49 protein-coding genes and 2 tRNA genes (1 of these 51 only partly in view) are annotated in these 57135 nt (G+C 70.9%); 19 read left to right on the plus strand and 32 right to left on the minus strand.

What is annotated here, in order from left to right; all coding sequences use genetic code 11:
- Positions 1 to 35: 35 nt before the first annotated feature.
- Both L942_RS20970 and L942_RS20975 read left to right on the plus strand, forming a co-directional pair.
- A complete protein-coding gene (locus tag L942_RS20970; RefSeq protein WP_051166136.1) occupies positions 36 to 812 on the plus strand; it encodes a GntR family transcriptional regulator in 777 nt (258 codons plus the stop codon).
- Between the two features lie 533 nt (positions 813 to 1345).
- On the plus strand, positions 1346 to 2044 hold the full coding sequence (locus tag L942_RS20975; protein ID WP_235079280.1) for a hypothetical protein: 699 nt from the start codon (positions 1346 to 1348) through the stop codon (positions 2042 to 2044).
- Positions 2045 to 2136: 92 nt separating this feature from the next.
- Here the strand turns inward: L942_RS20975 and L942_RS20980 are convergent, their stop codons facing one another.
- On the minus strand, positions 2137 to 3222 hold the full coding sequence (locus L942_RS20980; protein ID WP_037363009.1) for a hypothetical protein: 1086 nt from the start codon (positions 3220 to 3222) through the stop codon (positions 2137 to 2139).
- Positions 3223 to 3416: 194 nt separating this feature from the next.
- Here L942_RS20980 and L942_RS20985 point away from each other — a divergent pair, with 194 nt between their 5' ends.
- From L942_RS20985 to L942_RS21005, 5 genes are all read left to right on the plus strand, one after another.
- On the plus strand, positions 3417 to 4787 hold the full coding sequence (locus L942_RS20985; protein WP_037363012.1) for a pyridoxal phosphate-dependent decarboxylase family protein: 1371 nt from the start codon (positions 3417 to 3419) through the stop codon (positions 4785 to 4787).
- Between the two features lie 687 nt (positions 4788 to 5474).
- Positions 5475 to 5753, plus strand: a complete 279-nt coding sequence (locus tag L942_RS20990; RefSeq protein ID WP_051166126.1) for a YciI family protein — start codon at positions 5475 to 5477, stop codon at positions 5751 to 5753.
- Between the two features lie 118 nt (positions 5754 to 5871).
- Positions 5872 to 7668 carry a CocE/NonD family hydrolase gene (locus tag L942_RS20995; protein WP_037363015.1) on the plus strand — a complete coding sequence of 599 codons (1797 nt, stop codon included), beginning with the start codon at positions 5872 to 5874 and terminating at the stop codon, positions 7666 to 7668.
- Positions 7669 to 7731: 63 nt separating this feature from the next.
- The gene (locus L942_RS21000) at positions 7732 to 8406 is read left to right on the plus strand and encodes a TetR/AcrR family transcriptional regulator (RefSeq protein WP_051166127.1); all 675 of its coding nucleotides are present in this window, start codon (positions 7732 to 7734) and stop codon (positions 8404 to 8406) included.
- A gap of 187 nt (positions 8407 to 8593) precedes the next feature.
- Positions 8594 to 9967, plus strand: coding sequence for an MFS transporter (locus tag L942_RS21005; RefSeq protein WP_037363019.1), 1374 nt, complete (start codon positions 8594 to 8596; stop codon positions 9965 to 9967).
- 372 nt (positions 9968 to 10339) lie between these two features.
- Here L942_RS21005 and L942_RS21010 read toward each other — a convergent pair whose 3' ends face one another.
- The 4 genes from L942_RS21010 to L942_RS21025 form a co-directional block, all read right to left on the minus strand.
- Entirely contained in the window at positions 10340 to 10750 is a 411-nt protein-coding gene (locus L942_RS21010) for a VOC family protein (protein ID WP_037363021.1), read from the minus strand.
- A 48-nt stretch (positions 10751 to 10798) separates the two neighbouring features.
- A complete protein-coding gene (locus L942_RS21015; protein ID WP_326929352.1) occupies positions 10799 to 11557 on the minus strand; it encodes a helix-turn-helix domain-containing protein in 759 nt (252 codons plus the stop codon).
- Between the two features lie 140 nt (positions 11558 to 11697).
- Entirely contained in the window at positions 11698 to 12135 is a 438-nt protein-coding gene (locus L942_RS21020) for a hypothetical protein (protein ID WP_037363022.1), read from the minus strand.
- Between the two features lie 80 nt (positions 12136 to 12215).
- A complete protein-coding gene (locus tag L942_RS21025; RefSeq protein WP_158684501.1) occupies positions 12216 to 12572 on the minus strand; it encodes a hypothetical protein in 357 nt (118 codons plus the stop codon).
- A gap of 585 nt (positions 12573 to 13157) precedes the next feature.
- On the opposite strand from L942_RS21025, the gene L942_RS21030 reads away from it, so the two are divergent.
- Entirely contained in the window at positions 13158 to 13979 is an 822-nt protein-coding gene (locus tag L942_RS21030; protein WP_037363026.1) for a hydrolase, read from the plus strand.
- A gap of 370 nt (positions 13980 to 14349) precedes the next feature.
- On the opposite strand, the gene L942_RS21035 is transcribed toward L942_RS21030, so the two are convergent.
- The 3 genes from L942_RS21035 to L942_RS21045 form a co-directional block, all read right to left on the minus strand.
- On the minus strand, positions 14350 to 15618 hold the full coding sequence (locus tag L942_RS21035) for an MFS transporter (RefSeq protein WP_081655155.1): 1269 nt from the start codon (positions 15616 to 15618) through the stop codon (positions 14350 to 14352).
- Between the two features lie 208 nt (positions 15619 to 15826).
- On the minus strand, positions 15827 to 17641 hold the full coding sequence (locus tag L942_RS21040; RefSeq protein ID WP_037363030.1) for a sugar phosphate isomerase/epimerase and 4-hydroxyphenylpyruvate domain-containing protein: 1815 nt from the start codon (positions 17639 to 17641) through the stop codon (positions 15827 to 15829).
- Complete coding sequence (locus L942_RS21045; protein WP_037363032.1) at positions 17631 to 18530, minus strand: shikimate dehydrogenase; 900 nt, start codon at positions 18528 to 18530, stop codon at positions 17631 to 17633. Before L942_RS21045 ends, L942_RS21040 begins: the two co-directional genes overlap by 11 nt.
- Before the next feature lie 121 nt (positions 18531 to 18651).
- On the opposite strand from L942_RS21045, the gene L942_RS21050 reads away from it, so the two are divergent.
- Together L942_RS21050 and L942_RS21055 are read left to right on the plus strand one after the other, a co-directional pair.
- Positions 18652 to 19311: a TetR/AcrR family transcriptional regulator gene (locus L942_RS21050; protein WP_037363034.1), complete on the plus strand. Its 660-nt coding sequence runs from the start codon at positions 18652 to 18654 to the stop codon at positions 19309 to 19311.
- A gap of 130 nt (positions 19312 to 19441) precedes the next feature.
- Positions 19442 to 20812, plus strand: coding sequence for an MFS transporter (locus tag L942_RS21055; protein ID WP_037363036.1), 1371 nt, complete (start codon positions 19442 to 19444; stop codon positions 20810 to 20812).
- Positions 20813 to 21044: 232 nt separating this feature from the next.
- Here L942_RS21055 and L942_RS21060 read toward each other — a convergent pair whose 3' ends face one another.
- From L942_RS21060 to L942_RS21075, 5 genes are all read right to left on the minus strand, one after another.
- Positions 21045 to 21815 carry an ornithine cyclodeaminase family protein gene (locus tag L942_RS21060; RefSeq protein WP_326929353.1) on the minus strand — a complete coding sequence of 257 codons (771 nt, stop codon included), beginning with the start codon at positions 21813 to 21815 and terminating at the stop codon, positions 21045 to 21047.
- Positions 21713 to 22027: a hypothetical protein gene (locus L942_RS45480; protein ID WP_235079282.1), complete on the minus strand. Its 315-nt coding sequence runs from the start codon at positions 22025 to 22027 to the stop codon at positions 21713 to 21715. The genes L942_RS21060 and L942_RS45480 overlap by 103 nt, the downstream gene beginning before the upstream one ends.
- A gap of 7 nt (positions 22028 to 22034) precedes the next feature.
- Positions 22035 to 23510, minus strand: coding sequence for a sodium:solute symporter family protein (locus tag L942_RS21065; RefSeq protein WP_037363038.1), 1476 nt, complete (start codon positions 23508 to 23510; stop codon positions 22035 to 22037).
- Positions 23507 to 23731, minus strand: coding sequence for a DUF3311 domain-containing protein (locus tag L942_RS21070; protein ID WP_037363041.1), 225 nt, complete (start codon positions 23729 to 23731; stop codon positions 23507 to 23509). The genes L942_RS21065 and L942_RS21070 overlap by 4 nt, the downstream gene beginning before the upstream one ends.
- Positions 23732 to 24047: 316 nt before the next feature.
- Positions 24048 to 24638: a TetR/AcrR family transcriptional regulator gene (locus L942_RS21075; protein WP_037363044.1), complete on the minus strand. Its 591-nt coding sequence runs from the start codon at positions 24636 to 24638 to the stop codon at positions 24048 to 24050.
- Positions 24639 to 24718: 80 nt separating this feature from the next.
- Between L942_RS21075 and L942_RS21080 the strand changes: the two genes are divergently transcribed.
- Positions 24719 to 25660 (plus strand): NADP-dependent oxidoreductase, encoded by a 942-nt coding sequence (locus L942_RS21080; RefSeq protein WP_037363047.1) that lies wholly within the window; start codon positions 24719 to 24721, stop codon positions 25658 to 25660.
- On the opposite strand, the gene L942_RS21085 is transcribed toward L942_RS21080, so the two are convergent.
- Genes L942_RS21085 through L942_RS21100 form a run of 4 tightly spaced genes read right to left on the minus strand, consistent with a single transcriptional unit; the run spans position 25657 to position 29694 of the window.
- The gene (locus L942_RS21085) at positions 25657 to 26082 is read right to left on the minus strand and encodes a nuclear transport factor 2 family protein (protein ID WP_037363048.1); all 426 of its coding nucleotides are present in this window, start codon (positions 26080 to 26082) and stop codon (positions 25657 to 25659) included. The two genes, L942_RS21080 and L942_RS21085, sit on opposite strands and share 4 nt — an antisense overlap.
- 17 nt (positions 26083 to 26099) lie before the next feature.
- Positions 26100 to 27842: an FAD-dependent monooxygenase gene (locus L942_RS21090; protein ID WP_037363050.1), complete on the minus strand. Its 1743-nt coding sequence runs from the start codon at positions 27840 to 27842 to the stop codon at positions 26100 to 26102.
- Between the two features lie 57 nt (positions 27843 to 27899).
- Positions 27900 to 28823 carry a VOC family protein gene (locus tag L942_RS21095; RefSeq protein WP_037363055.1) on the minus strand — a complete coding sequence of 308 codons (924 nt, stop codon included), beginning with the start codon at positions 28821 to 28823 and terminating at the stop codon, positions 27900 to 27902.
- Between the two features lie 16 nt (positions 28824 to 28839).
- Positions 28840 to 29694, minus strand: coding sequence for a fumarylacetoacetate hydrolase family protein (locus tag L942_RS21100; protein ID WP_037363056.1), 855 nt, complete (start codon positions 29692 to 29694; stop codon positions 28840 to 28842).
- A gap of 115 nt (positions 29695 to 29809) precedes the next feature.
- Between L942_RS21100 and L942_RS21105 the strand changes: the two genes are divergently transcribed.
- Positions 29810 to 30490 carry a GntR family transcriptional regulator gene (locus tag L942_RS21105; protein ID WP_037363059.1) on the plus strand — a complete coding sequence of 227 codons (681 nt, stop codon included), beginning with the start codon at positions 29810 to 29812 and terminating at the stop codon, positions 30488 to 30490.
- 30 nt (positions 30491 to 30520) lie between these two features.
- Here the strand turns inward: L942_RS21105 and L942_RS21110 are convergent, their stop codons facing one another.
- Entirely contained in the window at positions 30521 to 31531 is a 1011-nt protein-coding gene (locus L942_RS21110; protein ID WP_037363060.1) for a 2Fe-2S iron-sulfur cluster-binding protein, read from the minus strand.
- A 1-nt stretch (position 31532) separates the two neighbouring features.
- On the minus strand, positions 31533 to 32762 hold the full coding sequence (locus L942_RS21115; protein ID WP_037363061.1) for a cytochrome P450: 1230 nt from the start codon (positions 32760 to 32762) through the stop codon (positions 31533 to 31535).
- 135 nt (positions 32763 to 32897) lie between these two features.
- On the opposite strand from L942_RS21115, the gene L942_RS21120 reads away from it, so the two are divergent.
- From L942_RS21120 to L942_RS21135, 4 genes are all read left to right on the plus strand, one after another.
- Positions 32898 to 33833, plus strand: a complete 936-nt coding sequence (locus L942_RS21120) for an AraC family transcriptional regulator (RefSeq protein WP_037363063.1) — start codon at positions 32898 to 32900, stop codon at positions 33831 to 33833.
- A gap of 231 nt (positions 33834 to 34064) precedes the next feature.
- Positions 34065 to 34844 carry an alpha/beta fold hydrolase gene (locus L942_RS21125; protein WP_440201331.1) on the plus strand — a complete coding sequence of 260 codons (780 nt, stop codon included), beginning with the start codon at positions 34065 to 34067 and terminating at the stop codon, positions 34842 to 34844.
- Between the two features lie 83 nt (positions 34845 to 34927).
- Positions 34928 to 35224: a hypothetical protein gene (locus L942_RS21130; RefSeq protein ID WP_037363068.1), complete on the plus strand. Its 297-nt coding sequence runs from the start codon at positions 34928 to 34930 to the stop codon at positions 35222 to 35224.
- A 59-nt stretch (positions 35225 to 35283) separates the two neighbouring features.
- Positions 35284 to 39840: a cation-translocating P-type ATPase gene (locus tag L942_RS21135; protein WP_235079284.1), complete on the plus strand. Its 4557-nt coding sequence runs from the start codon at positions 35284 to 35286 to the stop codon at positions 39838 to 39840.
- 174 nt (positions 39841 to 40014) lie between these two features.
- Here the strand turns inward: L942_RS21135 and L942_RS45485 are convergent, their stop codons facing one another.
- The 13 genes from L942_RS45485 to L942_RS21195 form a co-directional block, all read right to left on the minus strand.
- Entirely contained in the window at positions 40015 to 40344 is a 330-nt protein-coding gene (locus tag L942_RS45485; RefSeq protein WP_235079286.1) for a hypothetical protein, read from the minus strand.
- Positions 40319 to 42295: a hypothetical protein gene (locus L942_RS21140; RefSeq protein WP_235079289.1), complete on the minus strand. Its 1977-nt coding sequence runs from the start codon at positions 42293 to 42295 to the stop codon at positions 40319 to 40321. Before L942_RS21140 ends, L942_RS45485 begins: the two co-directional genes overlap by 26 nt.
- 22 nt (positions 42296 to 42317) lie before the next feature.
- Positions 42318 to 42389: transfer RNA gene (locus tag L942_RS21145), tRNA-OTHER, on the minus strand.
- Between the two features lie 6 nt (positions 42390 to 42395).
- A tRNA-Pro gene (locus tag L942_RS21150) sits at positions 42396 to 42470 on the minus strand.
- Between the two features lie 229 nt (positions 42471 to 42699).
- Positions 42700 to 43503, minus strand: a complete 804-nt coding sequence (locus L942_RS21155) for an ACT domain-containing protein (protein WP_037363070.1) — start codon at positions 43501 to 43503, stop codon at positions 42700 to 42702.
- A gap of 240 nt (positions 43504 to 43743) precedes the next feature.
- Positions 43744 to 44985 (minus strand): multiple monosaccharide ABC transporter permease, encoded by a 1242-nt coding sequence (mmsB, locus tag L942_RS21160; RefSeq protein WP_037363071.1) that lies wholly within the window; start codon positions 44983 to 44985, stop codon positions 43744 to 43746.
- Positions 44982 to 46502: a multiple monosaccharide ABC transporter ATP-binding protein gene (gene mmsA, locus L942_RS21165; RefSeq protein ID WP_037363074.1), complete on the minus strand. Its 1521-nt coding sequence runs from the start codon at positions 46500 to 46502 to the stop codon at positions 44982 to 44984. Before mmsA ends, mmsB begins: the two co-directional genes overlap by 4 nt.
- Positions 46499 to 47605: a multiple monosaccharide ABC transporter substrate-binding protein gene (gene chvE, locus L942_RS21170; RefSeq protein WP_037363081.1), complete on the minus strand. Its 1107-nt coding sequence runs from the start codon at positions 47603 to 47605 to the stop codon at positions 46499 to 46501. Before chvE ends, mmsA begins: the two co-directional genes overlap by 4 nt.
- Positions 47606 to 47622: 17 nt before the next feature.
- A complete protein-coding gene (araA, locus tag L942_RS21175; RefSeq protein WP_037363084.1) occupies positions 47623 to 49128 on the minus strand; it encodes an L-arabinose isomerase in 1506 nt (501 codons plus the stop codon).
- 26 nt (positions 49129 to 49154) lie between these two features.
- The gene (locus tag L942_RS21180) at positions 49155 to 49832 is read right to left on the minus strand and encodes an L-ribulose-5-phosphate 4-epimerase (protein ID WP_037363090.1); all 678 of its coding nucleotides are present in this window, start codon (positions 49830 to 49832) and stop codon (positions 49155 to 49157) included.
- Complete coding sequence (araB, locus tag L942_RS21185; RefSeq protein WP_037363091.1) at positions 49832 to 51502, minus strand: ribulokinase; 1671 nt, start codon at positions 51500 to 51502, stop codon at positions 49832 to 49834. The genes L942_RS21180 and araB overlap by 1 nt, the downstream gene beginning before the upstream one ends.
- Positions 51503 to 51615: 113 nt before the next feature.
- Entirely contained in the window at positions 51616 to 52632 is a 1017-nt protein-coding gene (locus L942_RS21190; protein WP_037363093.1) for a LacI family DNA-binding transcriptional regulator, read from the minus strand.
- 127 nt (positions 52633 to 52759) lie between these two features.
- The gene (locus L942_RS21195) at positions 52760 to 53554 is read right to left on the minus strand and encodes an IclR family transcriptional regulator (RefSeq protein WP_037363095.1); all 795 of its coding nucleotides are present in this window, start codon (positions 53552 to 53554) and stop codon (positions 52760 to 52762) included.
- Positions 53555 to 53656: 102 nt separating this feature from the next.
- Between L942_RS21195 and L942_RS21200 the strand changes: the two genes are divergently transcribed.
- The 3 genes in view from L942_RS21200 to L942_RS21210 are tightly spaced (each overlapping or abutting the next) and all read left to right on the plus strand, a layout consistent with a single transcriptional unit that may run on beyond the window.
- Positions 53657 to 54607: a DUF1177 domain-containing protein gene (locus L942_RS21200; RefSeq protein WP_037363098.1), complete on the plus strand. Its 951-nt coding sequence runs from the start codon at positions 53657 to 53659 to the stop codon at positions 54605 to 54607.
- On the plus strand, positions 54604 to 55944 hold the full coding sequence (locus L942_RS21205) for a cytosine permease (RefSeq protein ID WP_037363101.1): 1341 nt from the start codon (positions 54604 to 54606) through the stop codon (positions 55942 to 55944). The genes L942_RS21200 and L942_RS21205 overlap by 4 nt, the downstream gene beginning before the upstream one ends.
- Positions 55941 to 57135, plus strand: partial view of a M20/M25/M40 family metallo-hydrolase gene (locus L942_RS21210; RefSeq protein WP_037363104.1) — the 5' portion only. The gene runs 95 nt beyond the window's last position; 1195 of the gene's 1290 nt are visible here — the first part of the coding sequence; its start codon is at positions 55941 to 55943; its stop codon lies beyond the right edge, outside the window. Before L942_RS21205 ends, L942_RS21210 begins: the two co-directional genes overlap by 4 nt.

Below are 57135 nucleotides of genomic sequence, written 5' to 3' on the forward strand. Positions count from 1 at the left end.
ACAAGCACCAGAAGCGTTCCCCGGAGGTCCCAGCCATGAAAGAAGGTACCGCTATCAGCACCAGCCCGGCCTGGGATCCCGCGCGCGAGATCGCGGTGGATCCGGCCAGTCCCGAGCCGCTGTACTTCCAGGTCGCGCGCCAGCTGCACGCCGCGATCGACGACGGCAGGCTGCCCGCCGGGTCCCGGCTGGCGAACGAGCTGGACCTGGCGGCGAGCCTGCGGCTGTCCCGGCCGACCGTCCGGCAGGCCATCCAGTCGCTGGTCAACCAGGGGTTGCTGGTCCGCAAACGCGGCGTCGGCACCCAGGTGGTGCGCACGAAGGTCGCCCGGCCGCTGCGGCTGAGCAGCCTGTACGACGACCTGTCGGGCCTCGGCGGCACCCCGGAAACGGCGGTGCTGTGCAACCGAGTGGAGGAAGCGGACGCCGAAACGGCCGCGCTGCTGGAAGCCCCGTCGCTCGCCCGTGTGCGGCGCTTGAAGCGCATCCGCTCCACCGACGGCGAACCGCTGGCGGTGATGAACAACTACCTCCCGGACGGCCTGCTCGATCCGTCCGATGCGGACCTGAAGGAGAACGGCCTCTACCAGCTGCTGCGCGCGGCGGGAGTCCGGCTGCACTCGGCGCAGCAGAGCATCGGCGCGCGGCTGGCGTCCGCGGAAGACGCGAAACTGCTCTGCGAGGAGCCCGGCGCCCCGCTGCTGACCATGCAGCGAACGACGTACGACGAAACCGGCCGAGTCGTCGAGTACGGCTGGCATGTGTACCGGGCGTCGAGGTACACGTTCAACCTCTCCCTGACGAACAGCTGAGGGAAGCGCCGGACCGGTCCGCCGTAGTGTGCGAACGTCCGTGACATCCAGTAATGGCACTTCCGGTGATGCTCTGATCGAACCGGACCTGGTGCGAACCCGGACGCTCCGCCGTCGCGAGCAGTGCACAAACGCCGCGTGCTTGGCACTGCGCTCCAAACTCCTTGCATGGGGCGGATCCCGGGTTGCGAGAACTTCGCGCTCGTAGTGCAGCGCGCGGGAAGCTGCTCCGCGAACCGCGAGTTCACCACACGTCATGGGTCTTCTCGTTCAGGTCCGTCGCGCGGCTTGTCCGGTGCCCAGGGAGAAGCGGCTGTTGTTGGTGTCCGCGCGGCCGCGTTGCCGAAGCCTGTCGTGAATCGAGTGCGGCATTTCGGCCGCAATCGCCCGTACTCCCCGGCGGGTGCCCGGCGGCGAGGGTGGGATTCCGGCGGTGCCGCGTGTCGCGCCCACGCCGTTCGAGACTCGTCGGAGAGTCTGTGCGCGGCTGGCGTCCCGGACGGCGGGGACGCCTCCGGCAGGAAGGGAAGAGTGTGCGGAATAAGGGTTTTCGTCCGGGCGGGGCGATTCGTCTGGCTGGGGTCGTCGCGGCGGGAGTGCTCGCGTGTGCCGCGTGCACGGCGAGCCGTTCCGCGAGCCACCAGTCCGAGGGCGGGGAATCGCCGAGCCCGGCCGCCGACCATGCGGGCCTGGCCGCCGGGAACTCCTCGACCCCGGTGCCGGGCGCGGGCTCGTGCCGGCTGGGCAGTCGCGACGGGCAGCCGGTTCCCGATCCGGCCTGCACGCCCGGGGCGGTGAACCCGCAGGTGAACCAGGCGGACATCGGTTCCACGGTGTGCAAGAGCGGCTGGACCAAGACCGTGCGGCCTCCCACGTCCAAGACCAGCAGCATGAAGGCCGCCACCGCGAAGGCCTACCACCTCCAGCCGGGTGCGCCCGGCGAGTACGACCACCTCGTGTCGCTCGAACTCGGGGGCGCGCCGGACGATCCGCGCAATCTGTGGGTCGAGCCAGGGAAAATCCCCAACCCGAAGGACGCGGTCGAGAACAAGCTCAAGGACGCCGTCTGCAGCGGCCTGATTCCGTTGACCACCGCGCAGACCGCGATCGCCCGTTCCTGGACCACCGCGTTCGACGACGCCGGGTTGCGCGTCAACGGCGGAACTGTGTGCCTGCGCGCGGACCCGCACCGATGCGTTCACGGACAGCGTGGCGACGACACCGGCGAATAGCTGCTGGCGGAACCCCCGGTGCCGCGATCGCGCCGGGGGCTCCCGGCCCGCTCTGGCTCGGTCGTGCTGGGCACGGCTCCGTGCGGCGCGGGTCAACGGTGCTCGATGCGCCCGAGCTTCGCGATGCCGAGGATCGGGTAGCCGGGCAGTCCGATGAGGACAGTGCCCTTTTTCGGCTGGCCCGCTGCCCACACGACCCCGGTTGTGCGGGCAGCGGCGACGAAGGGGAGCCCGGCGATGGACGCGGTGCGGGTTCCTTCCGGTGAAGTGACGCGGCAGGTGAGTTTCCCGTGATTGCCGCCGCTTCGCATGGAGTCGGAGACGATTCGCAATGGGGTCCAGGTGGTCGCCAGGGCTGCGCGGGGTGCACGGATCCGCCAATGGTGCAGCGACACCGCCGATGTCCAGACGAGGGCGGCGGCCAGGTAGAGCGCGAGGAAGGTGGCGAGCCCGAGGAGTTCGTCGGATTGCCGGTAGGTGCGCAGCAGCAGCGGCGCGTAGGTAGCTGCCAGCCAGGCCGCCAGCGCGAGTCTGATGACGGCGGCCGCGGTTCGCCGTGGCCGGTAGAGCTGGACGATCTGGCGGAGCTGCCCATTGTGGGTGGGATCCGGTACTCGAGGAGGCACCGGGAGCGCAGAGCTGGGCAGCGTGCGGACGCGCAGAACGGCCGTTGTGACGGAACCTGGCACCACGAGCCCTGCGCGGCCGGCGGGTTCGGGGCCGGTCAGCCAGACGTACCCTCTGCTCGCAATCAATCCGCTGGCCCGCGGCCGGCCGACGCGGAACCACTGGTCGTTCGCCAGCCTCAGGTACAGCGCGCACTTCGTGGCCCGGAGCATGTCGTCGTCCACGAGCACCTTGCGGAACGGCAGGTCGAGCAACCGCTCCCGCACCCTTTTCGGGGCACGGAAGGCGATCCGGGCGAGCAGCCAGAGCCGGGCTGCGGCGAAGACAGCGACGACGGCGGGAAGCGCGAGGTAGATCCGCGACCGGGCGAACACGATTATTGCGACGCAGACCGCCAAACAGACGAACGCGACCAGGAGGCGCGTGCCCCGGCGACCGCTCAGACTGAGCGCGAACCATCGGTCCCCTCGCGGCGGCCGGCCCTCTTCCGGCTCAACGGCGACGATGCGGTCCGGCGCCGGCGTCGTGTCGGCATCGGGGACTGTGCTCATGGGGAATCCGTCCTGACCAGGCGGCTCCGGACCGGACCCGAGTGAGCACGAGATTAGCCCACGAGCGTCGCCGGTTGCTTCGGGCTGTGCCGGCTTCCCGCCGGACGATCGCATCATGTTCAGGGTTTTTCGGGCTATTGCGGCGGATGAGAACCTGACAACCAGGCAATCGCGGCGTCGTGGGAAGGAAATCCATGCACGAGGAGCACTCTCTCTTCATCCGGGCCGCGGAGCTGGCGGCTGACTATGTGGCCGGTCTGGGCGAGCGACCGGTCGCGCAGCCCGTCGATCTCGCGGCCTTGCGGAAGGCTTTCGGAGAAGAACTTCCCCGTGGCTCCAGCCCTCCGGATGCCGTGCTCGAGGAACTCGCTCGCAACGCGGAGAAAGGACTCGTGGCGACGGCGGGACCGCGGTTTTTCGGGTTGGTGATTGGAGGCGCCTTGCGGTCCGCGGTCGCGGCGGACTTCCTGGCGGCTGGGTGGGACCAGAACAGTTTCAATCCCGCGCTGTCGCCCGCGGCGGCCGCTGCGGAGGATGTCGCGGGCAGGTGGCTGAGGGATCTTCTGGGCATTCCGGCCACCGCGTCGACCGGGTTCGTCACCGGCGGCCAGGCGGCCAACACGGTCGGGCTCGCGGTGGCACGGCATCGGGTCCTCGCCGAAGCCGGGTGGGACGTCGAGCGGGACGGCCTCGGCGGGGCGCCCGCTCTGCGGGTGGTCGCGAGTGCCGAGCGGCACGCGACCATCGACCGCTCGCTGAGGTTGCTCGGCGTCGGCACCCGGGCGATCGAGGAGGTGGCCGCGGGTCCGCAGGGTGCGATCGACGTGGCGGACCTGGCCCGGGTTCTGGACCGGGGCGAGGGTCCCGCGATCGTCTGTCTGCAGGCGGGGAACGTGAATACCGGAGCGTGCGACGACCTGCGTGCCGCCTGCACTCTCGCGAAGGGCCACGGCGCCTGGGTTCACATCGACGGCGCTTTCGGGCTCTGGGCCGGGGCCAGCCCCTCGACCGCGACACTGGTCGGCGGCCTGGAACTGGCCGACTCCTGGGCGTGCGACGGGCATAAGTGGCTGAACGTCCCGTACGACTCGGGCTTCGCGTTCTGTGCGCACCCGAGGTTGCACGCCGAGACGATCGCCTATCGCGCTCCGTATCTCGCGGGCTCCGCCGAGTTGTCCGGAATGGGGGATCTCACGCTCGAGGCGTCGCGTCGGGCACGGGTGTTCGCGGTGTGGGCGGCCTTGCGAGAGCTGGGGCGCGACGGGATGGCCGACCTCGTCGACCGCTGCTGCCGGCACGCGCGGCTGTTCGCCGCGCTCCTCGCCGAAGGCGGTGCCGAGATCGCGAACGACGTCGTGCTGAACCAGGTGCTGGTCGGGTTCGGCGACGACGACCGGACGGACGCGATCATCGCCGCGGTCCAACGCGACGGCACCTGCTGGCTGGGCGGCACCACCTGGCGCGGCCGGCGCTACCTGCGAATCTCGGTCTCCAATTGGTTGACCACCGAGCTAGACGTCGAACGCTCGGCGGCGGCGATCCTTCGCGCGGCGGCGGCGTACTGAAAGGTCATTCTCCGTGGATTGCCTTGGCGTGGCGCACGACCATTGGGGCGCTCGTCGGCGTGAACTGATTGACCTAAGTGGACGGATGTCACTTATACCTCAGCTGCGGTACCCGGCTCGGCTGCGACCCGCGAGGCTGGCGAGACGGCAACTCGGTCAAGCATGCACGCAACGCTGCTTGTCGACGTCCCAGGTGCCTCCGCTGTCCAGGCAGTCGGTGAATTCCCGCTGTCCGTCGACCCACGCTTTGTGGCCCGCGCACACGTCGTATTTCACCTCGTCGCCGTCCCGGCATTGATACCCGTACCGGGGTGGCGTTCGAGTCGGAGGTTTTCGCGTCGGAGACCGTTTCGGGGTGGACGGGGCTCTCGTACGCGGCACCGTCACGGGAGTGCTGCTCGACGTCGGCGGCATCGTCGTTGTCAGCACTGGTTGTTCAGGTGTGGGTGCGAAGGTGGTCACGGAGGGCGAGAGCCGCGTCGACGCGCGCTTCGCGTTGCGAAGAATGCTGGGCGCGATCAACGTCGAACGGCAGCTGAAGTTCAGGTTGCCGTCATCCTCCACATTGGACGCCGCCGACAGCCGAATCTCACATTCCGTCCGACGGTCGCCGTTGTCGACAACCGTCGGCTTCCGGCCGGATTGCGGAATAGCCGGTCGGCTCCGGGGCGGCATAGGATGCCCGGCATGGAATTCGTCGTCATGTACCGCGTGCGCGAAGGAATCGACCGTTCCCGAATCCTCGAGGTGTTCCCGCGGCATCGAGCGTTCTACGAGAAGTTCCGCGCCGACGGCGGCGGCCTGCTCGCGCTCGGTCCGTTCTCCGCCCCGGACCCGGCGGCCGGGTCGATGGGGATCTTCCGCTCGCGCGAGGACGCGGAACGGTTCATCGCGGCTGATCCGTTCGTGGTCGAGGGCCTCGCCGAAGCGCGGATCCTGGAATGGGACGTCGTGCGGTTCGAGTGAAACGCCGGTTCCGGTCCACGGCGCATCGTCAGGACGCGCCATGCGGGCAGACGCGTAACCGATTCGCCGGTCGGCCGTTGGGGGTGGTGCTGGGAGCGGCGGGCGGAAGGCGGGCGTGATGCGACGAACGTGGGCACTGGCAGCCGCGGCGATGCTGCTTGGTGCGGTGCCGGGCACGGCCGCGGCGAGTGGTTCCGGGTTTTCCGTGACGACGCTGCATTTCAGCGTGCTGGCCGGACCGGGCGGAGCGGAGCGTTGCGACATCGTCGGCGACCTCTACCTTCCCGCGGACGCGGGACCGCGGCACCGGGTGCCGGCCGTGCTGACCACCAACGGGTTCGGCGGCTCCAAAGACGACCAGGCCGGGATCGCGCGCTACCTCGCCGGCCAGGACTACGCGGTGCTGTCCTATTCCGGGCTCGGGTTCGGCGGTTCGGGCTGCAAGATCACCCTCGACGACCCCGACTGGGACGGGCAGGCCGCGAGCCAGCTGGTCAGCTTCCTCGGCGGCGAAAACGGAATCGCCTACGCCGACGCGGCGCACACCCAGCCGGTGGCCGGGCTCGACTCCGTCGTGCACGACCAGGTCGACCACGCGGGCAAACACGACCAGTACGACCCGCGGGTCGGCATGATCGGCGGCTCCTACGGCGGCGAGGTCCAGTTCGCGGCGGCCTCGGTCGACCCCCGGATCGACACGCTCGTCCCGCTGATCACGTGGAACGACCTGTCGTACTCGCTCACCCCGAACAACACCGACCTGCGCGGCGGGGTGACCTCCAACGGCTCCGGCGTCACCAAGCTGACCTGGCCCCTGCTGTTCTTCTCCGAGGGCGCGCTGCTCGACAGCGCGACCGGGTTCCAGTACGACCCCTCCCGGGTGATCGGCTGCCCGAACTTCCCCGCCGAGGTCTGCACCGGGCTCGCCGAAGCGGGGACGCTCGGCTATCCCACGAGCGACCTGCTGGCCTTGCTCCGGCACGCGTCGGTCAGCACCTACGCCAGCCGGATCCGCGTGCCGGTGCTGCTGATGCAGGGGGAGAACGACACGCTGTTCAACCTCAACGAGGCAGCCGCGACCTACCAGACGCTGAAAGCCCAGGGCACGCCGGTGAAAATGGTCTGGCAGTCCTGGGGCCACTCGGGCTCGACGCCCGCGCCGGGCGAGCTCGATCTGTCCGATCCGGACCCGAGCACGCAATACGAGACCGCCCGGGTGGCGAGCTGGTTCCGCCAGTACCTCGCCGGCGGCCCCGCCGACACCTCCCCGGAGTTCGCCTACTTCCGCGACTGGGTGCCCTACACCGGGATCGCGACCCCGGCCTACGGCACCGCACCCGCCTACCCGGCCGGAAGCCCGACGCGGTACTACCTCTCCGGCAACGGCCTGGTCACCGATCCGTCGCGGATCGCGGCGGGCTCGCAGAGCTTCGTCACCCCGCCGGCCGGATTCCCGACCAGTTCCTCGGGCATCGACGCGTTCTCCCCGAACCTGCCGCCGGACTCCGACCTTCCCGGCACGTACGCGTCGTGGACCGGGGCCGCCCTGCCCGCGGCCGTCAACGTAGCCGGAGCGCCGACGCTCGACGTGCGGCTGCAGGCCCCTACCGCGGCGGCGACCAGCGCGACCGGGCCGGCCGGCCAGCTCGTGGTGTTCGCGAAGGTCTACGACGTCGCGCCGGACGGCACGGAAAGCCTGGTGCACAACCTGATCGCGCCCGCTCGCGTGGCCGACCCGACCGCGCCGGTGCACATCACGCTGCCCGCCATCGTGCATCAGTTCGCCGCCGGCCACGCGATCCGCGTCGTGCTGGCGAGCGGCGACCTGAACTACCGGGGCGGGCTGGCCCTCGCGCCGGTGACCGTCAGCACCGGCGACTCCGGCCAGGTCCTCACGCTGCCCACGACCGGCTGAACGGCCTCCCGCCGCGAAGACCGCGAGTTGAAGGCGCCGCCGCGTTGCCCGTATAAGTTGCTGATGGACCTCGACGGCTGGGACGGTTCGCCACCTCCGTCGCTGGCGAATCCGGCTTTGCTGCGCGAGCCCCCGGCGACCGAACGCGGGGCGCGCACGCGCGCGACCTTGATCGCGGCGGCGCGGGCGGTGTTCGAACGCCTCGGCTATCTCGACGCGCGGCTCGCGGACATCACCGCCGAGGCGAAGTGCTCGACCGGCACGTTCTACCTGTACTTCAAGAACAAGGAAGAGATCTTCGCGGCGGTGCTGGCGGTCGCGGAGGAGGAGATGCGGCATCCGGGCATGGGCCGGGTGGCCGACACCGGCGATCCGTACGCCGTGCTGGAGGCCAGCAACCGGGCCTACCTGGAAACCTACCGCCGCAACGCCAGGCTGATGGCGCTGCTCGACCAGGTCGCCAACATCGACCCGGCCTTCCAGCGGCTGCGCCGCCGCCGGGCGCAGGCGTTCATCGACCGCAACGCGCGGGGAATCGCCGAACTGCAGAAGCGCGGCCTCGCGGATCCGGAGCTCGACCCGGAGCTGACCTCGCGCGCACTGTCCATGATGGTCAGCCGCGTCGCCTTCAGCACGCTCGCGCTGGACGAGGGCGGGCCGCCCGACTTCGACCATCTCGTCGGCACTCTCACCCGCATCTGGGCCAACGCGCTGCGCTTTCCGGACCACCGCGGGTAACGCTTCGAGGGCCGGTGCGCGGCCGGTCCATTGACACTCGTGTCAGCGTGCCGCACACTTGCACCCGCTCGCCGACCTGAACCTGACGTCAGGTTCTGAATGCCGCAGCCGGCGGCGGTGCTCACCGAGGAGGACTCGGCAGCGTTCGTCCACCGCGAAAACCCTTCAGTGCACAAAGGAGTGGCTGATGACCGCATCACCGGTGGGGCCGGACGGGGCGCGCAACGCGCCCGTTCCGCACGGCCGAATGCCGCGCAAACTGCTTGCTGCCGGCCTCGTCGGCAGTTCGATCGAGTGGTACGACTTCTTCCTGTACGGCACGGCCGCGGCGCTGGTGTTCGGGAAGGTGTTCTTCCCGTACAGCTCGCCGCTGATCGGCACGCTGCTGTCGTTCAGCACGTTCTGGGCCGGCTTCATCGCCCGCCCGATCGGCGGCGCGCTCGCCGGTCACTTCGGCGACCGCTACGGCCGCAAACCGGTCGTCGTCACGTCGCTGTTCGGCATGGGGCTCGGGACCTTCCTGATCGGCTGCCTGCCCGGCGCGTCGTCGATCGGGGTGCTCGCGCCGATCCTTCTCGTCGTGCTGCGCTTCGTCCAAGGCGTGGCGTGCGGCGGCCAATGGGGCGGCATCGTCTTGCTGCTGACCGAATCGGCCGGCCCGAAGCGGCGCGGATTCGCCGGCACGTTCGGGCAGATGGGCGTGCCGTTCGGCGTCATCCTCGGCAACGTCGCGTTCCTGCTGGCGACCGCGCTGACCTCGCCCGCGGCATTCCTGAGCTGGGGCTGGCGCGTCCCGTTCTTCTTCAGCGCGGTGCTGTTCCCGGTGGTGCTCTACATCCAGGCCAAGGTCGAGGAGAGCCCGGAGTTCCGCCAGCTGCAGCACGCCGCCGAGCGGAAGGCAGGCAAGACCGTGCGGGCTCCGCTGGGCGAGGCGATCCGCCGCCATTGGGGCAAGATCCTGCTCGGCTGCGGGCTGCTCGCCGCGACGAACGTGCTGTTCTACATCAGCATCGCCGGCGTGCTCAGCTACGCGACGGTGAAACTCCACATGCAGCAAAGCTCGCTGCTGACGGCCTCGCTGTTCAGTTCCTTGATCACGGCCGGCGCGACCCTGGCCGGCGGCGCGCTGTCCGACCGCTTCGGCCGCCGCCCGATGATCATGGCCGGCGCGGCGGGCGTGATGCTGTGGGCGTTCCCGTACTTCCTGCTCGTCAACACCGGGACGATCGCGGGTTTCCTCGTCGCGGTGACCGTCGGCGGCATCTTCCAGTCGGCGATCTACGGCCCGCTGGCCGCGTTCCTCGGCGAAATGTTCGCGCCGAACATCCGCTTCTCCGGCGCCTCGCTGGCCTACCAGCTTGCGGCGATCATCTGGAGCGGCGGCACGCCGTTCCTCATGACGGCTTTCATCGCGTCGACCGGCACGACCACGTTGGTCGCGGTGTTCGTCGCGGCGACCGGGCTGGTGACGTTCTTGTGCGCCTGGGCATTGCGGGAGACCAACCCGGCGTCCGTCCGGAACGATCCGGCGATGGTGCCGGGGGTCCAGTTGCCCGCTTGACCGGCGGCGCTGCGACATGCGCCGGTGACGCCGAGTTCCGCGGCGTCACCGGCGTCGCCGAAGCGGGGCGCCGCGGCTTACCGCTGTTCGTCTCCGCCAAGATCGCCGCGGAAATCAAGGACTGCGACCGGGCCGCGGCCGCGATCGGCGAGTCGCTGTCCACAATGGACATCGGCGGGCTCGATCTGATGCGCATCCATTCCCCGCAGCCGTGGGACGACTTCCGCGGCGGCGACTTCTCAGCGAGACGTCCTGCGGAACCTGGACGAACGCGACTACGGCGGCTCGAGCGTCTTCCCGTGCTGCCGCGGCGAATGACGGCGGCCCGGAGGTCGTCGCGGGCGGTGGAAAATCGGCCGCCCGCACGGTCGGTCATTCCGGTGTGCTGGGCATGGCCGAGGCGTCGTACGAGAGCAGCTCCCAGCTGTGGCCGTCCGGGTCGTCCACCGCGCGGTTGTAGAGCCAGCCCATGTCCTGCGGAGGACGCGGTTCGGACCCGCCCGCTTTCACGGCGGCGTCGGCGAGCCGGTCGACCTCCTCCTTCGACTCGGCGGGCACCGCGAGGATCGACTCGATCGCGCCGGAAGCGACGGGTCGCGAGGTGAACTGGCGGAACTGCTCGTGCGTCATGAGCTGCACCGTCACCGCGTCGCCGAGGGCGAGTTGCGCGGAGGTCTCGTCGGTGAACTGCGGGTTGACCACGCCGCCCAGCGCCGCGTAGAAGGCCGTGCTCGCGTCCAGGTCGGCGACTGGCAGGTTGACGTAGATCTGCGTGAAAGCCACGGGGTGCTCCTCGGTTCTCGTGGCCGGGCGTTCCGGCCGGATTCGAACCTAGGGCCGCACCTCGACGTCGGTCTTGTACAGGAGCGACACCGTCTCGCCGGCGGCGGGCTGCCGCAGCTGGGTCGCCGTCCGGCCGACGAACCTGGTCAGCGACCGCGCCAGATGCGGCTGATCGTGGTACCCGGCCAGGTGCACGACGTCCGCCGCGGCCACGCCCTGGCGCAGCAGCATCGTGGCCTGCCGCGCGCGCTCGATCTGCCGGATCGTGCCCTGCGTCAGCCCGGTGGCCGCGGCGACGCGGCGCTGCACCGAGCGCGGGGTGACCAGCACCGGCCGCTCCCCGGCGAGCACGTCGGCCACCAACGGGTCCCGTACCAGCAATCCGGCCCGGACCAGGCGTTCCACGAACGTCTCCGCGTTGTCGTAGCGGGGAATCTCCCACTCGCCGCCCTGCAGCACGAACGAGCGCGGTGTCGTGTGCGGGCTCGCCACGCTGCCGTCCACCAGGCCGCGTACGGGCAGATTCCGCAGGTAGGCACCGTGCCGGAAGATCACGCCGAAGGCGCTGCCCAGCCCGCCCAGCGGCACCACGGTGGGCCGGGTCTCCGGACCGCGGACCGAAACAGCGGTCGCCCCGGCCGACGCCCACACCAGCAGTTCCCAGTTCGAGTTCACGACCGACACCATGCGCTCCGGCGCGAAGCCGCTGCGGCCGTCCGGCGCCACCCGGTACACGCCCTCGACGTAGGGCGAATCCGACGAGCGGTACTCCAGCCCTGGAATCCCCTCGACCCGGTTGAGCGACACGCCCGGCATCGTAGCGCGCGGCGGCCGTGCCCGGGTTCGAGAAGACCAGCCCAGCCGCGCTGGGATGCTTGTTCGTCCCCTTCTTCGGGCAGCTGCTCCTCGGGCGCTGACCGCAGTGGAACGCCCGCGCCCGGGGCGGGTCACGGGGCGAGGCTCTCCAGCGCGGACGGCGAGTTGTAGCAGCGGGGCGAGCCGACTGGACCGCTGGGCACCGGGACCCGGGTGCTGCCGATCGCGGCGGTCGCGCCGCAGACCTGCACCGGCAGCACGCTCGTGCCGGGACGGCCGGGCTGTCCGCCGTTGTCGCATTCGCGTGCGGACGCGGGCCCGCCGACCGCGGGCAGGCTGTATCCGCACACCTGGACCGGCGCCGCCGAGACGTTGGGGTCCCCGCCGTCCGCGTTGGCGCACCGGCCCGACGACGCGGAGCCGCCGGTCGTGCCGACCGGCACGCTGCTGCCGCAGACCTGTACGGGCACCCCGTTCGCGTTGGCGGCCGAAGCCGGCGACTGCGCGAGGAAAACTCCCGCGGCGGCACCTCCGAGGGCCAGCGCGAGAGCAGTGGCTGCACGTTTCATGGCGTTCCTTTCCAGCGGGTGCGGGCGGCCGGAATCCGTGTCGATATCCGGGCCGCCCGCGCCCGCCAGTGGTTGTGGGATCAGTTGACCGAAGCGTTCGTGCAGTCGCCGCTCTTCGCGGGAGATCCGGCGAGTGCGCCGCCGCCGACAATTGGCGTGTTCGAGCCGCAGATCTGCCACGGCAGCAAATTCGCATTGGTCCCGGACGGCGTGTACGCGTTCCGGCAATTTCCGGAGGTGGCTCCGGAACCGGCTCCCAGAAGCCCGCCCACGATCGGCGTGTTCGACCCGCAGATCTGCCACGGGGCTCCGTTGAAGTTGGTGTTTCCGGGCGGAGCGGGGAGCGCGGCCGCTGCCGCGGTGCCCCCGCCGAACGCGAACATTCCCGCGGCCGCCGCCGCGATCGCCCCTGCGGCCGCCATTTTCCTGAGCTGCATGACATTCCTTTCCCTGCTGGTGAATGGAAGGCAATTCTCCCGGTGCGGGGAACTACGCAGTCGAGTGTTGGTTATGCGGCGGAAGCGGGCAACCAGCCGGCCGCGAATGGGGTCACCCCGGCAGTGCGCGCAATACTCGCTATAACGCCGTCAGTGGCATTCCGGATCGCTGAATCGCTCGCCTGGGTATTTCCTGCCGGGCGCGGGACACCCGGGGTGGACCCGCGACGGACCGTTGCTCGGACCCCGGACTTGTTCGCCGCGGCCGGGTGCGCACCCGGCGAACTCGGCGGCGAAATGTCCGGAAAGCAGTTTCCGGTCGCCCGCGGGTCGCGGTCGTGAGGTGAGGGCTAGGTGCGCCGTTGACCGCGAGGGGCAGTCATGCTGGGGGCAGTGGTCGTCGTGGGCGGGATCGTCGTTGTTCTGCTCGCGGTGGGGCTGGTCGTGGACTCGAAGGACGTCGGCCGCAGGGTCTGGCCAAGCGGCGGGCGTCGCGTTCGGGGCCGGTCCGGGCGAGGAGCCGCCGGTGGCCATGCACGACGGACTGTTGACCTCTACCATGGTCGAGGTTTGAGAATCGCGATCATGACACTGTGGATCTGCGACCGATGCGGCATCGAGCAACCCGGTTCCCCCGAGCCCCCGCGGTGCGTGCTGGACCGCGGCGAGGTCGGCATCGAGGAGCGCGGGGACCTGGGCCCGCACTCCGGAAGCTGGCGAACCCACGAGCAGCTCGCCGCCGAACCGCACACTGTGAAGCAGCGGGACCACGGCCGCGGGGTGCACAGCCTGCGGCGGGAACCGGTGGTGGGCATCGGGCAGTGGTCGTTCGTCGTGCGGACCGAGCAAGGAAACGTGCTGTGGGATCCGCCGACCACCATCGAATCGGACACGCTCGCCGCGGTGCGGGCATTCGGCGACCTCGCCGCGGTGGCGACCAGCCACCCGCACATGTTCGCCGCCCAGGTCAGCTGGAGCCACGCGTTCGGGCGGATCCCGGTGCTGGTGAACGCCGCGGGCCGGGAGTGGCTGGGCCGCACCGACCCGGTGCTCGAGTTCTGGACGGAGCACGCCGAACCGGTGCCCGGGGTCGAGCTGATCGAGGTCGGCGGCCACATGCTGGGCAGTTCGGTGCTGCGCACCGCGGACGGCACGCTCCTGTCCGGCGACACGATCAGCGGCGGCCTGGCGCCGAACTGGGTGTCGTTCCAGCGCAATTTCCCGAAGCACATCCCGCTGTCGGCCGCGGTGGTCCGGCGCATCGCGGACCGGCTGGACGGCTGGTCCTACGACCGCTTGTACACCCTCGGCGGTGACACCATCGACGCGGACGCGAAGGCCGTCGTGCGCCGTTCCGCCGAGACGCACATCCGGTGGGTCAGCGGAGAATTCGACCATCTGACCTGACCGGCTCCCGGACCGTCGAACCGCGGGCACCCGGTCCGGCGGTTCGGGTCCGCCTGTCGGGAACCGCCGCGCACCGGCCTGCCCAGGGAGACGCAGTGACTGCCGTCCTCGACGACCCTGCCGGCCACTCGCTGCGCGGACGGCGCCGGCATCTCGCCCGCCGGGTGGGCCGGGCCGTCGGATACCTGCCGGACGTCGCCACCTCTTCAGCCTCCCGGTCGCCCCGCCCGCACACTGGGCACCCGTCTTCTTCCCCGACGGAAATCAGCGCTGTCTGCACCGCACCCGAGGCACGCGGGCGAGGCCACGAATTCCCCCGCGATCGCGCTTTACCGGCGGCTAGGGTTCACCGTGCGCAAAACCGCGACGTTCACCGGATTTCGCACCCCCGGCCTCGGTGAGCCGGGTGGCTGAGCGTTCCGCGGTGGGTGAGGGGGGCCAGCGCCAGGCCGGTCGCCAGGAATACCGCGGCCAGGACGAACCAGCCCGTCTGGGCGCCGGTGGCCGCGAACCAGCCGAACAGGGACGGGGCGACGATCAGGCTCAGATCGAACCCCGTGTTGTAGAAGCCTTGGTACCGGCCCAGCGCCGACTCGGGCGCCAGGCCGTACAGGAAGCACCAGGACGCGGTCCCGCACAGCACTTCGCCGCCCACCGCGGCGAGTGCGATGCCGATGATCGCGGCGACGGCCGGTGCACCGTGGCCCGTGAGTGCTCCGACTGGGAACAGCAGTGCGGCCGCGCCGAGGAGGAGCGCGCCGAGCCGGGCAGCGCGGACCGCCGTGGGCACCGTGGTCACCCGGCGGCCGACCGGAATCTGGAAGACCACGATGCCGCCCGTCTGCACCACCAAAGCCACGGACACGAGCCACAGCGGAACGTGCATCCGGCTGAGGACCCACAGCGGCAGCGCGATGGTGATCATCGGCTCCGCCAGCGTCAGCACGCCGTTCGCGATCGTCAGCAAGACGAACCGGTGGTCCCGCAACACACTCGACCGGCCGGGATCCGGCGCGGCCCGCGGCAGCGGATCGGTCCGGTGCGCCGCGAGGTGCTTTCCGGCGGCTCGGACCAGCAGTCCCGCGACCACGAACGTGACCGCCTCGGCGGCGAAGCCGATGCGGAACGCGGTGATCGACCCGAAACCCAATACCAGCGCGCCGAGACCGAGGCCGACGACCATCGCGATGTTGCTCAGCGATTTCAGCACCGCGCGGTAGGGCACCCGGTGTTCGGTGCCGACGCCCCGCCCGATCAACGCGCCGAGCACCGCCGCGCTGCCTCGCCCGCACGCCACCAGCACGCTGAGCAAGACGAGCGCCAGCCATCCCGGGGCGACAGTCAAGGCCAGGGTGGCGATGCTCATCAGCCACACCAGCACCGCGTAAACGACATGCCCGTCGCGGCGATCGGCCAGCCATCCGGCGAGCGGTCCGGCGGCGATCCCGGCGACCGCGGCGACGCTCATGCCCGCCCCGTAGCCGGACGGCGGCAGGCCCGCGCAGCGGATCAGGTAAATCGCCAGCGACGAGGAGGACAGGCCGGTGCCGAGGTAGAGGACCGACATCGAGATCGCGAAGAACCGTTCCTGCTTTCCCGTGAGTTCGTTCAGCGAGAAGGTGTCCCGCAAAGATCTCATGGAAGGAACGTAGCAGCGGAAGGAACCTCGGACGGTCGGTTCGCCAAGCCTTCCGGGAAAAGGAAAACCGGCGCGGCGAGCATGGTTCGCGTGCGTCGGGGGATCGCAGGAAGACGGAGTTCGCCGGCACGCGCCTGGGGCAGCTCCCGCCCCCGAGCCGCTCAAACCATCGGACAGCCAGCAGGTCCGAGCGAAAGCACTGGCCCACTCAGGCCGGTACCTGTGTGCGAGCAAGCCGTCGGCGGCGGTGGGCGGCCATGCGGACCGGGGCGTCTGCCCAGCCGTAGCCGTCGTGGTCGCCCAGGCGTTGGACCAGTGCGAGGAACACCCGGCCGCCGAGTACTTCGGTGCAGACTTGCAGGTAATCGCCTTCCGGGGTGTGTTCGTGCAGTACGCCGAGGTCGCGGTAGGCGGCGAGCCGGTCGGCGGGCAGGTCGAGGCGGGCGTCCAGGTCGGCGTAGTAGTTGTCCGGGACGGCCAGCAGGGGGGCGCCGGCGGCGCGGGCCGCCCGGGCGGCGGCGAGGAGGTCGTCGACCGCGAGGGCGATGTACTGCGGTTCGGACACGCCGGGCGCCCATTCTCCGCGGCGCAGCAAGGAAACCGTGAGCGCCAGCCGGAGCCGGCGGTCCGGGTCGGCGACTGCTCGGCTGCGGACCAGGCCGAAGGGCGCGGCGAACTCGCCCGTCGCGGCTGGTTCGAGGCCGAGCACGGTGCGGTAGAAGAGGGCGGCTTCGTCGAAGTGGTCGAACGGCTGGGCCAGCCCGAGGTGGTCGATGCCGGTGACCCCGATCCCCTCGGCGGTTTCGCCGGTGGGCACGAAGTCGCCGGTCCAGTCGTCCTCGTTTCCGGTGCGGCAGAAGAACAACGCGGTTCCGTCCGGCGCGGTGACCGCCGAGAGGTCCGCTTCGGCGGGGCCTCGTTCCCGCGGCAGGGGGGTCGCGTCGAGCCGGACCGCGCGGCGGGCGGCGGCTGCCGGGTCGGCGGATTCGACGGCGAGCGCGGCTACCGCCACCGGGCCGCCGGAGCGGTTGACGAGGATCCGCGCGGCGCCTTGTTCCCAGCGTTCCACGGGTTTGGTGCGGTGGATTCCGGTGCGCGCGAAGCCGAGCGCGGACAGGACCGGGGCCAGCGAATCGTCGGCGGAGAGTTCGACGAAGGCCGGTCCGCGGACTTCCGGCGCGGGCTGGGCGATCGGGTCGGGGGCTCCGGCGGCTTCGGCGAGGGCGAGCAGGGAGCGGTGCGCGTCGATCGCGGCGCGGTCCGGATCGGCTTGGCGGAAGACGTCGTTGAACACTTCGAGCGACAGCGGCCCGGAGTATCCGGCAGCGAGCACCGGGGCGAGGAAGCCGGGGAGATCGAACGCGCCTTGCCCGGGGAAGAGCCGGTGGTGGCGGCTCCACTGCAGCACGTCCATCGACAGGTGCGGCGCGTCGGCGAGCTGGAGGAAGAACAGCTTGTCCCCGGGGATCTCGGCGATGCCGGCGGGATCCGAGCCGCGCGAGAGGATGTGGAAGCTGTCCAGGCACAGGCCGAGCGCGGGGTGGCCGGCCCGGCGCACGGCTTCCCACGACCGGTCGTAAGTGGACACTTCCTTGCCCCAAGCCAGTGCCTCGTAAGCGATCCGCAGCCCGCGCGCGCCGGCTCGCTCGGCGAGGGCACGCAACTGCTCGGCGAGCTGGTCGAGGTCGGCGACCGCGTCGTCGGCCACTGACGAGCAGACGAGCACGGTGTCGGCGCCGAGTTCTTCCATGAGGTCGAACTTGCGCTCGGCCCGGCGCAGGTTGCCCGCGAAGCGGTCCGGGTCGGTGGAGTCCAGGTCCCGGAAGGGCTGGTAGAGGTCGATCGACAAGCCCAGGTCCGCGCACCGCAGCCGCACCTCGCCGGGCGGCATGGGAGAGGCGACGAGATCGGGCTCGAAGATCTCGACGCCGTCGAATCCGGCGGCCGCGGCGGCGGAGAGCTTGTCGTCGAGCGTTCCGGAAAGGCAGACGGTGGCGATTCCGGTGCGGAGCTCACGCGACACGGCTAGTGCCTCCAGTGGTCTCGGCGCCGACGAGTTCGGTGAGGTGGCGCAGCATCCGCGCCGGGTCGGGCTCGCGGCCGCAGAACAGTTTCAGCGCCGCCGCGGCCTGATGCACCGCCATCCGGCCGCCGTCGAGGGTGCGGCAGCCGAGCGCGCGGGCGGCGCGCAGCAGCGGGGTCTCCAGCGGGCGGTAGACGATCTCGGCGACCCAGAGTTCCTTGCGCAGCAACGCTATCGGCAGCGGCAGGCCGGGGTGTTCGGCCATGCCGACCGGGGTCGCGTGCACCAAGCCGTCGGCGTCGGGGAGTTCTCGCTCAAGACCGCTCCCGGCCCGCGCCCGGCTGGTCCCGAACCGCGCGGCGAGGTCTTCGGCGAGCCGGACCGCGCGGGGGACGTCGGTGTCGAGTACGGCGAGCGATTCCGCGCCGAGGGTCAGCAGGGCGTGCGCGGCGGCGGCGCCTGCTCCGCCGGCGCCCAGCAGCACGACGCGGCGGAGCGGTGCGCCGGGCAAACCCGCGGCGAACCCGTCGCGGAACCCGGACCAGTCGGTGTTGTGCCCGATCGCGCGACGGCCGGCGAAGACCACGGTGTTGACCGCGCCGATCGCCGCGGCGTCCGGGGAAAGCTCGTCCAGGTGCGGGATCACCAGCTGCTTCACCGGATGCGTGACGTTGACGCCGGACAGGCCCTCGGCGCGGGCCCGGGCGAGCAGCTCGCCGACGGCGTCGGCCGGAACGCCGAGCACGTCGAGGTCGAACCGGGTGTAGGTGCAGTCCAGGCCGAGTTCGCGCGCCTCGCGCTCGTGCAGCGCGGGCGAGAGCGACGGGCCGATGCCGGTCCCGACGAGGCCGGTCAGCAGCCGGCCGGAGGTGGCGCGGTCGGGGGACATGGCACGGACTCCTCGCGGTCAATGAATGTACTAGTTAGTTACTTGTACCGTGTCCGGCCGCGAAAGGGAAGCCGCGGACGGATATCCTCGGCGGCGTGAGCCGAGCAGCGAGGACGACCCCGTGAGCGCCGAACCGTCCGACGCGCCGGAGCGGCAGCGGGACGCCGAACGCACTCGCGCCGAGATCCTCGACGTCGCGACCGGGGAGTTCGCCGACCGCGGCTACGACGGCGCCCGCGTCGACGAGATCGCCGCCCGCACCCGCACCACCAAGCGGATGATCTACTACTACTTCGGCAGCAAGGAAGGGCTGTACGTCGCCGTCCTCGAACGCGCCTACCAGGGCATCCGCGCGCTGGAGCAGCAGCTCGACGTCGACCACCTCGACCCGGCCCGGGCCATGCGCGCGCTCGCCGAGCTCACCTTCGACCACCACGAATCGCATCCCGCGTTCATCCGGCTGGTCAGCATCGAGAACATCCACCACGCGCGGCACCTGCGGACCTCGCCGATCCTGTCCGGCCTCGCCGCGCCCGCGGTCGACGTGCTCGCCGGCATCCTGGAGCGCGGCCGCGCCGCCGGGCTGTTCCGCGACGACGTCGACGCGCTCGACGTGCACATGATGATCAGCGCGTTCTGCGTCTTCCGGACCGCCAACCAGCACACCTTCCAGGTCATTTTCGACCGCGACCTGCTGGATCCGGCGCGCCGCGGCCACTACCGGCGCATGCTGGGAGACCTCGTTCTCGAGTACCTGACCGCGCACGTCGGACGGGCCTGATCCGACCGGATCGCGCCGGAAGGCTTGACACACCCGCGGCGGCTAACTCACTATCCGGTACATAACCAGCCGGTACCTTCCGGCCGGACGGACCCGCCGACCGCCGCCGCGGTCACTCAAGGAGGCTGACGTGGACGACGCCGTCCCGCGCCAGGAGCACGATCCCGCATCGCCGGGCGCCGCCCGCCGCACCCCACGCCAGGCCGCTGTGTCCTCGTGGATCGGCAGCGCACTGGAGTACTACGACTTCTTCATCTACGGCACCGCCGCGGCCCTGATCTTCCCGAAGGTGTTCTTCCCAGCCGGCAACGCCGCGACCGCGACGATCGCCTCGCTCGCCACGTTCGGGGTCGCCTACGTCGCCCGTCCCGTCGGCTCGTTCATCCTCGGACACCTCGGCGACACGCTCGGCCGCAAACGCGTGCTGCTGCTGACTTTGGTCGGCATGGGCACCGCGACGTTCCTGATCGGCGTGCTGCCCGGATACGGCACGATCGGCGTCGCCGCCCCGATCCTGCTGGTCGCGCTGCGGCTCGTGCAGGGCCTCGCGGTCGCCGGCGAGCAGTCCAGCGCCGGGTCCGCCACGCTGGAACACGCGCCGCCCGGCCGGCGTGCCTACTTCACCAGTTTCACCTTGGCCGGCACGCAATTCGGCCTCATCCTGGCGACCGCGGTGTTCCTCCCGCTGTCCTCGATGCCGACGCCCATGCTGCTGTCCTGGGGCTGGCGGATCCCGTTCCTGCTGAGCGCGCTCGTCACGGTCGTCGGCTGGTGGATCCGGCGGTCGCTTCGGGAAAGCCCGGAATTCGCCGCCGCGCGCAAGCAGAACGACGTGCCCAAGGCTCCGCTGCTGGTGCTTTTGCGGCACCACACGCCCGACGTGCTCAAGATCGTCGTGAGCGCGCTGATTTCCGTCACCAGCACGATCGTCAGCATCTATTCGCTCACCTACGGGGTGTCCACGATCGGCCTGTCCCGCAGTGCGATGCTGTGGATGATCATGCTGAGCAACGTGGTCGCGCTGGCCGCCATCCCGTTGTGGGGCAAGGCAGGCGACCGGTTCGGCCGCAAGCCGGTCTTCGCCGTCGCCGCGGTGGGTGTCGCGGTGCTGATCTGGCCGTTCATCTGGGCGGTCAGCCAGGCGAACATCGTGCTGGTGTTCGCGCTCGGGATCCTGTTGTCGGGAGTCGTCTACAGCGCCTACGGCGGGGTCGGCTATGCCCTGTGGACCGAGCAGTTCGGCACCAAGGTGCGGATGTCCGGAGTTGCTGTGGGCACACAACTGGGCTTCGCGCTCGGCGGGTTCGCGCCGTCCATCGCCGCGGCCCTCGCCGGAGCGGACCTGAAGAACTGGCTGCCAGTCGCCGGGCTGACCGCCGCGGCAGCCGTGGCGGCGGGGATCGCGGTGCTGACCATGCGCGAAACCTGCCGGGTTCCGTTGTCCGAGCTGGGAAAGCGAGCGCCGCGTGCGGTCGGGGAAGGCAATACGGTGGCCGCCTGACTCGTTTGTGGTGCCGGAAGGGCGAGGAGACTCCTCGCCCTTCCGGCACCCGGGTGCGCACGGTGTTTCACGCGGAATATGGCGACAAGGAAGGCCGGGGGATTTCCGGGAAGCCGGTCAGGGGATGAGGCTCGCCGGGTGCGCACCTGTCCGGCCGGGACGCTCGCGCACATCTGTGGTGCGGGGTGGTCGTCGTGGCGGTGACTGCCGTCGCGAATCGCTGGTCCCGGAGTCATCGGTCCAGCGCGATTTCGACGCCGAGTCCCCGGCCCACGACGTGCCGCAGCACCAGCGCCGCCGTCGCGATGTCCTGCACTGCCACCCCGACCGAGTTGAACAGGGTGATCTCGTCTTTTCCGGTGCGGCCCGGGCAGACCCCGGCGAGCACCTCGCCCAGTTCGGTCTCGAGTTGCTGCTCGCTGATCGCCCCCTCGCGCAGCGCGGCGAGCGCGGCGCCGGACTCGGTCAGCGCGGTGTGCCTGCTGTCCACGACGACGCGGGCGCGGCGCAGGCATTCCGCGTCGATTTCGCGGTGGTGCGGGCGGGGCGGCGCGCCGACCACGTTCAAGTGCTGGCCCGGGCGCAGCCACCTTCCTCGCACGATCGGGTCCACCGCGGGGGTGAGCGTGCACACCACGTCCGCGGCCTGAACTGCTTCGGCGGGCGTGCGGGCCAACCGGATTTCGCAGCCCGAATCGATCGCCTCGTCCCGGAATGCCTGTGCGGTCGCGGGATTGCGGCTCCACACCACCGCCGTCCGGATAGGACGGACCGCGGCGATGGCTTCCAGGTGCGCCCGGGCCAGTGCCCCGGCTCCGATCAGGCCGAGCACCGCACTGTCTGGATTGGACAGTGCGCGGGTCGCCACCGCGGAGGCCGCCGCCGTGCGGAAGCGGGTGATCAGCGCGCCGTCCAGCAGAGCTTCCGGGCGTCCGCTCGCGGTGTCGACCAGGATGATCGCCGACTGCTGGCGAGGCCTGCCGGACTCCGGATTGCCCGGCAGGACGGCGCCAGCAGCTTGACGCCGCCGGCGCCGTCCACCGCGGCCGTCATCGGCACGAGGAGGCCGTCGCTGCCGGGGACGAGCGCGCAGGCGCGGGCGGGCTGGGCGGCTCCGCCGAGCACCAATTGCCGATGCGCTTCCTCGACGGCCTCGATGACCTCGCGCAGGTCGAGGACCGCCGCGACGTGGGAACGCGACACGATCCGAACCATGTCCGCCTCACCTTTCGCCAGTCGCCGCGACACGCGCCGCCTGGGTGGTTTTCCGGGCCGGTGAAAGGATTTCGCGCGCTCGGCGGACGATCGGGATCTCGTGGTCGACCGGCTTGCCCGCGTACAGCGCGGACAAGCCCGCCGCGACAGCAGCGTTCACCGCGGCCGCGATAAGCCCGCTGTTGACCACTCCGCCGACCGGAGCGTGGCTGAAGTACAGGAACGCCACGGTGGCGCAGCCCGCGATCAGTCCGGCGGCGAGCGGGACCGCCCGCAGCTTCCGGAAGAAGAGCACGCCGAACCAGGCCGGCACCAGCTGCGCGGTCAGCGACAGGGCGAGGTTGAGGAAGGTGAGCATGATCGAGGACGCGAACGTGGTCAGTGCCGCGGTGCCGACCAGGAACGCCGCCATGATCGGCTTGAGCCTGCGCTGCGCGGCCGGCTGCGCGCGTTTCGGGAGGATGTTGCGGGTCAGCACGCCGCTGAACATCAGCGCGTTGCCCGCCAGCACCAGCACCCCGGCCAGTCCGGCTCCGGCCGCGACGAGGCCCACGATCCAGTCCGGCGCGAGTTCGCGGGTCACCTCGAGGAAGACCGAATCGGCGTTGTGCAGGCTGGGTTTCGTGCGCATCCCGTAGTAGGCGGCGAACACCAGCAGCGGGTACATCAGCATGTACAGCGGCATCCAGATCACCGACTTGTTGACCCCGGCCTCGGACCGCGCGGAGAACAGGAACTGCGCGGGCAGCGTGAGGTAGAACTGCAAGGACTGCAGGAAGATCGTGGTCATCGCGAAGACCAGGCCCGCGCCGCCGACGGTGGCCAGTCGCGGCGTCGTTTCGACGACGGCGAAGACGCCCGGAACGCCCTTCGCCGCGATCACCGCCGCGATGCCGGCGAGCATGATGCCCAGCAGCATGAAAACGTCCTTGACGATCGCGACGAAGGCGGTCGAACGCATGCCCGACGCGGCGACGTAGACGAAGGCGATCGCTCCGGCCCCGACGATCGCCTCCAGCCGGGTGACCGGGATGCCCAGTCCGGAAAGGACGGTCTGCAGGCCGATGAACTGGAAGATCGCCCACGGCACGAGCGCCAGGACGAACGAGACCGCGGTGAGCCGTTCCAGCAGCCGGTTGCGGTAGTGGCCGTACATCACGTCGGCGACGGTGACCGCGTCGTACGCCTTGCCCGCGCGCCACACCAGCGGCGCCAGGAAATAGCCGAGGACGTATCCGGCCAGGATGTAGCCGAGGAACCAGATCCCGTAGGAGGCGCCCTTGGCGTAGATGCCGCCGGGGAAGCCGAGCATGGTGCCGATGCTGTAGATCTCGCCCACGGCGAGGAAGAAGATCAGCCGGCTCGGCAAGGACCGGCCGGCGACCAGCGTGGCGACCGCGCCCTTGCCCGTCCCGCCCCGGCGGGCGGCCAGTGCCACCCCGATCGACAACGCGATGACGACGCCGAATACGGCCGCGATCATTCGTCCCCGCCTTCCACTCGCCGGTACTGCGCCCGGTCGAAGAAGCGCCACGACGCCCACAGGCACAGCGTGGTCAGCGGGAGCCAGGCGAACAGCCAGGCGAACACCAGTGGTATGCCGAATACGGTGGCCGTGCTCTGACTGCAGAGCGGCACCCCGACGAAAATCGCCGAGCCGGGAAGGCCGAGTGCGAGCAAGAGAGACCAGCGACTTCCGAGCATGCGACCTCCTGAAGCCGGGAGCGGCACCGCAGGGGCGACGGAGGCCGGACCGGTCTTCCCGGCTCGGGCGGCAGTGCCCTCGCGATGATTTGGTATACCAGAAAGACGGTAGAAGGTGCGGGCGGCGTCCGGACAGGGCCAGTTGTGAGCCAGCTCTCAGTGCCAGATGGTGCCGTGAGGAGCTTCCGCGGGCGGAAGGCCAGGTCAAGGGCTTTGGGTTCGGGATGTGCGGTGGTCGCGGTCTAGTCGGCCTCCCGGGGCGACCGCGCGCCCCGATCTTCCTGTGCCCGTCAGCGAAAGGGGTTCTGGCGGCTGCTCACTCCGCCGCTTCGGCGTGCCCGCGAGCGGTGTGCCGGAGCCCGTCCATCAGCAGGTCCAGCAGGCGGGCCGCCATGGCTTGGCGTTCGGCGGTGCCGGCCACGGTGAAGATGCCGATGAGGGCGGCGGCGATGTCTTCGGCGGGGACGTCGGCGCGGAGTTCCCCGCTCGTGCGGCCGGCTTCGAGGAGGCCGTCGATCGCCGCGAGCAGTTCGGTCCGGGTGCGGGCGTGGGCGATCTCGCCGGATTCGACCATCGCGAGGAGCGTGTCCAGCATCCCGTTCTTGGTCGCGATCCAGTCGCCGAACAGGTCCATCCACCGGCGCAGCGCCGCGGCTGGGCCGAGCTCGGCGAGCAGGTCGCGGGCGCCGCTCGTGAGCCGCGAGACCTGGTCCTGGTAGACCGCGTCGACCAGGGATTCGCGGGTGGGGAAGTGCCGGTACAGGGTGGCGATGCCGACTCCGGCCTCGGCGGCGATGGCACGCATCGACGGCTCGGTTCCGGCCGAGGCGAACAGCCGGGTCGCCACGTCCAGCAGCTGCTGGCGGTTGCGGGTCGCGTCCGCTCGGGGAGTCTTCGCGGCGGCCAAAACGGATCACGCTCCACTTGTGCTAGATTCGAGAGAGGTTAAACGGAGCATAGTCCGTTTACTCGACCCCAAGGAGACAGGTGAGCGGGAAAGAAGCGAGCCGGGCGGTCCAGTTCGAGTCGTTCGGCGGGCCGGAGGCCTTGCGTGTCCGCGAAGTGCCCGTGCCGCAGGCCGGTCCGGGGCAGATTCGGGTACGGGTGACCGCGGCCGGGCTGAACCCGATGGACTGGTTCATGACCTCGGACGCGGAGACGGCCGCGCGGTTCGGGCTGAGCCTGCCGTGCGGGTTCGGCACCGACTACGCGGGAGTCGTGGACCAGCTCGGCGACGGCGTCCGCGAGTTCGCGGTCGGCGACCGGGTGTTCGGCGGCGCGCTGTCGCGTGCGGTCGCCGATCACGTCGTGGTGGACGTGGCCGGGACGATCGCGGTGGGCGGCGAGGCGCACCGGACCCCGGACGGCCTCGACGACCGCACCGCGAGCGCGCTCTCCATCGCGGGCTGCACCGCGGCCGCGGCTTTGGCCGTGGTCGATCCGGGCCCGGACGACACAGTGCTGATCGGTGCCGCGGGCGGCGGGGTCGGCGTGTTCGCGGTCCAGCTCGCGCGGCTCGCGGGCGCACGCGTGATCGGGACCGGGTCGGAGTCCTCAGCCGAAGCTCTGCGCGCGCTGGGAGCCGAACCGGTCGCTTACGGCGACGGCCTGGCCGACCGGGTCCGCGCGCTGGCCCCCGGCGGGGTCGCCGCGGCCATGGACCTGCACGGGACCGACACCGTGCAGGCGGCCCGCGAACTCGGCGTGCCGGACGAACGCATCACCGCGATCGCCGCTCAGGTCGACGGGATCACGCCGGCGAACGGGGCCAACGCCGCCCCGGGCACGCTCGAGAAGATCGCCGGTCTGGTGGCGGAGGGACGGCTCCGGGTGCCGATCGCGCGGAGTTTTCCGGTCGAGGACATCCAGGCCGCGGTGGAGCTCCAGAAAGGACGGCACGTGCACGGGAAGGTGGTCATCGACCTCTAGCGCAGCCAGGGGTACCGCCCGGCGTCCGCGTCGCCGTAATCCGGGTCGAGATAGATGTGCAGCCGCTGGATCCGGCCGTCGCGGACCTCGAACACATTGCAGAAACGGCCGCCTAGTCCCTCGGTCGCCCGCCACCGGGTGCCGTCGGCGAGCACGCCGTGGGTGATGCCTTCGACGACGACGTAATCGCCCTGCTGGACATAGTTGAAATAAGGCACCTCGTGCACTATCGAGGAGAACAGCACGAACACGTCCGCGAACAACTGCTTGATTTCCGCGATGCCGCGTGCGGGCTCGTGCTTCGGGAAGCAGACGTAGGCGTTGTCGGCGAAAAGGCCGAGGAAATCCTCGCCGGCGTCCATTCGCTTGAAATACGTTTCGGCGATCGCCTTGCGGTCGACGGTGACGTCGTTGTGCACCATGGCAATTCCCTTCGAGGTTATCGGGCCAGCACCTGGCGGAGGACGGCGCGCAGCGTCCCGGCGGGGTCGGCGGCCAGGCCGGCGCTGCGCCAGGCGACGTGGTGGTCCGGGCGGACGAGCAGGCAGCCGCGTTCGCTGATCTCGCGCACGCGTTCCCAGTCGCCGAGCGGGTCCGCGTACTCGCAGCCGAGGCCGATCTGCCGGGCGGCGAGTTCGATGCCGAATTCGGTGGCGAGCTTGCCCGCCGCGTCCAGCCAGTCCTGTCCGCCGATGCCGGTCAGCACCGTGAACCGGCCGTGGCCGGTGATGTCCACAGTGGACACCGGGGTTCCGGCGTGTTCGAGCCACGCGTGCGGCAAGCGGGCTCCGGGATGGCTGGTGGCCTGGTAGTACAGCTCCGGATCGCGGACCGGGACCGGCCAGGGCGTGCCGTCGGAGGCCACCGCCGCCGAGGCATAGCGCTGCCCGAGTTCCACGCCGTGCGCGTTGAACTGGTAGTGCTGCAGTTCGATCGCTTCGCGCAGCTCGGCCCGGCGGGCCCTGCCTTCCGGGGTGTCCGCGGCGAGACCGGAGAGACTGCGCCAGCCCTCCTCTGCGCTCTGGCCGGGACGGAAGCCGAACGCCCGCGAAATCGGCCGCATGTCCTCGACGCTGCGCATCGCGCGGTCGACTACCTGCTTGCCGACCGGCTGCCGTTCCGCGTCGTAGGTGTCCAGCAACGCTTCCCCGGCCTCGCCGCGGACCACGCACGCGAGCTTCCACGCCAGGTTGAACGCGTCCTGCACCGAAGTGTTTGTGCCGAGCCCGTTCGCGGGCGGGTGCCGGTGCGCGGCGTCCCCGGCGAGAAAAACCCGGCCGCGGCGGTAGGAACGGGCGATCAGATGGTTGATCTGCCATTCGCTGACGGCCTTGATCCGGACCTCGACGTCCGGGTCGCCGATGATGGTCGAGGCTCGCTCCCGGACGGCGCCGGGGGAGAGGTCGGGCTCGCCTTCGGCCGGGTCGTACATGAAGAGCATGACCCACTCGGTCCACGGTTTGACGCAGATGAACGTGCCTGAGCCGACCCAGTAGTCGTTGCCTGGCTGGCACATCCAGTACAAGGTTCCCGGGCGGTGCGCCGTGTAGCGGGTGAGGTCGGCCTCCAGCCACACATTCGCGGCGCGGCCGAGCCCGGACTCGCCGTCGAGCTCGAAGCCGAGCTGGTCGGCCACGGTGCTGCGGCCGCCGTCGGCGCCGATCGCGTACCGCGCGACGATTTCTTGCTCGGCGCCGGTTTCCCGGTCGACGACCACCGCGTGGACGGCGTCCGGCGTTTGCGAGATCCGCACCAGCTCGGTCGAGAACCGGAGTTCGGCGCCGCGCCGCTCGGCCCCGTCGCGCAGGACCGGTTCGAGAATGTGCTGCGGGATATTGCACATCGCGCTCGGGCTGGCAGCGGCGTAGTCGGCGTGCCGCGCGAGGCCGGTGCCCCACGTTTTGAGCCGGGCCAGTTCCTGTCCGGCGAAGCTGGTCGCCCAGACGTTGTCGCCCATCAGCTCGTTGGGCACCGCGACTCGCCGCACCGCGTCCTCGAGGCCGAGGTCGCGGAAGACTTCCATGGTGCGCTGATTGGTGATGTGCGCCCGCGGCGAGTGCGCGGTGCCCGGGTATTTGGCGATCGTGACGGCACGCACGCCCTGCGCGGCGAGCAGGGCGGACGCGGTAAGGCCGGCGGGACCGGCTCCGACCACCAGGACATCGGTTTCGAAAGAAGGCATGACGGATCGACCTCCTGGGCCGCGCCCAGTCAGCGGGAAAGAAAGGGGACGGCCGGGTCAGCCGGCCTGGTGTGCGCCGGTCATCAGCGCGGCGAGATCGTCGGGGCGCAGGAACGACGGCGGGGGCGGCGGGCCCCAGCTGAACAGCCCTTTGGCGCCCTCCAGCGTCTCCGGGGTCCACATCTGGTCGTCGAGGATGCTGTCCATGTCGGAGTAGTACTCGGAGAAGTTGCCCGCGGGGTCCTTGAGGTACCAGAAGAAATTCGACCCGGCGTGGTGCCGTCCGAGGCCCCACACGTGCCGTTCCGGATGGTCCTCGAGCATCGCGGTCGCCCCGCGGCCGACCTCGTCGACGTCCTCGACCTGCCACGACGTGTGGTGCAGGAAGGCGACCGGCGCGGCGAGCGCGAGCACGTTGTGATGGTCGGTCGAGCAGCGCAGGAACGCGCCGTGTCCCTTGATCGCGTCGCTGGTCTTGAAGCCCAGCCCGGCGGTGAAGAACTGGATCGTGCGCTCGTGGTCGGGGGAGCCGACGACGACGTGGCCGAGTTTGCGCGGACGCACCGGTCCGGTGCGCAGCACGCCGGGCGCCCGCACGCTCGTGCGCTCCAGCCGCCCGGGCCCGTTGTACGGCGTGGGCGGTTCGGGATCCTGGCGGAGCCGTGCGGCGATCCGCACGACGACCTGGAATCCGGCGACCGGTTCGCGAGTGAACAGCGTGTCGCCGACGACGTCCGCGGCGATGTCCAAAGAGGACAGCCGGCGGCGGATGCGGGCGAGGTCGTCCGGGTCGTCCGCGCCGATGCTCAATTCCCTCAGCTGCCGGCGCGGGGAGCGGACGATCTTCAGCTGACGACCGCCGTCGCGGGTGCGGAACCAGCCGTCGGCGTCCTCGGCGAGCCCGAAGTCCCGGTAGTAGCGGGCGGTCGCGGCGACGTCGGGCACGCCGACGACGAGCGAGTTCAATCGGTGCAATGCCATTGTCCAGCCCTTTCTGCTAAGCGGCGGCGACCATCCGCTGCCGCAGCTCGCCGATGCCGTGGACGTAGCTGACGAGTTCGTCGCCCGCCTGGAGATACCGCTGCGGCGTGCGGCCCATGCCGACGCCGGACGGGGTGCCGGTGAAGATGACGTCCCCGGGCAGCAACGGGGTCACCGCGGACAGCCGGGCGATCAGCGCCGGCACCGAGAACACCATCTGCGCGGTGCGGCCTTTCTGCACCTGCTCGCCGTTGACGAGCGCGCCGAGTTCGAGGTCGTCGCGATCCGGCAGTTCGTCCGGCGACACGACCACCGGGCCGAGCGGGCCGAAGCCGGGGTAGGACTTCGCGAGGCTGAACTGCGGGGCCGGACCGGCCAGCTGCAGCCGCCGTTCGGAGAGGTCCTGCCCGACGGTCAGCCCGGCGACGTGGTCCCAGGCGTGGTCCTCGGCGACGCGTTCGGCGCGCTTGCCGACAACGGCGACGAGTTCGACCTCCCAGTCGACGTTCCCGCCGTCCGGGAGGACGACCTCGTCGTACGGGCCGGTGAGACAGGTCGGGAATTTGGTGAACACAGGCGGCGTTTCGGGCACGGCGAAGGACGATTCGGCCGCGTGGTCGGCATAGTTCAGGCCGATCGCGAACACCTGGCGCGGCGCCGGGACCGGATTGCCCAGCTGGTCGTCGCGCACCAGCCGTTCGAGCGCGTGCCCCTCGCCGATCGTCGCGGCGAATTCGGTCAGCTCCGCCCAGCGCTCGTAGGCAGGCTGGACGCCCGGGCCGAACCGCCCGCCGCTGGCCTCGGCCGCGTCCACGGCCTTGCCCGGTGCGGTGACCAGGGCCAGTCGTCCGTCCACAGTGGCGACTTTCATGCGGGGGCTCCTTCGCGTCCGGCTTCGATGCCCTCCAGTTGTACTCGCCCATATTCGATGACGCAATAAACTTTCGAAAGTTGCTTCTTGATTCGTATCCGCTACAGTGGATGGCATGGCAGGGGAAACGACGCGCGCCGAGGGTGTCTACCAGCGGCTCCGGGCGGACATCCTCGGCGGCCGGATGGTTCCGGGGCAGCGCCTCAAATTCCCCGAACTGTGCGAGCGGTACGAGACGAGCGTCGGTGCGGCCCGCGAGGCGCTCACCCGGTTGACTGCGGAGGGGCTGGTGAAGACCCGGCCGCATCTCGGCTATACGGTCACGCCGCTGTCGCACGAGGATCTCGCGGACCTGACGAAGGCGCGCCTCGAGATCGAATCGCTGGTGCTGCGGCTGTCGGTCGTCGAAGGCGACGTGCAGTGGGAGGCGCGCGCGGTGGCGGCGCACCACCTGCTCGAACGCACCCCGTTCACCGACCCCGCCGACCCGGACCGTCCGTCCGACGCTTGGGTCGCCGCGCACGCGGATTTCCACCTGGCCCTCTTCGACGGCTGCAGCAACCGCAGGCTGGTCGCCACGGCGCGCGGCCTGCGCGAGGAGGCCGAGCTCTACCGGCAGTGGTCGGTCTCTTTCGGACAGGAAACCGACCGGGACCTCCCCGCCGAGCACAAGGCGATCCTCGAAGCGGCGTTGGCGCGGGACGCGGATTTGGCGGCGGAACGGCTTCGGGACCACATCGCGCACACGGCGCAGCTGCTGATCAGCTGCGCCGAGGACGAGCCGAACCGGCCGTGACCCGTTGCCGCGATCCGGGAATCTCTCCGGTCACGTCGTGGCCGGGGTGAAGTTCTCCCGGTGGATCATCCGCGGCGCCATGCGGCGGCGTTTGAACGCTTTCACCCCGGCGTCGACCATCGGCGGCGGACCGCAGAGCCAGCCCGACCAGCCGCGGGCGCTGGGGACGTCTTCGAGGAACAGGTCGGTCGGGAATCCGGTGCGGTGCGTGCGGTTCTCCGGCTCGTGGGACAGCACCGGGACGAACGAGAATCCCGGGTGGCTGTCGGAGAGTTCGGCCATCAGGTCGAGGTCGTAGAGGTCGGCCGCACCGCGAACTCCGTGGTACAGCAGCACTTTCCGGGCCGGGTCCCGGGCGAGTGCGGTGCGGGCGAGGCCGATCAGCGGCGCGAGGCCGGTGCCGCCGCCGATGAGCGCCATCGGGCCGCCGTCGTCCTCCTCCGCGGGCGGCAGGAAGAAGTCGCCGAGCGGGCCGGTGACCTGGACCTGCTCGCCGACGGCGAGGTCCGCGAAGATCCACTGCTCAGTCGCCGCTCCGCCGGGGACCAGGCGGACGTGCAGTTCCAGGACTTTGTCTTCCTCGGCGGTGTTGACCAGCGAGTACTGGCGGCGCACCGCCGTGCCAGGCACGGTGAGTTCGACGTACTGGCCGGCGTTGAACGCCAGCGGTTCGGGCAGGCCGAGCCGCAGCCGCCGGGTGTCGCGCGCGATGTCCTGGATCTCGCGGACGGTCGCGGTGAGGTCGCGCAACGGATGCGTAGCCCGGCCCGCGCCGCCCGCGGTTTCGACGACGACGTTCGACCGGAGCCGGGCCTGGCAGGCGAGTGCCAGGCCCGCGGCCCGCTCGTCCTCGGTCAGGGTGTCGGCCGGGGAGTCGCGGTGGTCGACGGCACCCTCGACCACCCGCAGTTTGCAGGTGCCGCAGGTGCCCTGGTTGCAGGAGTTCGGCATCCAGACGCCGGCGCGCAGGAAGGCGTCGAGCATCGGCTGGTCGGGCGCGCACGGCACCTCCCGGTCGCCGACGGTCGCGGTGAAGGCCATGTCAAGCCTCCCAGGTGACGTGCAGCGACGTCGGGCCGCGGAAGCCCCAGCCCCAGAACTCGACGTCCGAGGAGGTGTCGCGTTCCAGGTTCGGGATCGACTCGAACAGTTCCTCCAGCGCGATCCGCATGACGTGGTTGGCGAAGTAGATCCCGGCGCACGCGTGGTTCCCGGCGCCGAAAGCCAGGTGCGGCAGCGGCGGCCGGTGCAGGTCGTAGCGGGTCGGGGCCTCGTAGACGCCGGTGTCGTGGTTGGCCGAGCCGTAGGACAGGATCACCGGGGTGCCCGCGGGCAGGTCGACCCCGGCGACGGTCACCGGCTTGGTGGAGATCCGCGCGGTGGCCGACCAGATCGGCGACGTCCAGCGCATCCCCTCGGAGATCGCGCGCGGGATCAGCGCCGGGTCGTCCACGACCTGCTCGAGCTGGTCGGGTTCGCTGAACAGCCCGGCCAGCGTCGAGGCCATGCCGTGGCCCGGTTCCTGCATCGCGCCGAGCAGGTACACGTAGATCGTCGGGTAGATGTACTCGCGGTCGCGGGTCTTCCCGGGCGGCATCCCGTCGTGCAGCCAGTGCGAGATGGCGGTGTCGGCGGGTTCGGCGATCCACTTGTCGATCAGCGGGTCGACCGTCGCCTGGATTTCGGCCTTCGCCTCGTCGCCCTGGACGAAACCCTCCGGGTTGGCGAACTCGCCGTCCTCGGTCATCGCGGCGTTGGTGAAGGACCGGCTCAGTTTCGCGAACCATTCGCGGAGTTTGTCCGAGCTGACGCTCTGCAGCCCGAGCAGGTCGCCGAGGGAGCGGACGCTGACCGGTTCGCAGTACTGCGAGACGAGTTCGGCGCGGCCGTCGTTCTCGAACTTCTCCAGGTAGCCGCGGGCGATCGGGCGGACGAGGTCGTCGATCCACCGGTCGACCTCGACGGGCTGCAGCGCGGGTTCGACCATCGAGCGCAGGTCGGCGTGGATGTCGCCGTTGACGCCGATGATCGCCGGATGGCCGAAGGTGCGGCCGCCGGCCGGGGTGATGACGGCCTCGAAGTCCGGGCTGGTGGCGATTTCGCGGCAGATCTCCGCGGTCGTCGCGACGTGCGACCCGAGCACCGGCACGTACGCCAGCGGGGCCTCGCGGCGCAGCCGTTCGTAGGGCTCGTACGGATTCCGCTCCAGCTGGGCCATGGTGATCTCGCCGATCCACGACAGGTCCGGGGCGGTGGTGCTTTTCGTCGTCATTGACGCGGCCTCCTTCGTGCGGGTTGGGCAGAAGGTAGGTCCGCGCGGGCCGGGCCCACGACACCGAAAACGCGGATCCGGCACGGATCGCGCGACGAATCCGGCGCGTCGCCGCGAATCGGTTAGCATGCGTCCATGTCCGCACGCCGGGGTGCGGCGCCGCGGGACTGGGAGCGAGTCTCGAAGTCGGTGGCCGACGCCTACTTTCCGCACCAGCTGACGCCGCTGCGCGCCGGCCGCGAGCCGCGGCTGACCCTGCGGACGCTGGACCTCGGCCCGGTGCTGATCGGGTACGTCGGATGGGGAGCCGACGTCGAGATCGCCTGCGACTACCCGTCCGCCTACGAGGTCAACCTGCCGCTGACCGGCCACCTCGCGAGCCGCGGCAGGCACGGCCTCGTGACGTCGGTGCCCGGGCAGGCCACGGTCTTCCGCGCGGACACTCCCTCGCTGATCACCCACTGGGACGCGACCTGCACGGTGCTGGGCGTCAAATTCGACCGCGATTGGCTGGACCGCGAGGCCGAGCGCGTCCTCGGCGCCGGGACGGTCCGGGCGGCCGGTGCGCTCCCGGATCAGGTGCCTCTCGAACAGGGCCCGGCCCGCGATTGGCGGCATCTGGTGGCCGGTTTGTCGTCGCAGATGCGGGACGGCTCGCTGTTCACCGACCAGCCGATCGTCCGGGAACAACTGGCCGGAGCGGTCGCGGCCGGGTTTCTTCTGGCCGGTTGCCCGGACGCGGGCCGCGTCCCGGCGCCTCGCCCGCGGGCGATCACGCGAGTGGCGGACGCGATCCAAGCCGACCCGGCGCGGCCCTGGACGGCGACCGAGATGGCGGCTGTTGCCGGGACCACGGTCCGCCGGTTGCAGGAGAGTTTCCGCGCGTGGGTCGGATGCACGCCTACGGAGCATCTCGTGGGGGTGCGGCTGCAGCATGCCCGCGCGGATCTCGAGGCGCACCCGGAATTGTCGATCAGCGAAATCGCGGCTCGGTGGGGATTCTCCAGCGCCAGCCGGTTCGCCGCGGCGTTTCGGCGGCGTTATGGGCAGTCTCCGTCGCAATTCCGGTGAGTTCGAGGGAGCGCTTCGCGGGGGTGTCCGGTCAGGAAAGCTGTGCCGTATTGGCTTGCGCTCAGGCGGCCAGCTACCCAGTTTCCGGCCAGGCAAACAGCACAGCGCCGCCGCGCGGGTGAGTGTCGATGGTGAGACCGTTAAAGCGTGTTCGACACCTTTGCCGAATGGGACGTCCCTGTCAGCGAATCCGTGACCATCCATGGGCGAAGCGGCGGAGAAGGACCGCCGGTGGTGTTGTTGCACGGGCATCCTCGGACGCACACCACCTGGTACCGCGTAGCTCCCGCCCTTGCCGGGGCGGGGTTTACGGTCGTCTGCCCGGATTTGCGCGGGTACGGCCGGTCGGCCAAACCCGTTCCCGACGAAAAGCACGAAACCTACTGCGATCGCGCGATGGCAGCCGACATCGTGGCTTTGATGCGCGCCCTCGGGTATCGCCGCTTCGCTGTCGTCGGGCACGACCGGGGCAGTTACGTCGCTTACCGGACTGCGCTCGATCATCCGGACTCCGTGTCGCGGCTTGATGTTCTGGACAGCGTGCCGATCCTCGAAGCGCTCGAACGCGCTGGCGCGAAATTCGCGACAGCGTGGTGGCACTGGTTCTTCCTCGGCGCCTCCCCTCACGCGGAGCGCGTAATCACGGCTGATCCCCTTGCCTGGTACCGCCCGGACGAGAAAGCCATGGGGCCAGACAACTATCGCGACCTCGTGCGCGCGGTCACCGATCCGGCGACCGTGCGGGCGATGCTGGAGGACTACCGCGCCGGGCTGACCGTCGACCGCGCCCACGACGAGGCGGACCGGGCCGCGGGCCGCGTCATCGCTTGCCCGACGCTGGTCGCTTGGTCCGCCAAGGACGACATGGAGGACCTTTACGGCGACCCGGTCGGCATCTGGCGCTCGTGGGTCAGCGGCGAACTGATCTCCGCCCGCATCGAATCCGGGCACCACCTGGCCGAGGAGAACCCGGGCCAGCTCGTCGAAGCGCTGGTCCGGTTCCTGCGTTAGCAGGCCCGCGGGCAGCTTCCCCCGTCCGGGTGTTTGCCTCGCTTGTCACCGGGTACCAGGAGGACCACGACAAGGAGGCGAGGATGTCAGCGCGCCCACGCACCGGAACGCATGCCGGTCCGGGGAAGAAGCCGGATCCCCCTGGGCCACAACAGAATCGCGACGCGGCGGAACCAGAACGGGAGGCGACGCTCGCCGGCGTCAAGCTGCCGTTCCCGGCGGAAACGTCCAAGCGCGCGTTGTGGTGGGGCGGGCTGGCGACGCTGGCCGCGGTCGGGGTTCTCGAGTGGCCGGTCGCCGTCGTGGTGGGCGCGGGCACTTACGTCGCCGAGAGGCTGTCCCTGGATGACGTGCGCAAGGATCTCGCGACCGGGGACTGAGACCGGAGAAGCAAGCGAGGAAGCGCGAAAGAACCACTTTCCGTTTTCGGAACGGCTGAATGGCTCCGATTGCGCTGGTGGAGAATGACGAGGAAATGACCGGAACTCTTCCATCCTTGATGTCGCGCGCGCTCCGCATTCCGGCGGCCGGATTGAGCGCGGCGTTGTCCGTGCCGGAACGGGTCGTCCGCGGGGCCGGTCAGGCCGCGGGCGTGGCTGCGGAAGCGGTCAATCTCGGCACCGACGCCGTGGTGACCGGGGCGGGCACCGGCGTCCGCGCCACGACGTACGCCGCGCGCGTGTTGCGCGAAGCCGTGACCAGCGGGGCAGAGGGCACCGGCGCGGTGTGGCGGCACGGGCGGAAGCTCCACGTCGGCCTGCGTCCGGCAGCGGACGCCGACGCGAGCCGGTTCGGGCGGGTGGCGCGCAAACTGGTTCGCGAGGCGATGGCGCATCCTGACGTTCTCGCCGCTTACTGGGATGCCGGGCTGTCGCGGATGGTTCTGACAATGGCGGAAGGCGCGGCCAGCGATCGGTTGGTGGCAGCCATGAGCGCCCGGGCGCGAAAGCACGGGCTTTCGGTCGGCACTCCGGACGAAACTGTCCATCCCGGCGATCTCCGCGCCGTCCGGACGCAGGCCGCCGCGCTGGCGGTCAGCGGTGCCGGGCTGGCGATGGCGGCGGCCACGACGCCGTTGCGGCTGCGCCGTCCGCCGCAAGTGCTGGCTGCCGCGCTCACGGCGGTGCGGGAACATCCGCTCGCGCAGGAGTTCTTGCGGGCCCGGCTCGGCAGGCCGGGCGCGGAATTGGCGGTCGCCACGGCGAATGCCGCGCTGCACGGCGTCGGGAAGTCTCCGGTCGACCTCGCGCTCGAAGTGCTGTTGCGGACTGGGCAACTGGCCGACGCGGTGGCGCAGGTGGTCGCGTTCGAACGGTCCTGCGACCAGCTGTGCGTGCCCGACCGCGACTGCCCGGCGGCCCGGCCCGAGCGCCGCGCGGCCCCGCCGGATCCCGTTGCCGACTACGCCAAAACCGCGTTGACCGGCGGGATGATCGGCGCGGCGGGCACCGTGCTGTTCAAACGCGACCTCCGCCAGGCCAGTTCGGCGATCCTCGCCAGTTCTCCCAAGCCCGCTCGCTACGGCTGGACTGCCTACGCCTCCGGGGCCGGGCTCGCCCTCGCGCGCGAGGGGATGCTGGTCCGGAACGAGGACCGGCTCCGGCTGCTGCAGGCGGTCGACACGCTGGTGGTCCACGGCAACGCGTTGTGCGGCGATGAGCGCACGGTGCTGGAAGCGAATCCCACCGACCCCGAGTGGGCGGAAGGCAGGCTGTGGCAAGCGGCGCTCCAGGTGCTGAACGACGAGGACAGCCCCGTGCGGCTGCGGCCGACGCCCGACGATTCCGCGGCCGAGACCGGGTTGATGATCGCCTCGGCCGATGGCGCGGACGTGGGGACAGTGCTCGTCGGGCGGGTTCCCGATCCGCTGGCGGAGAGCGTGCTGGACGCGGCCGGGCAAGCCGGTCTGCGGATTGTCGTTGTCGAGGGCGGCACTCCGGGCGGGGAAGCCGCACTGGCCGACGAGGTGGTCACCGATCAGCCGATGGCCGACGTCATCACCGGGTGCCAGAAGGACGGCCAGGTCGTGCTGACGTTGGCGCGGGTCCCGCAGGCCGCGGACGCGTCCGCCCGCGAAGAAGTGCTGGACGGCTTGCTGCGCGGCGATCTCACGGTCGCGGTGGCGCACGGCTGTGACGCCGCGGTGTGGGCGGCCGACCTGCTCTCGATCAGCGGGTTGGCGGGAGTGTGGCGCTTGATGCGCGCCGTCCGCGGTGCCCGCGCTGCGGGCGAACGGGCCACGACCTGTGCCGAGGCCGCTGCGGCTCTGGCCGGTCTGGTGGTCGCCACGGACGGGCAGCGCCAGTGGCGGCGGCTGCTGTCGCCGCTGGCCCGGCTCACCCCGGTCAACCTCGCCGCCGGCGTCGCGCTGGGCGCCGGCTGGCAGGCCGCCGTGGCCATGGCCGCGGAACCGGCTCCGGCACCGCGGCCGCGCGTGGCCTGGCACGCGCTGCCGTTGGAGGAAGTGCTGCGCAGGCTCGCCTCGGATCCGCGGCGCCGCCGGACGCGTCGTGCTGGCCTGCCCGAACGCGCCCGGCACCTGGCCGCGGAGGCCGCCGACCTGCCCGGAACCGCGCCGGTCGCGACCGGGCTTCGGCTGGCCGGTGCGATGCGGGGCGAGTTGAGCGACCCGCTGACCCCGGTCCTCGCCGTCGGAGCCGCCGCGTCGGCGATTCTCGGGTCCACCGTCGACGCGCTGCTCGTGCTGGCCGCGATGGGGGCCAACGCGCTCGTCGGCGGTGTACAGGGGCTGCGGGCGGAGCAGGCTCTGGCGGGCTTGGCGGCGAGCCAGACCCAGCAGGCCCGCCGGCTGGCTTCGGAGGCGGCGCAGCCGGAAGTGGTGGACGCCGCCGAACTGCGGCCCGGCGACCTGGTGGAGCTCCGGGCCGGCGACGTCGTGCCCGCTGACGCGCGGCTGGTGCGGCTGCACGATCTGGAGGTCGACGAGTCCGTGCTGACCGGGGAATCCCTGCCGGTGCCGAAACAAACGGCGGCGACGCCGGCTTCGGACCTAGCGGACCGCCGGTGCATGGTTTTCGAAGGAACCACCGTGGTCGCCGGATCGGCCCGGGCGATGGTCGCGGACACCGGCGACCGCACCGAGGCCGGGCGCGCGGTGGCGCTGGCGTCCCGCACCGCACCGGCCGCCGGGGTCCAGGCGAGACTGCGGCAACTGACCAGCAAGGCCCTGCCGCTGACCTTGGCCGGCGGAGTCGCCGTCGCCGGTCTGTCGTTGCTGCGCGGGCGCACGGTGCGCGAAGCGGTCAGCGGGGGCGTCGCGGTCGCGGTCGCCGCGGTGCCGGAAGGACTTCCGCTGGTCGCCACGGTCGCGCAGATGGCCGCCGCGCGCCGGCTCAGCCGCCGGGGCGTGCTGGTTCGCTCCGCGCGCACGCTGGAGGCACTGGGCCGGATCGACACCGTGTGCTTCGACAAGACCGGCACGCTGACGACTAACGAACTGCGGGTCATCAAGGTCGCCACGGCCGATGGCGAGGTGCTTCCGCTGGAACAGGCGGTGCGCTCGGCCGCGGCCACCGAAGTGCTGTGGACCGGAGCGCGAGCTTGTCCGTCCGAAAAGGACAGTTTGCGGAAGAAGCACGCGCACGCGACCGACGCGGCGGTGCTCGCGGCCGCGCCGCCCGGCCAGGAGTGGCAGCAGGTCGCCGGGTTGCCGTTCGAGGCCAGCCGCGGCTACGCGGCCGCGGCCGGACGGGAGGGGGAAACCGGCTGGCTGGAGGTCAAGGGAGCGCTGGAGGTCGTGCTCCCGTGCTGCCCGGACGCCCCGGCGGACGTCCTCGCGCGGGCGGAATCGCTGGCGGGCGACGGACTCCGCGTCCTGGCGGTGGCTCGCCGCCCGGTGCGTCCGGACGGATTGGCCGAGGCCGTCGACGAACCGTTGGCGGAGCTGGAATTCGTCGGCTTGCTCGCGCTGGCGGACAGCCCTCGTCCCAGTGCGGCGCCGATGGTGGCCGGGCTTCGCGCGGCGGGCGTGAACCCGGTCGTGCTGACCGGCGACCATCCGCGCACCGCCTTGGCCGTCGCCGTCGAATTGGGCTGGCCGGAGGACACCGCGGTGGTGACCGGGCAGGAACTGGCCGCTCTGGACCGGGCCGGCCGGGCGGACCTGCTCCGCGAGGCCGGGGTAGTGGCGCGAGTGGCTCCGGAGCAGAAGCTGCAGGTGGTCGAAGCCCTGCGCGCCGCGGGCCGGGTCGTGGCGATGGTCGGCGACGGCGCGAACGACGCCGCGGCGATCCGGGCCTCCGACGCCGGAATCGCCCTGGCCGCGCGCGGGTCGGCGGCCGCCCGCAACGCGGCGGACATCGTGCTGACCGACGGCGACCTGCGGGTGCTAGCCGACACGGTCGACGAAGGCCGGGCGCTGTGGCGCAGCGTCGCGGACGCCATCAGCATCCTGATCGGCGGCAATGCCGGCGAGGTGGGCTTCACCGTGCTGGGCACCCTGCTGTCCGGGGCTTCGCCGTTGTCCACCCGGCAGCTGCTGCTGGTCAACCTGCTGACCGACATGTTCCCGGCGATGGCCATCGCGGTCACTCCCAGCATCGACCCGGACGACGCGCGGGACGGAACCGCCGTGGGCACCGGCACGCTCGGCGCGCCGCTCACCCGGCAGATCCGCGACCGGGGCATCGTGACCGGCTTGGGCGCGACCACCGCGTGGCTGGCCGGCGCCTTCACGCCCGGCACCGCACGACGCACCAGCACGATGTCGTTGTGCGGCCTGGTGGGAGCGCAGCTGGTGCAGACGCTGACCGGTCGCGCGCACAGTCCGCTCGTCCTGGCCACGAGCCTCGGCTCGGCGGCGGTGTTGTTCGCGGTGGTGCAGACCCCGGGGGTGAGCCAGTTCTTCGGGTGCGTCCCGCTGGGTCCGGTGGCGTGGGCGGGAGTCGGCGGCGGCATTGCGGTGGCGAAGCTGGCGCCGTCGATGCTGCCGGCGATGGAGGCGGCCGTGTCGCGGGTTGCGGCGAAGCTGCCTTGAGGCGCGGGTCTGTCCAGAGTGGACGGACGGGTCAGCCTCCCCACGTGTTCGCTCGAGGACCATGGCACAGGTCGAGCGGGACGACCGCCAGGTCTCCGTCGGCCGTGGACCGGCTCCAGCGAGCGCACGTGCGCAGCAACTAGCCAGACAGGACAGCTGGGCCGCGTCGCCAGCTTACCGGCGCGCTTTCCTGGGCTCCGGCAAGCACCAGTGCGTGCCGGTGGTCCAGCCCAGAAACCGCCGTCCCGCTCCGCCGTCCACGCGGCCCTCCGCGGTGAACCGGCCGCCCTCGACGACGTAGGCCAAACCGGCCACGGCCGGAGCGAATCGCTCGGCGAGGCCTGCCCGTGCCACTTGCTCGGCGAGCTGACGCACGGTCTCGCGCTGAGTGCCGAGATCGCAGAAACTCAAGAAGAACACCGCCTGCCGCCACGCGTAGGCCGCGTTCTTGACCGCCTGCAGGGCCGCGTGGCGCTGGTCAGTGCGGATCGCCAGCCGGGTCACTGCCCACGCCAACGACTCCGCGGCCAGCGCGGGCGCCGAGGCCCGGAGCCGGTTCCCCAGACCGAGCGTGTGCACCAGGACGGCCAGGTTCTGCGTCGTGAGGATCTGGCTCTGCTCCAGGACTGTTCCGTTTCTCGGCGACCGAGTGGCCCGTCCACGTCGGCTGGGCTTCGGCGGCTCGGGCCGTGCACACCTCGGCGAAGTCGTCGGCGGTGCGCTTGGCGAGCGCGCGGAACCGGCGCGGCGGGGGTGCCTGCGTCCAGGACTGCGGCAGGTCGTAGTAGCGCGCGTAGAGCGTGCCCGCCATGGTGCGGCTCGTGATTTCCGCCGCCGCGCGCCATTTCGCGGTGAAGGTGCCCATGAAGATGTCGGCGGCGACCTCCTCTACCAGCGGCATCGGCAAGCCGGCCTGCTTCGCGAGCGCACCCAGTTCGCGCACCAGCGTGTTCGGCAGGATCGCCTGCGGGAACGCAGTGAGCGCCAGCAGCACCGTCTGGGACAGCGTCTGGCGGGCCGCCCGCGCGGTGTCCGGACGGCGCACCCGCAACGGGTCGATCGCGCGGACCCAGGGCAGTTCCTCGATCCGGACCTGCTGCTCCAGGTCGAGCAGCAGCAGGCTGCGGCGACGGCGGAAGGCCGCGTAGGTCTGCGCGTACAGCGTGGCGAGCTGCTCGTTTTCGAAATTCGCCGCAAGCAGTTGCGCGGTGATCTGCGGCAGGACCGTCGCGAGCACGTCAGCCGAGGTGATCACGTTCCGCGCGACCAGTTCCTCGATCGGCGCTTCCAGCGCGCGGGCGACCTTCGCGACCAGGTGCGCGGGCGCGTTCTCGGCGACCGGCTCGAGCGACGGCAGTCCGCCGTCGGCGGGGAAGCGGTCCAGCCGCTCGGCGAGCGCGGCCGCGAGTTCGGCGTGGGTGGGCTGCGCGGCGACCGCGGCCTGCGTCGCGCGCAGCGCCGCCCGCGGTTCTGAGCCTGGCTCGCCGTGCTTGGTGATCGTGTTGGCCAGGGCACGGCGGATCCAGCCGACGTCGCGGCCGGTCAGTTGCGCGCTGTCGTGCTCGCACGCCAGCAACGCGCGACGCAGCCGGGCGAAGTTGCTCTTCGGGTGGGTGTGTGCGGTCGACGCGGTGTGCTGGGCGCTCGCGCTCGCGTAATCCGCGAGCCACTCGGCGCGGCGCTGTGCCCAGTCGGCCGGCCAAGTACGGCACGGCCAGCCGCCGGCGACGCCGGTTTCGGCCAGCCGCGGCAGTTCGCCCTCGACGGTGTCGCACCACAGCGCGACCAGCCGGTCGAACAGCGGGTGCCACACCTGCAGGGTCTCCAGCATCGCCGCGATGTGCGGCCGGGTGCGCGCCGACCGCAGCGATTCCCGGACTTCGCCGACTGTGCTCAGCCGCACCTGCGCGCCCGCCGGCCGCGGTGCCGCTCCGGGCAGCGGAGCCAGCCGCAGCCGATGCATCAGCGGGCGAAGCTCGGCGACCAGGTCGAGCGCGGCTTCGGCGTGCCCATGGTCCAGCAGCCACGCCACGACCGGAAGCGCGGCGTCCTCCGGAACCTCGATCCGGTAGGACTCGGTGGCCAACATGGCGCGCAGCGCGGCGAGCCCGGCGTCGGTGAGATACCAGAGGTTGAGCCGTTCGCGGCCGGTCGTGCCGGGCCCGTCGGCGCACAGAGCCGCCTCGGCGGGGGAAAGCGGGGCCTCCGCGAGGAAACGGCCGGTGGCGAACCCGCCGTGGACGACTTCGAGAGTCACCCACTCCGGAGTGCCCGCGACCGGAACCCGCGAGCCGATCCGCAGGGAACCGCCGGCCATGCCGGTCAGGACGTCCTGCCACCGGCTCGCCTTCGCCTCGGCACGCCGGCGCGTCGCCCTGTCCTCCGCGGACAGGGCGACGCGCACCGCCCGCTTGAGCTGTTCGCAGGCGTACCCTGCCGACGCGCTGTGTCCCATGTGGATTCCCCCTGGTGCCAAGACTTGGAGGCAGGACTCGAACCTGCGCCATCCCGGAGAAAGCCGGGTGTTCTGCCTGCTGAACTACTCCAAGACGGGATGGACATGGAGGCGGGATTCGAACCCGCGCCCTCCCGGTCCCGAGCCGGGCGATCTGCCGCTGATCTACTCCATGGTGTTCCCCTCGCCGGAGAGCCTAGGCCGCGGCGGGACCGCACCGCCACCGATTTCCGGCGGCCGTGGGGCGTTGCCGGAACCGATGCTTCATCGCGGACTGGCTCCGCAGCACGGATTCTGCCGTCACCTCGGTGCCGAACGTGTCTCGGCGATCGAGCACGAGGTTCCGCAACCAGGCTTCGGCCCGCGTCCGCGCGGTTTCGCCGGACGAAAGACAACCGCCGCTCTCACCGTTCGCCGGAATCCCCCGGGACGGAGCAAGCAGACGGTGCCGCGGCGGCGAGGTGCACCCGAAGCAGGGCCTTGGCCCGAGCGAACTCGGCGAGCGTGAACGGCAGCAGCGGGCGGCGGATTTCGAGGAATTCGCCGGGACGGCCGTGCAGCAGCATGACGGTTCCGGTCACGCGCTCGTCCCGCGGGCGGCCGCCGGTTTTCCGCTGGACGGTGCAGGATTGGCCGAGCAACGCGCCGAGGAGCTGGGCCACGTCGGACGCGGTGCCGGCGGCTTGGGCGGCGAGGGCGAGCATCCGGGTCGGGAGGTCGACGAGGTCGTGCGCGTCCGCCCGGACGACCCAGACGTTTTCGCCGCCGCCGGAGCGGGCCGCTTCGGCGATTTCCGCGCCGGTGGTGCCTTCCGGGGCGCGGAGGAGGAACTCGTCCACGGCGCCGTCGGGCGCGGTGAGCACTTGCATGGACGCGATGTCGTAGCGGTGTGCGGCCAGGGTGGCGGTGAGAGCGGCCAGACTGCCGGGCACGTCGCGCACGGTCGCGCGGAGGCGCCATTCGATCGCGGCCCCTTGGCCGGGCGGACCGCTGCGCGGTGTCCGGTGGCTCCAGTGGTGCCGCAGCGTGGCGGCCACGACGAAAAGCCCGCCCAGCGCGAACAGCAGCACGGGGCCGACGCGGTTGTTCGAGAGGGTGCTGACGAACAGATCGGCGATCCCGGTGGCGAAGAACAACGCCGCCAGCTCGACCAGTTCCCGGTTGACCGAACGCTTCCGGCTCGCGCTCCGCTTCTCGGATGCAGTCATGCGCTCCAGCGTCGCGGTGCTCGTTTACCGCGGGCGTCGCGTCCTGTCACGATTCAGTTAATCCAGTCCGGACAACGGCGTCCGCCCGAGCGCGGGCCGCCGGAGATCGCGGGGCTCGGGGTGCGTCCGAGGAAAGCGCGCAACCGTTTGCGGACTCTGAACACCCCGTTGGGCGACCAGCCGCACGGTTCGACGGCTGGCCGGACGGCGGCCGGTGGGACGGCGCCCACCGGCCGCGAGTCAGCGGGCGGCGGCCCCGGCGCGGCGCTTGGTCCAGATGTCGTAGGCGACCGCGGCGAGCAGCACCGCGCCCTTGACGAGCATGACCCGTTCGCTCGGCGCGCCGATGAGCGACATGCCGTTGTTGATCACCGCCATGATCAGGCCGCCGGTGATGGCCCCGACGACCTTGCCGACCCCGCCTTGGACCGCGGCGCCGCCGATGAACGCCGCGGCGATGGCGTCGAGTTCGAAGTTGACGCCCGCGGTGGGACCGGCCTGGTTGAGGCGTCCGGCGAAGATGATCCCGGCCAGCGCGGCCAGCACCCCCATGTTGACGAACACCCAGAACGTCACCGATTTGACCTTGACCCCGGACAGCGTCGCGGCCTGCAGGTTGCCGCCGATGGCGTAGATGTGGCGGCCGAACACGGATTTCCCGGCGACGAGGGAGTAGCCGAGCACGAGCACGGCGAGCAGGACGAGGACCCAGGGCAGGTTGCGGAAGCGGGCCAGCTGCACGACGACGGCGAGCACGAGGGCGGCGGCGACCGCGATCTTGAGCACGAACAGCGGGAACGGGTCGACTTCCTGGCCGTAGCCGAGCCGGGCGGCGCGTTTGCGCCATTGCGTCAGCACGATCCCGGCGACCACGACGACTCCGGCGAGGAGGCTGACGAGGTCGGCGCCGCCGAGCGGGCCGAGGCCGACGTTTCCGAGGTAGCCGCCGGTGAAGCCGTTGGACAGGGTGCGGATGGCGTCCGGGAACGGGCCGATGCCCTGGTTGCCGAGCACGGTCAGGGTGAGCGCGCGGAAGGCCAGCATCCCGGCCAGGGTCACGATGAACGCGGGGATGCCGAAGCAGGCGACCCAGTATCCCTGCCACGCGCCGATCACCGCGCCGACGACGAGGGTGAGCACGACCGCCAGCGGCCAGGGCAGCCCGAGATTGACGGTGAGGACCGCGGTGACCGCGCCGGTCATCGCCACCACCGAGCCCGCGGACAGGTCGATGTGCCCGGAGATGATCACCAAGATCATCCCGACGGCGAGGATCAGCACGTAGGAGTTCTGCACGATGATGTTCGAGATGTTCTGCGGTTCGAGCAGCGCGCCGCCGGTGATCGCCTCGAACAGGACCACGATCAGCGCGAACGCGACGTAGATGCCGCTTTGCCGGAGGTTGATCGAGATCCGCCGGGGGCTGCGCCCGGCGGGCGGGGCGGCCGGATCGGCCGGCCGCACGGGGTTCGTGGTGGTCATGTCCGTTCCTTCGTCATGTGTCGCATGAGGACTTCCTGGGTGGCGTCGGCCCGGGCGACCTCGCCGGTGATCCGGCCGGCTGAAAGGGTGTAGATGCGGTCGCAGAGGCCGAGCAGTTCGGGGAGTTCGGAGGAGATGACGAGCACCGCTTTGCCTTGCGCGGCCATCTCGTTGACGATGGTGTAGATCTCGTATTTCGCGCCGACGTCGATGCCGCGCGTGGGCTCGTCGAGGATGAGCACGTCCGGGTCGGTGTAAATCCACTTGGCCAGCACGACTTTCTGCTGGTTCCCGCCGGACAGCTTGCCGGTGACGCTGCGCACCGACGGCGCCTTGATCCGGAGCTCGCGGTGGAAGCGCACCGCGACCTCGTGCTCGGTGTGCTCGTTCACCCAGCCGCGGCGGGCCATCCGGGGCAGCCCGGCCGCGGACGTGTTGCGCTGGATGTCGTCGATCAGGTTGAGCCCGTACAGCTTCCGGTCTTCGGTGGCGTAGGCGAGGCCGTGGCGGATGGCGTCGCGCACGGACCGCAGCGTGATCTCCTTGGCGTCCTTGACGAGCCGGCCGGAGATGTTCGTCCCGTACGAGCGGCCGAAGACGCTCATCGCGAGTTCGGTGCGGCCCGCGCCCATCAGCCCGGCGAGCCCGACGATCTCGCCGCGGCGCAACGTCAGGTTCGCCCCGTCCACCACGACCCGGCCGGGCTGGTTCGGGCTGTGCACGGTCCAGTCCTCGATCCGGAGCACCTCGTCGCCGATGTCCGGCTCCCGCGGCGGGAAACGGTGTTCGAGGTCGCGCCCGACCATGCCGGTGATGATGCGTTCTTCGCTCAGCCCGGCCGCGCTGAGCGTTTCGATCGTCTTGCCGTCGCGCAGGATCGTGACCGTGTCGGCGATCGCGGTCACCTCGCCGAGCTTGTGCGAGATGATCACACACGTCACGCCGTCGTCCCGCAGTTCGCGCAGCAGCGCGAGCAGATGCGCCGAGTCGTCGTCGTTGAGCGCGGCGGTCGGCTCGTCGAGGATGAGCAGTCTGACGCGCTTGGACAGCGCCTTGGCGATTTCGACCAGTTGCTGTTTTCCCACGCCGAGTTCGCTGACCGGCGTGACGGCGTTCTCGCGCAGCCCGACCCGGCGTAGCAGGTCGGCGGCCTCGTGGTTGGTCCGGTTCCAGTCGACCCAGCCGCGGCGGGCCCGTTCGTTGCCGAGGAAGATGTTCTCGGCGACCGAAAGCTGCGGGCACAGCGCGAGTTCCTGGTGGATGATCACGATGCCGCGGCGTTCGCTGTCGCGGATGGACCCGAACGCGCAGGCTTCGCCGTCGAAGGTGATTTCGCCGTCGTAGCTGCCGTGCGGATAGACCCCGGACAGGATCTTCATCAGGGTGGATTTCCCGGCGCCGTTCTCGCCGCACACGGCGTGGATCTCCCCGCGCCGCACCGAGAGCGTGACGTCGGACAGCGCGGTGACGCCGGGAAAGGTCTTGGTGATCCCGCGCATGCCGAGCAGTTCGGTCATTTCAGCTGGCCCGCCGTGTAGTAGCCGGAGTCGAGCAGTTCCTTCTGGTAGTTGGACTTGTCCACCACGACCGGCTGCAGCAATTGCGCCGGGACGACCTTCGTGCCGTTGTTGTAGTCGGTGGTGTTGTTCACCGCGGGCTTCTGTCCTTTGAGGACGGCGTCGGCCATTTTCACCGTGACGTCGGCGAGTTTGCGGGTGTCCTTGAACACGGTGGAGTACTGCTCGCCGGCGATGATCGACTTCACCGAAGCGACTTCGGCGTCCTGTCCGGTGACCACCGGGTAGGGCTGTCCGGCGGTGCCGTAGCCGTTGCTCTTGAGCGCCGACAGGATGCCGATCGACAGGCCGTCGTAGGGGGAGAGCACGCCCTGCACCTTCGCGCCGCCGGTGTAGGTCTTGGTGAGCAGGTCTTCCATCCGCCGCTGCGCGGTGGCCGGGTCCCAGCGCAGGATCGCGGTCGGCGCGAAGTCGACCTGGCCGCTCTTCACCACCAGTTTCTTGCTGGCGATCAGCGGCTTGAGCACCGACATGGCGCCGTTGTAGAAGAAGGTCGCGTTGTTGTCGTCCGGAGATCCGCCGAACAGTTCGATGTTGAACGGACCGGGACCGTCGCCGAGGCCCTTGAGCAGCGAGTTCGCCTGTTCCACGCCGACCTTGAAGTTGTCGAACGTCGCGTAGTAGTCGACCGCGGGCGAGTTGCGGATGAGCCGGTCGTAGGCGATCACCGGGACCTTCCGGTCGGCGGCCTCCTGCAGCTGGGTGGTGAGCGCGGTGCCGTCGATCGAGGCGACGATCAGCAGTTTCGCGCCCTTGGTCAGCTGGTTCTCGATCTGGTTGACCTGGGTGGGGATGTCGTTCTCGGCGTACTGCAGGTCGACCTGGTAGCCGAGCTTCTCCAGCGCGGCCTTGATGTTGTCGCCGTCGTGGATCCAGCGCTCGGACGATTTGGTCGGCATCGTCACGCCGACCAGCGCGCCGGCGGACCCGCCCGCCTGCTGGTCGACGGTCTTCGCGCTCGACCCGCACGCCGCCAGGCCGAACCCGAGCACGGCGACTCCGGCCGCCGCGGCGGCGGCGCGGATTCCTCGAATGAACCTCATTGTTCGTTCTCCTTCTCTCAGAAACCCTGGGCGAGCCGGTGGTAGGCCTGGTTCCAGCGGATGCGGTCGGCGAATTCCGCGGTGGTGGTGGTTCCGTCGATGACGAGCAGTTCGACGTCGAGCATGCGGGCGAAGTCCCGCAGGGTCTCGGTGCCGACTGCCTGGGTGAGCACGGTGTGGTGCGGCCCGCCGGCGGTGATCCACGCTTCCGCGGACGTGGTGAGCGACGGCGCGGGCTTCCACACGGCGCGGGCCACCGGGAGGTTGGGCAGCGGTTCGTCGGGCGGGACGACTTCGATCTCGTTGGCCACCAGGCGGAACCGGTCGCCGAGGTCGGTCAGGCCGAGCACCGCGCCCGGGCCGGGGGCGGCGTTGAACACCAGCCGCACCGGGTCCTCGCGGCCGCCGATGCCGAGCGGGTGGATCTCGCACGACGGCCGGTCCGCGGCGATGCTGGGGCACACCTCGAGCATGTGCGCGCCGAGGATTTTCGGTTCGCCGGGCCCGAAATGGTAGGTGTAGTCCTCCATGAAGGACGTTCCGCGGTCCGAGCCGCGGCCCATCGCTTTCACCGCGGCCAGCAGCGCGGACGTCTTCCAGTCGCCCTCGCCGCCGAAGCCGTGGCCGTCGGCCATCAGCCGCTGCACCGCCAGGCCCGGCAGCTGCCGCAGGCCGCCGAGGTCCTCGAAGTTCGTGGTGAACGCGCCGAATCCGCCTTCGCCGAGGAAAGACCGCAAGCCGAGTTCGATCCGCGCCGCGTACCGCAGCGATTCGTGCCGTTCGCCGCCGCGCGCCAGTTCCGGTGCGAGGGCGTACTCGTCGGCGTACTGCGCGACCAGGCGGTCGACGTCCGGAGCGGAGGCCGCGTCGACTCGCTCGGCGAGTTCGGTGACGCCGTATGTGTTCACCGAAACGCCGAACCGCAGCTCGGCCTCGACCTTGTCGCCTTCGGTGACCGCGACGTCGCGCATGTTGTCGCCGAACCGGGCCAGCTTCAAGGTCCGCAGGTGGGCCGCCCCGATCGCCGCCCGCGCCCACGCGTCGATCCGGGCGACGACCGCCGGATCGGCCGCGTGCCCGGCGACGGTTTTGCGCGGAATCCCGAGCCGGGTCTGCACGAACCCGAACTCGCGGTCGCCGTGCGCGGCCTGGTTGAGGTTCATGTAGTCCATGTCGAGGCTGGCCCACGGCAGCGTCGCGTCGAGCTGGGTGTGCAAGTGCAGCAACGGTTTGCGCAGCGCGTCCAGGCCGCTGATCCACATCTTCGCCGGGCTGAACGTGTGCATCCACGCGATGACCCCGACGCACGCGGGGTCGGCGTTCGCCTCCCGCAGCACCTGCCGGATCCCGGACGACTCGGTCAGCACCGGCTTGCCGGCGAGCTCGCACGGCAGTCCGCCGGAATCGGCCAGCAGCTGCCGGATCCGCAGCGACTGCCCGGCGACCTGCTCGAGGGTTTCCTCGCCGTAGAGCGCCTGGCTGCCGGTGAGGAACCACACCTGCGGCTTGGTCGCGGAGATCATCTTTTCTCCTTGCTGGGTCAGGGGTTTCAGCGTTGCCCGTAAACGTTCTGGTACCGCGCGTGCAGCCGGTCGACGTCGGAGCGCGACAGCGGGACGGGCGTGCCGAGCTGGTGTGCGATGTGGACGGTGCGGGCCACGTCCTCGACCATCACCGCGGCCTTCACCGCGTCCCGCGCGGTCGCGCCGACGGTGAACGGGCCGTGGTTGCGCATCAGGACCGCTGGGGAGCGGGTCGCGCGGAGGGTTTCCACGATGCCGCGGCCGATCGAATCGTCGCCGATCAAGGCGAACGGGCCGACCGGGATCTCGCCGCCGAACTCGTCGGCGATCATGGTGAGCACGCACGGGATCGGCTCGCCGCGGGCGGCCCAGGCCGTGGCGTAGGTCGAATGCGTGTGCACGACCCCGCCGACGTCGGGCAGGTGCCGGTAGACGTAGGCGTGCGCGGCGGTGTCCGACGACGGCGCGAGGTCGCCGTGCACGAGGTTGCCGTGCAGGTCGGTGACGACCATCGTGTCGGCGTTCAGGTCGTCGTAGGACACTCCGGACGGCTTGATCACCATCAGGTCCTCGCCGGGCACCCGCGCCGACACGTTGCCCGCGGTCCAGACGACCAGTTCGTTGCGCGTCAGCTCGCTGTGCAGCCGCGCGACGGATTCCCTCAGCTCCGCGATCGTCCCGCGCGCCTGGGCGGTCAGCGTCATCAGTTCTGTCCTTTCGCGACAGTGGCCAGTTCGCGACGGCGCGCGGCGAGACGGTGCAGCACGTCATTGCCGCCGCGGCCGAAATAGTCGTGCAGCGCGGTGTATTCCGCGTACAGCTCGTCGTAGGCCGACACATTCGCCAGCACCGGTCGGTACGCCATCCGCTGGACCGAACCCATCGCCGCCGCGGCCGCGCGCACGTCGGGATAGGCACCGGCGGCGACCGCGGCGTGGATCGCCGAGCCGAGCGCGGGCCCTTGCGCCGAGCCGATCACCGAGAGCGGGAGGCCGGTGACGTCGGCGTAGATCCGCATCAGCAACGGGTTTTTCGTCAGCCCGCCCGCGACGATCAGCTCGGTCACCGGTACCCCGGCGGACTCGAAGGTCTCGATGATCTTGCGGGTGCCGAACGCGGTGGCCTCCAGCAACGCCCGGTAGACGTGCTCGGGCCGGGTGCTCAGGGTCTGCCCGACCAGGACGCCGGACAGCTCGTGGTCGACCAGGACCGACCGGTTGCCGCTGTGCCAGTCGAGCGCGACCAAGCCGTGCTCGCCGATGTCCTGCCCGGCCGCGAGCCGGGTCAGATAGGCGTGGAGCCCTTCTGCCCGCGCGGAGTCCGAATAGGACGCCGGGACGCAGTGGTCGACGAACCAGCCGAAGATGTCGCCCACTCCGCTCTGGCCCGCTTCGTAGCCCCAGAGCCCGGGGACGATGCCGCCCTCGACGACCCCGCACATGCCGGGGACCTCGCGCAGCTCGGCGCCGTTCATCACGTGACAGGTCGACGTGCCCATGATCGCGACCATCTGGCCCGGCTCGACCGCCTGTGCGGCCGGTGCGGTGACGTGCGCGTCGACGTTGCCGACCGCGACCGCGATCCCGGCGGGCAGCCCGGTCCAGCCCGCCGCTTCCGCGCCGAGTTTCCCGGCGAGCGAGCCCAGCTGCCCGATCGGGTGGTCGAGTTTTTCGTCCACAAAGGACTCGAAACCGGGGTGGAGCTCGCGGAGGAAGTCCCGGTCCGGGTAGCGGCCGTCCTGGTAGATCCCCTTGTACCCGGCTGTGCAGGCGTTGCGGACGTAGGTCCCGGTGAGCTGCCAGACGATCCAGTCCGCCGCCTCGACCCAGTGCCGCATGGCCCGGTACACCTCGGGGGCTTCCTCGAACAACTGCAGCGCCTTGGCGAACTCCCATTCGGACGAGATCAGCCCGCCGTACCGCGGCAGCCAGGGTTCGGCGCGCTCGCGGGCCGCCGCGTTGATGCGGTCGGCCTGCGGTTGCGCGGCGTGGTGGCGCCACAGCTTCACGTACGCGTGCGGGTTGCCGACGAACTCCGGCAGTTCGCACAGCGGCGTCCCGTCCGCGGTCGTGGGGACCATCGTGCACGCGGTGAAATCCGTGCCGATCCCGATCACGTCCTCCGGATTCGCTCCGGCGTCGGCCAGTGCCGCGGGCACCGCGGTGCGCAAGACGTCCACGTAGTCCGACGGGACTTGCAACGCCCAGCCCGGCGGCAGCTCCTCGGCGGTGGCGGGGAGCCGGTCGTCGACGACCCCGTGCCGGTATTCGGTCACGGCGGTCCCCAGTTCGGCGCCGTCGCGCACCCGGACCACCACCGCGCGCCCGGACAGCGTGCCGAAGTCGATGCCGACGACGAGGGAGTCTGCTGGCACTGGAGGGATTTCCTTCCGGATTCCGCGTCGCGCGACCGGTCGGCCGGGCGACTGTTAGCGCTAACATTCGAGGGATGGCGGGGGTGGGCGGAGTGCGGTCGAGCGGTCCCGTTTTACCGGGGCCCGGTGCTGTCCCGGACGATCAGATCGGGGGCGACGAGGTGGCGGACGCCGGGGTCGCCGCCTTCCATGCGTTCGACGAGCAAGCGGAACGTCCGCCGCCCGACCTCGATGAAGTCCTGCCGGACCGTGGTGAGCGGCGGGCTGAAGTACGCCGCCTCCGGCACGTCGTCGAACCCGGCCACGCGCACGTCCCCGGGCACCGAGAGGCCGGCTTCGGCGAACGCGCGCAGCACGCCCAGCGCCATCTGGTCGTTGGCGACGAACACCGCGTCCGGCTTGTCTTCGGCGGCCAGCCGCCGGCCCGCGTCGTAGCCGGAACGAGGACTCCAGTCCCCGCGCAGCGGCGTCGGCACCCGCGCGCCGCGCCGTTCGAGCGCTTCCCGCCAGCCGCGTTCGCGCTCCAGCGATTCCAGCCAGTCCTCCGGACCGGCGACGTGCCACACGGTTTCGTGCCCGAGCGACAGCAGATGCTCGGTCACCCGGCGGGCCCCGTCGTACTGGTCGACCGAGAGCACCGGCACCGGCGCCGATTCGCCGCCGCCGACCGCGACCGTCGGGATGTCGCCGGGCACCTGCCGCAACGCCTCGCCGGCCGCGACGTGCGGCGCGATCACCACTATCCCGCCGACCGCCTGCCGCCGCAGATTCTCCACCGCGTCGGCGAAAGTCGACCGCCGCGGCCTGCTGACACTGGAAATCGTGACGCCGTAGCCCTCCTCGCGGGCGGCGTGCTCGATGCCGTACAGCGTGCTCGCCGGACCGTACAAATTGGACTCCAGCGCGACCACGCCGAGAATGCTCGACCGCCCGGTCGCCAGCGTCCGGGCCGCGGAGTTGGGCCGGTACCCCAGCTGCTCCACCGCGGCGAGCACCCGGGCCCGGGTCTCCGCGCGCACCGGCCCGGTGTCGTTGACGACCCGGGAGACCGTCATGTGCGAAACGCCCGCCATCGCCGCCACTTCGGCGAGCCCGGGCTGGCGTTTGGCTGACGCACCGTCGGCGGGCATCCCGCACCTCCTCGCTGAAGCTCGCGGCGTGAGCATGGCAATGTTAGCGATAACAGACCGCTGGTCAAGGCCCAGTTCGAAGCCGATCTTCGCCGAACCCGCCGGATCTGGCCGCCGGCACCGGGTTTCAGCGCCGGGGGACCGGCCGGGAAAGCCGCAGTTCGATCAGGTCCGCGCCGCGGCGCAGCAGGTCCACCCACTGCTCCGGGTCGTGTTCGAAGCGGGCGGCGGACCATCCGACGGACAGGCTCCCGTACGGTTCCCCGCGCAGGAACACCGGCACCGCGAGGGTCGCCACGCCGGTGTCGTACTCGCCGGTCGTGAACGCCCAGCCGCGCGCGGCGACCTCCGCCAATTGCTCCCGCAGGACACCGAGATCGGTCACCGTGTCCGGCGTGAACCGGGCCATCGGGCGGTCGGCGAAGAGCCGGTCGCGCTCTTCTTCGGACAGGAACGCGAAGTACGCCTTGCTGGTCGCGCCCGCGTGCGCCGGATACAGCTCGCCGACCAGGGAGTAGCCGCGCAGTCGTCCGTCCGCGCCTTCGGCGGCCAGCACGCATCGGGTGTGCGCGCCGTCGGGCAGGGACAGCAGGGCGGCGTGCCCGGTCTGCGCCGCGAGGTCGGACAGCACCGGGGCCACCAGCAGGTCCAGCGCGCCGGCCCGGTCCCACATCCGGCCGAGGTGCAGGGCGGCCGGGCCGATCCGGTACTTGCGGGTGCTGTCGTCCCGGACGAGGAAACCGCGGTGGGCCAGTACCGCCAGGAGCCGCTGGGCGATCGACGTGTGCAGCCCGAACTCGCGGGCCACCGCGGTGACTCCCCATTCCGGGCGGGCGCGGTCGAACGCGAGCAGGACCTGCAGCGCGCGGTCTGCGGTCTGCGGCAGGCCGGGCGGGGTGGAGCGGTCGTCGGGGTCCGGCATCCAGCCATTGTGCGAATAACGGGAAATGTTTGTAAAGCCGGGGTCCTCCGGCCGAATCTGGTCGGACCAATCCCGGCGGCTTGCCATCTTCAGAGGAACCACATGCTCAAACACGTCCTGGAACTGCTCGAAATCCTCGACGACCCGGCGGTGACCGGGAAAGAGGTCGTCGCCTACCTCGACGCCGTCGCCGGCGCGGACGGCAGCGGCGCGGAGATCACGACGGTGCCCGGCCCGGCCGGGAAGACCGACTTCGTCCGGGTGCGGGTGGCCGGAACGCGCGGCCGCACCGCGGGCGGCGACGCCCCCACGCTCGGCGTGGTGGGCCGCCTCGGCGGGGTCGGCGCCCGGCCGGAGGTGACCGGATTCGTGTCCGACGGGGACGGCGCCGCCGCCGCGCTCGCCGCCGCCGCCAAGCTGCTGTCGATGCGGGCCCGCGGGGACGTGCTGGCCGGCGACGTGCTGATCGGCACGCACATCTGCCCTGACGCGCCGACCCTGCCGCACGATCCGGTCCCGTTCATGAACTCGCCGGTCGACATCGCCACGATGAACAGCTACGAGCTGTCCGACGAGATGGCCGCCGTGCTGTCGATCGACACCACCAAGGGCAACCGGGTGATCAACCACCGCGGGCTCGCGCTGTCGCCGACCGTGCGCAGCGGCTACATCCTGCGGGTCTCCGAGGGGCTCGGCGAGCTGCTGGAGGCGGTGACCGGCGCGCCGCTGGTGACCTACCCGATCACCACGCAGGACATCACTCCCTACGGCAACGGCGTGTACCACCTGAACTCGATCCTCCAGCCGGCGACCGCGACCGACGCGCCGGTGGTCGGACTGGCCATCACCTCGGCGGCGACGGTGGCGGGCTGCGCGACCGGGGCCAGCCACGAGACGGACATCGCGGCCGCCGCGCGCTACGCGGTCGAGGTCGCCAAGCAGTTCGGCGCGGGCGCGCTGCAGTTCCACGACGAGGCGGAATTCGCCGTCCTCCAGGCTCGCTACGGCTCGATGGCGCACCTGCAGACCCTGGGCACGGAGGTGGCCGGATGAACACCGCGACCAAAACCGCGAAGCACGCCAAGAAGCGGATCGGCAACGACGACTACTCGCTCCGCCGCGTCCCCGACGAGGCCCGCTACGGGTTCGGTTCGATGCTGCTGCAGTGGCTCGCGCAGTCCGGTTCGCTGTCGCAGTTCGTGCTCGGCGCGACGCTCGGCGTGGGAATGCGGTTCTCCGACGCGTTCTGGGCGTTCACGCTCGGCGCGGTGATCCTGGAGGTGGTGATCTTCCTGATCGGCCTCGCCGGGCAGCGCGAGGGCCTCACGATGACCATGCTGACCCGGTTCACCGGCTTCGGCCGCAACGGGTCCGCGCTGGTGAGCCTGGTGATCGCGATCAGCCTGGTGGGCTGGTTCGGCGTGCAGAACGGCATCTTCGGCAAGAGCATGCACGCGCTCGTCGGCGGGCCGCCGTGGCTGTGGTGCGCGGTGTCCGGCGTGGTCTTGACCCTGCTGGTGATCTACGGCTTCAAGTACATGATGTGGCTGGCGAAGATCGCGGTGCCGCTGTTCTTCGGGCTGGTCGCGTGGAGCGTCATCTCGACGCTGTCGGACCATTCGGTGGGCGCGCTGGTTTCGGCCGCGCCGACCGCGACGGCGATCTCCATCCCGGCCGCGGCGACGATCATCGCGGGCGGCTACATGACCGGAGCCGTGGTCGCCCCGGACATGACCCGGTTCAACCGCAAGGGCTGGCACGTCCTGCTGCAGAGTTCCGCGTCGATCGTGCTGTCCGAGTACATCGTCGGGATGACCGGCGTGCTGCTCGGGCACCTGGTCGGCAGTTCCGACGTCACGCACATCGTGTTGTCCACGTCCGGTTTCGTCGGGCTGATCGTGGTGGTGCTGGCGACCGCGAAGATCAACGACTGGAACCTGTACGGCTCCTCGCTGGGCGTGGTGAACTTCGTGCGGACCGTGTTCGGCCGCCCGCTGCACCGCGGCGTCGTCACCCTGGTGATCGGCATCGCCGGGACGGTGCTGTCCGCGATCGGGTTCCTGCAGCACTTCACCGCGTTCCTGTCGGTGCTGGGCGTCGCGATCCCGCCGGTGGGCGGGATCATCGTGGCCGAGTACTTCCTGGTGCGCCGGCTTTCCACGCCGCTGCGGGAGACCCGCGCCGCCGGCCGCGTCCCGGCGACGATGCCGGTGTGGGTGCCCGCGACGCTCGCGGTGTGGGCCGTGGCGTTCTGCGTCGGCAAGTTCGTGCACTGGGGAATTCCCGCGCTGAACTCGCTGCTCACCGCCGCGATCCTGTACACGGTGCTGGGCCGCGCCGGGCTGATCCGCCCGGTGGGCTCGGTGGACCTGGAGGAGGTGGCTCGGTGACCAGCGCACAGGACGAGGTGGTCGACCTCTGCCGGGACCTGATCCGGATCGACACGTCCAATCCGGGCGCGACCGAGCGGCCCGCCGCCGAGTACGTCGCGGAGAAACTCTCCGCCGCCGGGCTGGAACCGACACTCGTGGAAAGCGCGCCGGGCCGGGCCAGCGTGTTCGCCCGAGTGTCCGGAGTGGACTCTTCGCGGCCCGCGCTGCTCCTGCACGGGCATCTGGACGTGGTGCCGGCGGACGCCGACGAGTGGAGCGTCCCGCCGTTCTCCGGCGAAATCGCCGACGGCCTGCTGTGGGGCCGCGGCGCGATCGACATGAAGGACTTCGACGCGGCGATCCTCGCGCTGGCAAGGCAATTCGGCCGCACCGGCGAGAAACCGCCGCGGGACGTCGTGTTCGGCTTCCTCGCCGACGAGGAGGGCGGCGGGAAGTTCGGCTCGCACTGGCTGGCCGAGAACCGCCCGGACCTGTTCGACGGCGTGGGGGAGGCGATCACCGAGGGCGGCGGGGTGTCGTTCGACCTCGGCAACGGCAGCCGGCTGTACCCGATCGAATGCGCGCAGCGCGGGCAGGCGTGGCTGCGGCTGACCGCCACCGGCCGCGCCGGGCACGGCTCCTCGCCGAACGACGAGAACGCCGTCACCGACCTCGCCGAATCGCTGGCCCGGATCGGGCGGCACCGGTTCCCGGTCCGGCTGATCGAACCGGTGCGGGCGCTGCTGGAACGCGCGGCGGAACTGCTCGGCGTCCCGTTCGATCCGTCCGATGTGGACGGCAGCCTGGCGCGGATGGGCCCGGTGGCCGATCTGGTGAACGTGATCCTGCGCAATTCGGCGAACCCGACCATGATTTCCGGCGGGTACCAGGTCAACGTCATCCCCGGCCGGGCCACCGCCGCGGTGGACGGCCGGTTCCTGCCCGGGTACGAGCAGGAGCTGCTGGACACGATCGACGAGCTGCTGCTGCCGTCGGTGCGCCGCGAGTTCATCCACCGGGACATCGCGATGGAAAGCGGGTTCGACGGTCCGCTGGTGGACGCCATGTGCGCGGCCGTCACCGCGGAAGATCCGGACGGCCACCCCACGCCGTACTGCAACGCCGGCGGCACCGACAACAAGGCGCTCTCCGCGCTCGGCATCCGCGGCTTCGGGTTCAAGGCACTCCGCGTCCCGCCGGACCTGCCGT

It is taken from the genome of Amycolatopsis orientalis DSM 43388 (genome assembly GCF_000411975.1).
Taxonomy (GTDB): domain Bacteria; phylum Actinomycetota; class Actinomycetes; order Mycobacteriales; family Pseudonocardiaceae; genus Amycolatopsis; species Amycolatopsis orientalis_D.

Excerpts from the sequence above, each read along its gene's own strand:
- L942_RS21120 (WP_037363063.1), top strand. The coding sequence starts at position 32,898 with ATGTCCGCACGCCGGGGTGCGGCGCCGCGGGACTGGGAGCGAGTCTCG.
- chvE (WP_037363081.1), bottom strand. The coding sequence starts at position 47,605 with ATGAGGTTCATTCGAGGAATCCGCGCCGCCGCCGCGGCGGCCGGAGTC.
- L942_RS21005 (WP_037363019.1), top strand. The coding sequence starts at position 8,594 with ATGACCGCATCACCGGTGGGGCCGGACGGGGCGCGCAACGCGCCCGTT.
- L942_RS21035 (WP_081655155.1), bottom strand. The coding sequence starts at position 15,618 with ATGAGATCTTTGCGGGACACCTTCTCGCTGAACGAACTCACGGGAAAG.
- L942_RS21090 (WP_037363050.1), bottom strand. The coding sequence starts at position 27,842 with ATGCCTTCTTTCGAAACCGATGTCCTGGTGGTCGGAGCCGGTCCCGCC.
- L942_RS20980 (WP_037363009.1), bottom strand. The coding sequence starts at position 3,222 with ATGAGCACAGTCCCCGATGCCGACACGACGCCGGCGCCGGACCGCATC.
- L942_RS21135 (WP_235079284.1), top strand. The coding sequence starts at position 35,284 with ATGGCTCCGATTGCGCTGGTGGAGAATGACGAGGAAATGACCGGAACT.
- L942_RS21110 (WP_037363060.1), bottom strand. The coding sequence starts at position 31,531 with ATGGCCTTCACCGCGACCGTCGGCGACCGGGAGGTGCCGTGCGCGCCC.
- L942_RS45480 (WP_235079282.1), bottom strand. The coding sequence starts at position 22,027 with ATGGTTCGGATCGTGTCGCGTTCCCACGTCGCGGCGGTCCTCGACCTG.
- L942_RS21140 (WP_235079289.1), bottom strand. The coding sequence starts at position 42,295 with ATGGGACACAGCGCGTCGGCAGGGTACGCCTGCGAACAGCTCAAGCGG.
- L942_RS21195 (WP_037363095.1), bottom strand. The coding sequence starts at position 53,554 with ATGCCGGACCCCGACGACCGCTCCACCCCGCCCGGCCTGCCGCAGACC.
- L942_RS21095 (WP_037363055.1), bottom strand. The coding sequence starts at position 28,823 with ATGGCATTGCACCGATTGAACTCGCTCGTCGTCGGCGTGCCCGACGTC.
- L942_RS21020 (WP_037363022.1), bottom strand. The coding sequence starts at position 12,135 with ATGAAACGTGCAGCCACTGCTCTCGCGCTGGCCCTCGGAGGTGCCGCC.
- L942_RS20995 (WP_037363015.1), top strand. The coding sequence starts at position 5,872 with ATGCGACGAACGTGGGCACTGGCAGCCGCGGCGATGCTGCTTGGTGCG.
- L942_RS21065 (WP_037363038.1), bottom strand. The coding sequence starts at position 23,510 with ATGATCGCGGCCGTATTCGGCGTCGTCATCGCGTTGTCGATCGGGGTG.
- L942_RS21200 (WP_037363098.1), top strand. The coding sequence starts at position 53,657 with ATGCTCAAACACGTCCTGGAACTGCTCGAAATCCTCGACGACCCGGCG.
- L942_RS21000 (WP_051166127.1), top strand. The coding sequence starts at position 7,732 with ATGGACCTCGACGGCTGGGACGGTTCGCCACCTCCGTCGCTGGCGAAT.
- L942_RS21205 (WP_037363101.1), top strand. The coding sequence starts at position 54,604 with ATGAACACCGCGACCAAAACCGCGAAGCACGCCAAGAAGCGGATCGGC.
- L942_RS21070 (WP_037363041.1), bottom strand. The coding sequence starts at position 23,731 with ATGCTCGGAAGTCGCTGGTCTCTCTTGCTCGCACTCGGCCTTCCCGGC.
- L942_RS21030 (WP_037363026.1), top strand. The coding sequence starts at position 13,158 with ATGACACTGTGGATCTGCGACCGATGCGGCATCGAGCAACCCGGTTCC.
- mmsA (WP_037363074.1), bottom strand. The coding sequence starts at position 46,502 with ATGACCGAACTGCTCGGCATGCGCGGGATCACCAAGACCTTTCCCGGC.
- L942_RS21115 (WP_037363061.1), bottom strand. The coding sequence starts at position 32,762 with ATGACGACGAAAAGCACCACCGCCCCGGACCTGTCGTGGATCGGCGAG.
- L942_RS21130 (WP_037363068.1), top strand. The coding sequence starts at position 34,928 with ATGTCAGCGCGCCCACGCACCGGAACGCATGCCGGTCCGGGGAAGAAG.
- L942_RS20970 (WP_051166136.1), top strand. The coding sequence starts at position 36 with ATGAAAGAAGGTACCGCTATCAGCACCAGCCCGGCCTGGGATCCCGCG.
- mmsB (WP_037363071.1), bottom strand. The coding sequence starts at position 44,985 with ATGACCACCACGAACCCCGTGCGGCCGGCCGATCCGGCCGCCCCGCCC.
- L942_RS21190 (WP_037363093.1), bottom strand. The coding sequence starts at position 52,632 with ATGCCCGCCGACGGTGCGTCAGCCAAACGCCAGCCCGGGCTCGCCGAA.
- L942_RS21155 (WP_037363070.1), bottom strand. The coding sequence starts at position 43,503 with ATGACTGCATCCGAGAAGCGGAGCGCGAGCCGGAAGCGTTCGGTCAAC.
- L942_RS21085 (WP_037363048.1), bottom strand. The coding sequence starts at position 26,082 with ATGGTGCACAACGACGTCACCGTCGACCGCAAGGCGATCGCCGAAACG.
- L942_RS21180 (WP_037363090.1), bottom strand. The coding sequence starts at position 49,832 with ATGACGCTGACCGCCCAGGCGCGCGGGACGATCGCGGAGCTGAGGGAA.
- L942_RS21100 (WP_037363056.1), bottom strand. The coding sequence starts at position 29,694 with ATGAAAGTCGCCACTGTGGACGGACGACTGGCCCTGGTCACCGCACCG.
- L942_RS21105 (WP_037363059.1), top strand. The coding sequence starts at position 29,810 with ATGGCAGGGGAAACGACGCGCGCCGAGGGTGTCTACCAGCGGCTCCGG.
- L942_RS20990 (WP_051166126.1), top strand. The coding sequence starts at position 5,475 with ATGGAATTCGTCGTCATGTACCGCGTGCGCGAAGGAATCGACCGTTCC.
- L942_RS21045 (WP_037363032.1), bottom strand. The coding sequence starts at position 18,530 with ATGTCCCCCGACCGCGCCACCTCCGGCCGGCTGCTGACCGGCCTCGTC.
- L942_RS20985 (WP_037363012.1), top strand. The coding sequence starts at position 3,417 with ATGCACGAGGAGCACTCTCTCTTCATCCGGGCCGCGGAGCTGGCGGCT.
- araA (WP_037363084.1), bottom strand. The coding sequence starts at position 49,128 with ATGATCTCCGCGACCAAGCCGCAGGTGTGGTTCCTCACCGGCAGCCAG.
- L942_RS21025 (WP_158684501.1), bottom strand. The coding sequence starts at position 12,572 with ATGCAGCTCAGGAAAATGGCGGCCGCAGGGGCGATCGCGGCGGCGGCC.